At 65.3% G+C, this 56443-nt stretch carries 51 protein-coding genes and 1 pseudogene (2 of these 52 cut by a window edge); 25 read left to right on the top strand and 27 right to left on the bottom strand.

Translation table 11 applies throughout. From position 1 onward, the window contains the following. Positions 1–583: the 3' portion of a hypothetical protein gene (locus ACFQ00_RS17560; protein ID WP_381493920.1), read on the top strand. Its footprint begins 287 nt before the window's first position; the window shows 583 of its 870 coding nt (coding positions 288–870); the start codon falls outside the window, past its left edge; its stop codon occupies positions 581–583. Here ACFQ00_RS17560 and ACFQ00_RS17555 read toward each other — a convergent pair. Then, positions 580–1530, bottom strand: coding sequence for a DUF2336 domain-containing protein (locus ACFQ00_RS17555; RefSeq protein WP_381493917.1), 951 nt, complete (start codon positions 1528–1530; stop codon positions 580–582). The genes ACFQ00_RS17560 and ACFQ00_RS17555 overlap by 4 nt on opposite strands. 91 nt (positions 1531–1621) lie before the next feature. On the opposite strand from ACFQ00_RS17555, the gene ACFQ00_RS17550 reads away from it, so the two are divergent. The 4 genes from ACFQ00_RS17550 to ACFQ00_RS17535 are packed head-to-tail and all read left to right on the top strand — an operon-like array spanning position 1622 to position 3473. Next, the gene (locus ACFQ00_RS17550; protein ID WP_381493914.1) at positions 1622–2005 is read left to right on the top strand and encodes a c-type cytochrome; all 384 of its coding nucleotides are present in this window, start codon (positions 1622–1624) and stop codon (positions 2003–2005) included. A gap of 29 nt (positions 2006–2034) precedes the next feature. Further along, positions 2035–2658 carry an MlaC/ttg2D family ABC transporter substrate-binding protein gene (locus ACFQ00_RS17545; protein ID WP_381493911.1) on the top strand — a complete coding sequence of 208 codons (624 nt, stop codon included), beginning with the start codon at positions 2035–2037 and terminating at the stop codon, positions 2656–2658. Beyond that, on the top strand, positions 2655–3224 hold the full coding sequence (locus tag ACFQ00_RS17540) for a gamma carbonic anhydrase family protein (RefSeq protein ID WP_381493908.1): 570 nt from the start codon (positions 2655–2657) through the stop codon (positions 3222–3224). Before ACFQ00_RS17545 ends, ACFQ00_RS17540 begins: the two co-directional genes overlap by 4 nt. Positions 3225–3233: 9 nt before the next feature. Beyond that, positions 3234–3473 (top strand): DUF4170 domain-containing protein, encoded by a 240-nt coding sequence (locus ACFQ00_RS17535; protein WP_381493905.1) that lies wholly within the window; start codon positions 3234–3236, stop codon positions 3471–3473. On the opposite strand, the gene ACFQ00_RS17530 is transcribed toward ACFQ00_RS17535, so the two are convergent. The 4 genes from ACFQ00_RS17530 to carA all read right to left on the bottom strand — a co-directional run bounded on the left by ACFQ00_RS17530 (position 3470) and on the right by carA (position 9101). Next, complete coding sequence (locus ACFQ00_RS17530) at positions 3470–4081, bottom strand: rhomboid family intramembrane serine protease (RefSeq protein ID WP_381493902.1); 612 nt, start codon at positions 4079–4081, stop codon at positions 3470–3472. The two genes, ACFQ00_RS17535 and ACFQ00_RS17530, sit on opposite strands and share 4 nt — an antisense overlap. Before the next feature lie 29 nt (positions 4082–4110). Beyond that, entirely contained in the window at positions 4111–4590 is a 480-nt protein-coding gene (gene greA / locus ACFQ00_RS17525) for a transcription elongation factor GreA (RefSeq protein ID WP_381493899.1), read from the bottom strand. Between the two features lie 87 nt (positions 4591–4677). Then, positions 4678–7923, bottom strand: a complete 3246-nt coding sequence (gene carB, locus ACFQ00_RS17520) for a carbamoyl-phosphate synthase large subunit (protein ID WP_381493896.1) — start codon at positions 7921–7923, stop codon at positions 4678–4680. Positions 7924–7928: 5 nt separating this feature from the next. Then, the gene (gene carA, locus ACFQ00_RS17515) at positions 7929–9101 is read right to left on the bottom strand and encodes a glutamine-hydrolyzing carbamoyl-phosphate synthase small subunit (RefSeq protein ID WP_381493893.1); all 1173 of its coding nucleotides are present in this window, start codon (positions 9099–9101) and stop codon (positions 7929–7931) included. A gap of 138 nt (positions 9102–9239) precedes the next feature. Between carA and ACFQ00_RS17510 the strand changes: the two genes are divergently transcribed. The 8 genes from ACFQ00_RS17510 (at position 9240) to ACFQ00_RS17475 (ending at position 17880) form a co-directional block, all read left to right on the top strand. Continuing rightward, positions 9240–9695: a GatB/YqeY domain-containing protein gene (locus ACFQ00_RS17510; protein WP_381493890.1), complete on the top strand. Its 456-nt coding sequence runs from the start codon at positions 9240–9242 to the stop codon at positions 9693–9695. A 10-nt stretch (positions 9696–9705) separates the two neighbouring features. Further along, entirely contained in the window at positions 9706–11577 is a 1872-nt protein-coding gene (gene dnaG / locus ACFQ00_RS17505; protein ID WP_381493887.1) for a DNA primase, read from the top strand. After that, entirely contained in the window at positions 11543–13573 is a 2031-nt protein-coding gene (gene rpoD / locus ACFQ00_RS17500) for an RNA polymerase sigma factor RpoD (RefSeq protein WP_381493885.1), read from the top strand. The genes dnaG and rpoD overlap by 35 nt, the downstream gene beginning before the upstream one ends. A gap of 99 nt (positions 13574–13672) precedes the next feature. Further along, positions 13673–14617 carry a collagen-binding domain-containing protein gene (locus ACFQ00_RS17495; RefSeq protein WP_381493882.1) on the top strand — a complete coding sequence of 315 codons (945 nt, stop codon included), beginning with the start codon at positions 13673–13675 and terminating at the stop codon, positions 14615–14617. Between the two features lie 78 nt (positions 14618–14695). After that, positions 14696–15412, top strand: coding sequence for a DUF6975 family protein (locus ACFQ00_RS17490; protein WP_381493879.1), 717 nt, complete (start codon positions 14696–14698; stop codon positions 15410–15412). Between the two features lie 96 nt (positions 15413–15508). Then, positions 15509–16360 carry an AAA family ATPase gene (locus ACFQ00_RS17485; RefSeq protein ID WP_381493876.1) on the top strand — a complete coding sequence of 284 codons (852 nt, stop codon included), beginning with the start codon at positions 15509–15511 and terminating at the stop codon, positions 16358–16360. Positions 16361–16370: 10 nt separating this feature from the next. Beyond that, the gene (locus ACFQ00_RS17480; RefSeq protein WP_381493874.1) at positions 16371–17033 is read left to right on the top strand and encodes a hypothetical protein; all 663 of its coding nucleotides are present in this window, start codon (positions 16371–16373) and stop codon (positions 17031–17033) included. Between the two features lie 145 nt (positions 17034–17178). Further along, a complete protein-coding gene (locus ACFQ00_RS17475; protein WP_381493871.1) occupies positions 17179–17880 on the top strand; it encodes a PEP-CTERM sorting domain-containing protein in 702 nt (233 codons plus the stop codon). Positions 17881–17939: 59 nt separating this feature from the next. Here ACFQ00_RS17475 and ACFQ00_RS17470 read toward each other — a convergent pair whose 3' ends face one another. Then, positions 17940–18623: an SDR family NAD(P)-dependent oxidoreductase gene (locus tag ACFQ00_RS17470; protein WP_381493869.1), complete on the bottom strand. Its 684-nt coding sequence runs from the start codon at positions 18621–18623 to the stop codon at positions 17940–17942. Positions 18624–18806: 183 nt separating this feature from the next. Between ACFQ00_RS17470 and ACFQ00_RS17465 the strand changes: the two genes are divergently transcribed. Both ACFQ00_RS17465 and ACFQ00_RS17460 read left to right on the top strand, forming a co-directional pair. Beyond that, complete coding sequence (locus ACFQ00_RS17465; RefSeq protein ID WP_381493867.1) at positions 18807–19988, top strand: vWA domain-containing protein; 1182 nt, start codon at positions 18807–18809, stop codon at positions 19986–19988. Further along, entirely contained in the window at positions 19985–20476 is a 492-nt protein-coding gene (locus ACFQ00_RS17460; RefSeq protein ID WP_381493864.1) for a GNAT family N-acetyltransferase, read from the top strand. The genes ACFQ00_RS17465 and ACFQ00_RS17460 overlap by 4 nt, the downstream gene beginning before the upstream one ends. On the opposite strand, the gene ACFQ00_RS17455 is transcribed toward ACFQ00_RS17460, so the two are convergent. The 3 genes from ACFQ00_RS17455 to glpK form a co-directional block, all read right to left on the bottom strand. After that, positions 20473–22575, bottom strand: a complete 2103-nt coding sequence (locus ACFQ00_RS17455; protein WP_381493860.1) for a PQQ-dependent dehydrogenase, methanol/ethanol family — start codon at positions 22573–22575, stop codon at positions 20473–20475. The two genes, ACFQ00_RS17460 and ACFQ00_RS17455, sit on opposite strands and share 4 nt — an antisense overlap. 70 nt (positions 22576–22645) lie before the next feature. Next, complete coding sequence (locus ACFQ00_RS17450; RefSeq protein WP_381493857.1) at positions 22646–22825, bottom strand: hypothetical protein; 180 nt, start codon at positions 22823–22825, stop codon at positions 22646–22648. Further along, complete coding sequence (glpK, locus tag ACFQ00_RS17445; RefSeq protein ID WP_381493854.1) at positions 22822–24297, bottom strand: glycerol kinase GlpK; 1476 nt, start codon at positions 24295–24297, stop codon at positions 22822–22824. Before glpK ends, ACFQ00_RS17450 begins: the two co-directional genes overlap by 4 nt. A 43-nt stretch (positions 24298–24340) precedes the next feature. On the opposite strand from glpK, the gene glpD reads away from it, so the two are divergent. Together glpD and ACFQ00_RS17435 are read left to right on the top strand one after the other, a co-directional pair. Next, on the top strand, positions 24341–25813 hold the full coding sequence (gene glpD, locus ACFQ00_RS17440; RefSeq protein ID WP_381493851.1) for a glycerol-3-phosphate dehydrogenase: 1473 nt from the start codon (positions 24341–24343) through the stop codon (positions 25811–25813). Between the two features lie 45 nt (positions 25814–25858). After that, positions 25859–26098 carry a hypothetical protein gene (locus ACFQ00_RS17435; protein ID WP_381493849.1) on the top strand — a complete coding sequence of 80 codons (240 nt, stop codon included), beginning with the start codon at positions 25859–25861 and terminating at the stop codon, positions 26096–26098. Here the strand turns inward: ACFQ00_RS17435 and ACFQ00_RS17430 are convergent. Further along, positions 26095–27045: a threonine ammonia-lyase gene (locus ACFQ00_RS17430; RefSeq protein ID WP_381493846.1), complete on the bottom strand. Its 951-nt coding sequence runs from the start codon at positions 27043–27045 to the stop codon at positions 26095–26097. The two genes, ACFQ00_RS17435 and ACFQ00_RS17430, sit on opposite strands and share 4 nt — an antisense overlap. 161 nt (positions 27046–27206) lie before the next feature. Here ACFQ00_RS17430 and ACFQ00_RS17425 point away from each other — a divergent pair, with 161 nt between their 5' ends. After that, the gene (locus ACFQ00_RS17425) at positions 27207–28388 is read left to right on the top strand and encodes an alanine racemase (RefSeq protein ID WP_381493843.1); all 1182 of its coding nucleotides are present in this window, start codon (positions 27207–27209) and stop codon (positions 28386–28388) included. A gap of 122 nt (positions 28389–28510) precedes the next feature. Next, positions 28511–29563, top strand: coding sequence for a 1,9-bis(guanidino)-5-aza-nonane synthase (locus ACFQ00_RS17420; RefSeq protein WP_381493840.1), 1053 nt, complete (start codon positions 28511–28513; stop codon positions 29561–29563). Here the strand turns inward: ACFQ00_RS17420 and ACFQ00_RS17415 are convergent. The 13 genes from ACFQ00_RS17415 to ACFQ00_RS17355 all read right to left on the bottom strand — a co-directional run bounded on the left by ACFQ00_RS17415 (position 29560) and on the right by ACFQ00_RS17355 (position 45930). Continuing rightward, on the bottom strand, positions 29560–30747 hold the full coding sequence (locus ACFQ00_RS17415) for a class I SAM-dependent RNA methyltransferase (protein WP_381493838.1): 1188 nt from the start codon (positions 30745–30747) through the stop codon (positions 29560–29562). The genes ACFQ00_RS17420 and ACFQ00_RS17415 overlap by 4 nt on opposite strands. 2 nt (positions 30748–30749) lie before the next feature. Next, positions 30750–32078 carry an NAD(P)H-hydrate dehydratase gene (locus tag ACFQ00_RS17410; protein ID WP_381493835.1) on the bottom strand — a complete coding sequence of 443 codons (1329 nt, stop codon included), beginning with the start codon at positions 32076–32078 and terminating at the stop codon, positions 30750–30752. 356 nt (positions 32079–32434) lie between these two features. Next, positions 32435–34153 (bottom strand): dihydroxy-acid dehydratase, encoded by a 1719-nt coding sequence (gene ilvD, locus ACFQ00_RS17405; protein WP_381493832.1) that lies wholly within the window; start codon positions 34151–34153, stop codon positions 32435–32437. After that, positions 34150–34881, bottom strand: a complete 732-nt coding sequence (locus ACFQ00_RS17400; protein ID WP_381493828.1) for an N-formylglutamate amidohydrolase — start codon at positions 34879–34881, stop codon at positions 34150–34152. The genes ilvD and ACFQ00_RS17400 overlap by 4 nt, the downstream gene beginning before the upstream one ends. Then, a complete protein-coding gene (locus ACFQ00_RS17395; RefSeq protein ID WP_381493824.1) occupies positions 34878–35660 on the bottom strand; it encodes an enoyl-CoA hydratase-related protein in 783 nt (260 codons plus the stop codon). Before ACFQ00_RS17395 ends, ACFQ00_RS17400 begins: the two co-directional genes overlap by 4 nt. Positions 35661–35810: 150 nt before the next feature. Next, complete coding sequence (locus ACFQ00_RS17390) at positions 35811–36104, bottom strand: hypothetical protein (protein WP_381493821.1); 294 nt, start codon at positions 36102–36104, stop codon at positions 35811–35813. A gap of 197 nt (positions 36105–36301) precedes the next feature. Next, the gene (gene dnaE, locus ACFQ00_RS17385) at positions 36302–39745 is read right to left on the bottom strand and encodes a DNA polymerase III subunit alpha (protein ID WP_381493819.1); all 3444 of its coding nucleotides are present in this window, start codon (positions 39743–39745) and stop codon (positions 36302–36304) included. A gap of 3 nt (positions 39746–39748) precedes the next feature. Then, entirely contained in the window at positions 39749–40354 is a 606-nt protein-coding gene (locus tag ACFQ00_RS17380; RefSeq protein WP_381493816.1) for a GNAT family N-acetyltransferase, read from the bottom strand. Further along, positions 40351–41031, bottom strand: coding sequence for an ABC transporter ATP-binding protein (locus ACFQ00_RS17375; protein WP_381493813.1), 681 nt, complete (start codon positions 41029–41031; stop codon positions 40351–40353). The genes ACFQ00_RS17380 and ACFQ00_RS17375 overlap by 4 nt, the downstream gene beginning before the upstream one ends. Beyond that, the gene (locus tag ACFQ00_RS17370; protein ID WP_381493810.1) at positions 41024–42271 is read right to left on the bottom strand and encodes a lipoprotein-releasing ABC transporter permease subunit; all 1248 of its coding nucleotides are present in this window, start codon (positions 42269–42271) and stop codon (positions 41024–41026) included. Before ACFQ00_RS17370 ends, ACFQ00_RS17375 begins: the two co-directional genes overlap by 8 nt. Further along, positions 42268–43557: a proline--tRNA ligase gene (gene proS, locus ACFQ00_RS17365; RefSeq protein WP_381493808.1), complete on the bottom strand. Its 1290-nt coding sequence runs from the start codon at positions 43555–43557 to the stop codon at positions 42268–42270. The genes ACFQ00_RS17370 and proS overlap by 4 nt, the downstream gene beginning before the upstream one ends. 362 nt (positions 43558–43919) lie before the next feature. Continuing rightward, the gene (locus ACFQ00_RS17360) at positions 43920–44975 is read right to left on the bottom strand and encodes an alpha/beta hydrolase (protein WP_381493805.1); all 1056 of its coding nucleotides are present in this window, start codon (positions 44973–44975) and stop codon (positions 43920–43922) included. Between the two features lie 67 nt (positions 44976–45042). Then, positions 45043–45930, bottom strand: a complete 888-nt coding sequence (locus ACFQ00_RS17355) for an AraC family transcriptional regulator (protein WP_381493802.1) — start codon at positions 45928–45930, stop codon at positions 45043–45045. A gap of 135 nt (positions 45931–46065) precedes the next feature. Here ACFQ00_RS17355 and ACFQ00_RS17350 point away from each other — a divergent pair, with 135 nt between their 5' ends. After that, entirely contained in the window at positions 46066–46821 is a 756-nt protein-coding gene (locus ACFQ00_RS17350; RefSeq protein WP_381493799.1) for an SDR family oxidoreductase, read from the top strand. Between the two features lie 44 nt (positions 46822–46865). Here the strand turns inward: ACFQ00_RS17350 and ACFQ00_RS17345 are convergent, their stop codons facing one another. Together ACFQ00_RS17345 and secG are read right to left on the bottom strand one after the other, a co-directional pair. Next, the gene (locus tag ACFQ00_RS17345; RefSeq protein ID WP_381493796.1) at positions 46866–48497 is read right to left on the bottom strand and encodes a CTP synthase; all 1632 of its coding nucleotides are present in this window, start codon (positions 48495–48497) and stop codon (positions 46866–46868) included. 81 nt (positions 48498–48578) lie between these two features. Continuing rightward, positions 48579–48983 carry a preprotein translocase subunit SecG gene (gene secG / locus ACFQ00_RS17340; RefSeq protein ID WP_381493793.1) on the bottom strand — a complete coding sequence of 135 codons (405 nt, stop codon included), beginning with the start codon at positions 48981–48983 and terminating at the stop codon, positions 48579–48581. 113 nt (positions 48984–49096) lie between these two features. On the opposite strand from secG, the pseudogene ACFQ00_RS17335 reads away from it, so the two are divergent. Beyond that, positions 49097–49938, top strand: a pseudogene (locus ACFQ00_RS17335) (methyltransferase domain-containing protein). Here ACFQ00_RS17335 and ACFQ00_RS17330 read toward each other — a convergent pair. Both ACFQ00_RS17330 and tpiA read right to left on the bottom strand, forming a co-directional pair. After that, positions 49935–50990: a phospholipase A gene (locus ACFQ00_RS17330; RefSeq protein WP_381493790.1), complete on the bottom strand. Its 1056-nt coding sequence runs from the start codon at positions 50988–50990 to the stop codon at positions 49935–49937. The pseudogene ACFQ00_RS17335 and the gene ACFQ00_RS17330 sit on opposite strands and share 4 nt — an antisense overlap. Before the next feature lie 3 nt (positions 50991–50993). Beyond that, the gene (gene tpiA / locus ACFQ00_RS17325) at positions 50994–51737 is read right to left on the bottom strand and encodes a triose-phosphate isomerase (RefSeq protein ID WP_381493785.1); all 744 of its coding nucleotides are present in this window, start codon (positions 51735–51737) and stop codon (positions 50994–50996) included. A 144-nt stretch (positions 51738–51881) separates the two neighbouring features. On the opposite strand from tpiA, the gene ACFQ00_RS17320 reads away from it, so the two are divergent. The 4 genes in view from ACFQ00_RS17320 to trpD are tightly spaced (at most 39 nt apart) and all read left to right on the top strand, a layout consistent with a single transcriptional unit that may run on beyond the window. Further along, complete coding sequence (locus ACFQ00_RS17320) at positions 51882–53810, top strand: SurA N-terminal domain-containing protein (protein ID WP_381493782.1); 1929 nt, start codon at positions 51882–51884, stop codon at positions 53808–53810. Positions 53811–53820: 10 nt separating this feature from the next. After that, positions 53821–55329: an anthranilate synthase component I gene (gene trpE / locus ACFQ00_RS17315; protein WP_381493779.1), complete on the top strand. Its 1509-nt coding sequence runs from the start codon at positions 53821–53823 to the stop codon at positions 55327–55329. Between the two features lie 39 nt (positions 55330–55368). Beyond that, positions 55369–55962 carry an anthranilate synthase component II gene (locus tag ACFQ00_RS17310; protein WP_381493776.1) on the top strand — a complete coding sequence of 198 codons (594 nt, stop codon included), beginning with the start codon at positions 55369–55371 and terminating at the stop codon, positions 55960–55962. Next, a protein-coding gene (gene trpD / locus ACFQ00_RS17305) for an anthranilate phosphoribosyltransferase (protein WP_381493773.1) crosses the window boundary here: on the top strand, positions 55959–56443 show its start. Its footprint extends 505 nt past the window's final position; 485 of the gene's 990 nt are visible here — the first part of the coding sequence; it begins with the start codon at positions 55959–55961; its stop codon lies off the right edge, out of view. Before ACFQ00_RS17310 ends, trpD begins: the two co-directional genes overlap by 4 nt.

Raw genomic sequence — 56443 nt, 5'->3', positions numbered from 1 at the left:
CGAAGATGACTTCGGCAACGAAGCGCCGGGCAAGGACCGGCTGGAAAGCGTGAAGCAGACCGTGCAGCAGGCGCGCGAAACGGTGACGCACAAGGCACAGGCTGCACGCGAGGTTGCAGGCGAAAAGTTCGCTTCCGCGCGCCAACATGCCAATGACGCCTGGGAAACCGCGCGCGAACGTGCTGCGGACTACTCGGAGCGTGCGAAGGAGCAGGCTGCTAGAGCGCGCGAACGCACCGCAGAAAGCGTTGACCAGAACCCGCTCACTGCCGTGCTTGCGGGCGCTGCACTCGGCGCCATCATCGGCGCTCTGCTCCCGCGCAGCAGCGGCGAGAACCGCGCCATCGGCCCTGTTCGCGATAAGCTTGCATCGACGGCGCGTACGGCGGCCCGGGTCGCGCGCACGGCCGGCGAAGCGAAGCTTGCCGAGCTCGGCATCAAGGAAGCCGCAAAGCTGCGTTTCAGCGAGATCAAGGAAGGTGCAGCCGAGGTCGCGAAGTCTGCGACATCCGCCGTTCGCGGCAAGGGCAAGACCGTGAACGGTAGCAGTGCCGAAGATGAAGGCCCTGCCGAACTCGCCTAGGCGGCAGCCGGTACCACTTCGTCGATTTCCGACGGTACGAGCCCGACTTCGCGCAGCATCCGCCGCGCGGAGTCTGGCTGATCGAAGGCTTCGACGACAAGGCCGTACCGAAGCCCGGTGAGGCGCGAGACGACCGCCTGCATCAGTTCGCGATCACCGAGCCGCCCCGCCCGTATGACGAGCGAGGGCTGCAGCTTTCCGGCGGCGTGCAGCTGATCGACCATAGCAATGAGGTCGAGCACGTCCGTTTCGCCGCCGCCGAGTATGAACGCCGCGCCTTCGGAAACCTGCGAAAGCCCCTTCGCGAACTGTTGGAAGCGGTCGCCCTCCCCGGCCATGCGCGCCCGGAGGCGACTGGAAACCAGTGCAACGAGCCGTTCCGCGATGGCAAGCGGCAGCGATGGGCGATCGGCGAGCGGCATCGCCACAGCCTCTTCATCGCCGAAGCGTTCGACGGCACGCGCCATCGCCGCTTCCGCGATGTCCGCACCGGCGTTGGCGGCAAGCGTCGACACCGCCCGCACCTCGGCATGTTCGACGATCGCCGCGGCAACCGGCTCCCGCACTATGGGCCGCGCCGCGATGGCGACGCGGTGGTCTTCGCTCCTCGATTTCACGATTTCGACCAGCATGTCGTCGTCGAGAAGGTCGCTCGCCTTCAGGATCGGCTCGGCGACTTCGATGACGTCGTGCGCCATGCGCAGCGCCACATCCTGCGGAATATCCGTGCTTGAAGCGATGGTCTGCGCCAGCGCCTTGCGCACCTCCACCTCCACGTCGTGGGCGATCGCGCGCACGATATCGTCCGCGATTCCGCGTTCGCGGTCGCCGAACAGGCGCTGCGTGTAGCTGTGCCCGAGCTTCAGTGCGAGCGCGCGGCGGGCATCAGGATTCGCGTTCTCCTGCAGCCGTTCGACGTCGGCAAGAGAGGGCAGAAGCGGGTCCATCCCTTTACAATAGCCCGAAAAACATTACCGATTAATCGCCGATTCACAGGGGATCGCGCATTCCATACGCATGGAAAAGAAAGCTACCCACATGAAAACATGCGCGCTCAAGCTGGTTGCCCTCTCAGCTTTCGTTGTGCTGATTTCCGGTCCGGCGGCGGCTGCCGATGGAGCGCAACTGTTCAAGAGCCGCTGCGGTATCTGCCACTGGGACCCGGCGCAGGCAGGTGAAAAGCCGCGTCAGGGGCCATCGCTCAAGAAGCTGATCGGGCGCACTGCGGGCAGCGAAAAGAGCTTCCCGCGCTATTCGCCGGCGATGAAGAAAGCCGGTTTCACGTGGACTGCAGACAAGCTCGACACATATCTCGACAATCCCCGCAAGGTGGTTCCGGGAACCTCGATGGCCTTTGTCGGGTTGAAGAAGCCTGACGAGCGCAAGGCGGTCGTCGATTATCTCTTGAAGGCGTCGCGCTAAGCGTACGCCGAACGGACGGAGTTCTATCAATGTTCATTCGCGCGATTGCGATTCTTCTTGCCTCGGCCGCCGTTGCCACGCCCGCTGTCAGCCTTGCGGCGCAAACAACAGCGCCTGCCGACAACGGCAAGGCTGCCGGCGTCTTCATTGCCGACCTCTCCCAGCGCGCCTATGCCGTGCTGCGCGACAAGTCGAACGACAAGAATGACGTTCGCACCAAGTTCCGCGCCCTCCTCAAGGAGAACTTCGCGGTGACCGACATCGGCAACCGCCTTATCCGCCGCCATGTGCGGACGATCAGCAAGCAGCAGTATCAGGCCTATCAGGTGGCGTTCCCGAACTACGTGGTCGATACTTACACGGACAACCTGTTCGAGTTCGCGGACAGCGAGCTCAAGGTTCTCCGCACGGTACCCCGCGGCACGCGTGGGACCATCGACGTTTATGCCCGCGTCATCCGCAAGAACGGCGCACAGCCGATCGATTCGATCTGGACCGTGAAGAAGAACGAAAGCGGCAAGTATGTTGTCGACAACCTCACGGTGGCCGGCGTGAATCTGTCGCTCACGCAGGAGGCCGATTTCACGGCCTATATCCAGAAAAACGGCTTCGATGCGCTCGTTCAGTTCATGAGGGACCGCAAGTCCGCATGACATCCGTCCTCGACTGTGAAGCTGCGGCCTTCATCCATCCGTCGGCGCAGCTTTACGGTCGCGTTTGTGTCGAGGAAGGCGCCTCGGTCTGGTGCAATGCGGTCATGCGATCGGAGGCGGAGCACATCCGCATCGGGCGCTTCACGAACATCCAGGATTTCGTGATGATCCACGCCGAGCCGGGCCGCGCGGTGGAGATCGGCGACTATTGCTCCATCACCCACCACGCGACGATCCATGGCTGCAAGCTCGGCAACAATGTGCTCGTCGGCGTGAACGCCACGATTTTCAACGATGCCGTGATCGGCGACAACAGCATCGTCGGCCAGCACGCCTTCGTGCGCGACGGCACCGAGGTGCCGCCGAACAGCATCGTCGTCGGCTCCCCGGCCAAAGTGATCCGCACACATAACAGCTGGATCGCGAACCGGATGAATGCGTTCATTTATCACCGCAACGCACTGGCCTATGCGAAGGGCGACCACAGGGCGTGGGAGGGGACGGATTTCGAACGCTGGGTCGGTGCGACGCTGGAACGCTTGCAGCGCGAGTTCGAGGCGCTATAGCGCACTTGCATGGACCAGACCGAAAAACAGAAACTCCACCTCGTGTTCGGCGGACGCGTCGCAGATCCGCGCGGGCTCGAATTCGAAGACCTCTCCGCACTCGACATTGTCGGCATCTTCCCGGACTTCAGGAGCGCGGAAAACGCGTGGCGTGCCAATGCGCAGCGCACGGTGGACGATGCGGCGATGAAGTACGTCGTCGTGCACCTGCACCGGCTGCTGGAGCCCGACGCCGACCCTTCAGCTTAGCGTAACCGCTTCGCTATGGCGGCGCGCGCGAGCGGCAGCGCCGTGATCAGGCCCGCCACGAAGCCGCCGATGTGCGCGCCGATCGCGATGCCGCCGCCATCCGTATTGAGCACGAGCCCGGTTGCAACCTGCAGGCCGATCCAGAGCGCCGCGAGTTGCAGCGCGCGCGTGAACTCACCCTTCCCGCCCGAACGCCCGAAAATCATCGCGTGCGCGGCGAATACGCCCGAGATCGCCCCGCTGGCGCCCACAACCGGGATCGGCGAGCCGGGATCGAGCGCGACCTGAACGAGCCCGCCCGCAATGCCCGAGACGAAGAACAGCAGCAGGTAGCGCCAGCGCCCGAGCACAGCCTCCACAAAACGGCCGATCCAGGCAAGGAACAGCATGTTGAAGCCAAGGTGTGCCCAGCTTCCATGCAGGAAGATCGAAGAGACGAGCGTCGCCGGGGCCGGGATCGCGTGATCGAGGATGAGGCTGCCGCCGATCCGCGCCGGGATCAGCCCGCCGCCCATGCTGATCGCCATCTCGAAAGCCGGGCCGCCCAGCGTTACCGCGAGCTGGATCAACACGCAGGCGATGATGATCGCGCGGGTCGCGAGATCCACGCGTTCAGCTTCCACCCGCTTTTCGCCTTTCAGATGAAGTTGAGCTTGGCGATCTCGTAGTACCTGTCGCCGGAGGGGGTCGAAACTTCGACCTCCTCACCGACGCGGCGCCCGATAAGTGCGCGGCCGAGCGGGGACGTGTACGAGATGCGGCCCTGCTTGGCATCGGCCTCGTAGGGCCCCACGATCTGGTAGACGACGGGCTTGTCGTCCTCGTCGAGGAGATCGACGGTCGCGCCGAACACCACCTTGTCGCCCGAAAGCGTCGTCGGATCGATCACCTGCGCACGCGCGAGCTGGTCCTCCAGCTCGATGATCTGCGCTTCGATCTGACCCTGGCGTTCCTTCGCGGCGTGATATTCGGCGTTTTCCGAAAGGTCGCCGTGCGCGCGCGCCTCCTCGATGGCCTGCACCACCTCGGGACGGTCCACCGTCTTCAGCTTTTGCAGCTCGGTCTGCATTCTTGCATGACCGGACGGAAGGATCGGAAGCTTTTCAAGCGTCGCCATGTTCTTAACCCACTCCTCAGCCTACTCCCCCGGCAAACCGGCCCTCCGCCGGAAAATCCGCCGTCTCTTCGCCAGAACTGTCGGGGATCAGGTATCGAGATCAGAATAGTAAGATTGCAGCGAGCGGACTGCAAGGGGTTGTTGACGCATCGCCCGGATGGCCATCACCGTCGCCAGCGATTCCGCCGCCGTCGTATAGTACGGAATCTTGCCGTAAAGCGCCGATGCGCGGATCGATTGCGAGTCCTTCAGGCTCTGTGCGCCTTCGGTGGTGTTGAAGATGAGGTCGATGTCGCCGTCCTTGATCCGGTCGACGATGTGCGGCCGCCCTTCGAGTACCTTGTTGACCGGCTCCACCGCGATCCCCTGCTCTGCAAGGTAGCTCGCCGTGCCCGAGGTCGCGACGATGCGGAAGCCGAGATCGATCAGGCTCTTCGCAGCCGTCAGGATCACCGGCTTGTCCGTGTCCTTCACCGAAACGAAGACCGTGCCGCTGTCGGGCAGCGTCGTCCCCGCGCCAAGCTGGCTCTTGGCGAAGGCGGTGGCGAAATCGGCGTCGATGCCCATCACCTCGCCCGTCGACTTCATCTCCGGCCCAAGGATCGGGTCCACACCGGGGAAGCGCGCGAACGGGAATACGGCCTCTTTCACGGCGATATACGGAATGTCGCGGTTGATCGGCCCGAACGACGCCAGCGGCTCGCCCGCCATCACGCGCGCGGCAATCTTGGCGATCGGCCGCCCGATCGCCTTGGCAACGAACGGCACCGTGCGGCTGGCGCGGGGGTTCACCTCGATGAGGTACACGGCGCCGTCCTTCACGGCGTACTGCACGTTCATCAGGCCCTTGACCTTCAGCGCCTTTGCGAGCGCCACGGTCTGCCGCTCGATCTCGGCCACGACCTCGTCGGAGAGGCTGTAGGGCGGCAGCGAGCAGGCGCTGTCGCCGGAATGGACGCCGGCTTCCTCGATGTGCTGAAGCACGCCCGCAACGACGACATCCGTGCCGTCTGACAGGGCATCGACGTCGACCTCGACGGCATCGCGGAGATACTGGTCGACGAGCACCGGCGATGAGCCGGACACCTTCACCGCCGTCGCGATGTAGGTTTCGAGCTGCGTCTGGTTCTCCACGACCTCCATCGCGCGGCCACCGAGCACGTAGGATGGGCGCAGCAATACCGGATAGCCGATGCGGTCGGCCTCGCGGATCGCCTCTTCAAGGCTGCGCGCAAGACCGTTCGAGGGCTGCTTGAGACCCAGGTCGCCGACAAGCTTCGCGAAGCGCTCGCGATCCTCGGCAAGGTCGATGGCGTCGGGCGAGGTGCCGAGGATCGGGATGCCCGCATCCTCCAGCCCCTGCGCGAGTTTCAGCGGCGTCTGCCCGCCGAACTGCACGATCACGCCCGCGAGCGTGCCGTTCGACATCTCGACGTTCAGGATTTCGAGCACGTCTTCGGTGGTCAGCGGCTCGAAATAGAGGCGGTCCGACGTGTCGTAGTCGGTCGAAACCGTTTCCGGGTTGCAGTTGACCATGATGGTCTCGTAGCCCGCCTCGTCGAGCGCGAAGCAGGCGTGGCAGCAGCAATAGTCGAACTCGATGCCCTGTCCGATCCGGTTCGGTCCGCCGCCCAGGATGACGACCTTCTTCGCGTCCGTAGGCTGGCTTTCGTCCTCGGGTGCACCAAAGCTCGGCGCCTCGTAGGTCGAATACATATAGGGCGTCTTCGCCTCGAACTCCGCGGCGCACGTGTCGATGCGCTTGAACACTGGGCGGACGCCAAGGCCCCGGCGCTGCTCTGCGACCGCCGCTTCATGCCAGCCGACAAGCGTCGCCAGCCGCGCATCCGAAAAGCCCATCGCTTTCAGCGCGCGGAAATCGTCAGCGCCTTTCGGTAGACCGTTTTCGCGAACCTTTTCCTCGGCGTCCACGATCTCGCGGATGCGCGCAATGAACCAGGGGTCGTAAGCGGAAAGCCGGTGGATATCAGCGTCCGAAATGCCGCGACGGATCGCCTCGGCAACGACGAGCAGCCGGTCCGGCGTCGCAAGCGCAAGCGCCGCTTCCACCTCGTCGTTGCCCGCACCCGCCAGCGCCTCGACCTCGTCGAAGCCGGTCAGCCCGGTTTCGAGCCCCCGCAGCGCCTTCTGCATACTTTCGTGGATCGAGCGGCCGATCGCCATCACCTCGCCCACGGACTTCATCGCGGTCGTTAGCGTGTTTGCCGCTCCCTTGAACTTCTCGAACGCGAAGCGCGGGATCTTGGTGACGACATAGTCGATCGTCGGCTCGAAGCTCGCGGGCGTCGCACCGGTGATGTCGTTCTCGATCTCGTCGAGCGTGTATCCCACGGCAAGCTTCGCCGCGACCTTGGCGATCGGGAAGCCAGTCGCCTTCGAGGCGAGCGCCGAGGAGCGCGACACGCGCGGGTTCATCTCGATGACGACGAGACGGCCGTCCTTCGGGTTGACCGCGAACTGGACGTTCGAACCGCCTGTTTCCACGCCGATTTCACGCAGAACCGCGATGCTCGCGTTCCGCATGATCTGGTATTCCTTGTCGGTCAGCGTCAGCGCCGGGGCGACGGTGATGCTGTCGCCCGTGTGAACGCCCATCGGGTCTACGTTCTCGATCGAGCAGATGATGATGGCGTTGTCGTTCCGGTCGCGGACGACTTCCATCTCATACTCTTTCCAGCCGAGCAGCGATTCCTCGATCAGCACCTCGGTGGTCGGGCTGGCATCGAGCCCGCCGCGCACGATGTCTTCGAACTCCTTGCGGTTATAGGCGACGCCGCCGCCCGTGCCGCCCATCGTGAAGCTGGGGCGGATGATGGAGGGAAGGCCCGTGCGCTCCAGCACCTCGAAGGCCTCGTCGAGCGTATGCGCGATGCCCGAACGCGCGCTTTCCAACCCGATCTTGTCCATCGCCTCGCGGAACTTCAGGCGGTCCTCAGCCTTGTCGATGGCTTCGGCATCGGCACCGATCAGTTCGACGCCGTATTTTTCAAGCGTCCCGTCGCGCGCCAGCGCCAGCGCCGTATTCAGCGCCGTCTGCCCGCCCATCGTCGGCAGCACGGCGTCAGGCCGTTCCTTCTCGATGATCTTGGCGACCATCTCGGGCGTGATCGGCTCCACATAGGTCGCGTCCGCCATGTCCGGGTCGGTCATGATCGTGGCGGGGTTCGAGTTCACCAGAATGATCCGGTAACCCTCCTCGCGCAGCGCCTTGCACGCCTGCGTACCCGAATAATCAAACTCGCACGCCTGCCCGATGACAATAGGGCCCGCGCCGATGATGAGGATGGAGGAGATGTCCGTGCGTTTGGGCATGGTTTTTACTTCAGTCCCTTCACGAACTTCTGAAACAGGTAAAAGCTGTCCTGCGGGCCGGGGCTGGCCTCGGGGTGGTATTGCACGGAAAATGCCGACTTGTCGGTGAGTTCGAGGCCGCAGTTGGAGCCGTCGAACAGCGAGACGTGCGTGGCGCGCGCGTTCGCGGGAAGCGTGTCCGCATCCACCGCGAAGCCGTGGTTCATGCTGGTGATCTCGACGAGACCGTCGGACAGGCGCTTCACCGGGTGGTTCGCCCCGCGGTGGCCCTGGTGCATCTTCGCGGTCTTCGCGCCCACGGCGAGGCCGAGGAGCTGGTGGCCGAGGCAAATGCCGAAGATCGGCACGTTCGCATCGAGCAGCCTGCGGATCACCGGCACGGCATATTCGCCGGTCGCAGCGGGGTCGCCGGGGCCGTTCGAGAGGAAGACGCCGTCCGGACGCAGCGCCATCACCTCTTCGAATGTCGCGCTCGCGGGCACGACTGTCACGCTCGCGCCCGCTGCAGTAAGGTTGCGCAGGATGTTGTTCTTGGCACCGTAATCGATGGCGACGACGTGCGGCCTGCCACCTTCTGCGCCTGGGCCGGCGCCTTCGCCATAGCCCTGCCCAAGCTGCCACGGCCCGCCGGACCAGTCCTGCCGCGCATCGCGCGTCACGTCCTTGGCAAGGTCCATGCCTTCAAGACCCGGCCACGCCTTCGCCTCGGCGAGCAGCGCGTCGAGGTCAAATGTGCCGGAGGGGCTGTGCGCGATCACCGCGTTCGGCGCGCCGAGTTGGCGGATGCGGCGCGTCAGCGCGCGCGTGTCGACACCTGACAGGCCCACCCGCCCCTTGCGCTTCATCCAGGCGTCGAAACCTTCGAGGCTGCGGAAGTTGCTCGGCGCCGTCACATCCTGCCGCACCACGCAGCCGACGGCAGCAGGCGTGTCCGCCTCGATGTCCTCGGGGTTGGTGCCGACGTTGCCGATGTGCGGGAAGGTGAAGGTGACGATCTGTCCAGCGTAGGAGGGATCGGTCATCACCTCCTGATAGCCGGTCATCGCGGTGTTGAAGCAAACCTCGCCGACGGCATGACCCTCGGCGCCGAAACCGCGCCCCCAGATCACCGTGCCGTCCGCGAGAATCAATACCCCCGTGGCTCCTTTGGGTGCGCGCGCGGGTTTGGCGTCGGACACGTGGTCTGGCCCCTTCGACTCTGGTTTCGTGCTTTGTGGCTAAGGCGCCTAGCTATTGGCGAGGGTCCGGAGCGTCAATCTATTCTTTTGCCTTTTTGGCGGCTAGACGGACCCCTTGCTCTTAAAGGGAAGAAAAGCATGATTCGCGACGACATCAAGGCGGCGCAGGTGGCAGCCATGAAGGCCGGCGAGAAGGAACGGCTGGCGGCCGTGCGCCTGATCCTCGCGAAGCTGAAGGACCGCGATATCGAGCTGCGCGTCGCGAAATCCGTGCCCGACGATGACGTCATCGTCGTCGATGTGCTGCAGAAAATGGGCAAGCAGCGCCGCGAATCCATCACCATGTTCGAGCAGGGCGGCCGCGACGAGCTCGCCGCGCAGGAAAAGGCGGAGCTTGCCGTCATCGAATCCTTCCTCCCCGCCATGATGGGCCCGGATGAAGTGAAAGCCGCCGTCGCCGCCATCGTCACCGAGATCGGCGCTGCCGGACCCAAGGACATGGGCCGCGTCATGGCCGAGGTGAAAGCGCGTCACGCCGGGCAGATCGATATGAGCACGGTCAGCGGAGTCGTCAAAGCCGCGCTGGCGGGATAGCCCTGCCCTCATGTCCATCCCCCCGCAATTCCTCGACGAGATCAGGAGCCGGGTGAGCCTGTCGTCCGTCGTGGCGCGGCGGGTGAAGCTGCTCAAGGCCGGGCGGGAAATGAAGGGCTGCTGCCCCTTCCACAACGAGAAGAGCCCGAGCTTCTACGTCAACGACGACAAGGCCTTCTATCACTGCTTCGGCTGTGGCGCGCACGGCGACGTCATCCGCTTCGTCGTAGAACAGGAAGGCCTCAGCTTCAGGGACGCCGTGGCCGGCCTCGCGGCGGAAGCCGGGCTGGATTTGCCCGAGGAGAACCCGGAGGCGCGCGCGAAAGCGAAAGCCGCTGCAGGACTTCATGACGTCACCGCCGCCGCGAACGACTGGTTCGGCAAGCAGCTTTCCGGCCTCGGCGGAGGGGATGCGCGCGCCTATATCGAGAAGCGGGGTCTGAAACCTGCGACCGTGGCCGCGTTCGGCCTGGGCTTCGCACCCGACAGCCGCGGCGCGCTCAAGGCCGCGCTCGGCGACATCGACATCCGCAAGCTCATCGAGGTCGGTCTCGTCATCGAAGCCGAGGGCCGCGAGCCTTACGATCGCTTCCGGGGCCGCTTGATGTTCCCCATTCGCGATCCGCGCGGGCGCATCGTCGGTTTCGGCGGGCGCATCATCGGTGCGGGCGAACCCAAGTATCTGAACTCGCCCGACACGCCGCTCTTCGACAAGGGGCGCCTGCTCTACAACCTCGACAAGGCTGGTCCCGCCGCGCGCAAATCGGGGCGCATCGTCGTCGTCGAAGGCTATATGGACGTGATCGGTCTCGCGCAGGTGGGCTTCGCGGAGGCCGTCGCGCCGATGGGCACCGCACTCACCGAAGACCAGATGAAGCTCTTGTGGCGCGTCGCGCCGGAGCCTGTGCTGTGCTTCGACGGCGATGCTGCCGGGCGCCGCGCGGCGATCCGGGCCGCGATGCGCGCCCTCCCCCTGCTGGAACCGGGGAAGTCGCTACGCTTCGTCACCATGCCGCAGGGGCAGGACCCGGATGATTTCGCAAAGGCGCGCGGTCTTGCCGCGTTCACGGAGCTTGTGAACGGTGCGGCGAGCCTGATCGATACGCTCTGGAAAGCGGAGACCGAAGGCGTCGACACCGCCACGCCCGAACGCCGTGCCGCCGTCCGCCAGCGCCTGTTCGAACACGCGCACGCGATCGAAAACCAGACCGTCGCCTCGCTCTATCAAAGCGAGTTCCGCGAACGCTTCGATGCGATGTTCCGCGCTCGGCGTGAGAGCCGCTTCATGCCCGCGGTTCGCGGCGCATCGAGCGCGGCGAAGGCGCGGCTCATGCTCTCGCCAGCAGAGATCGAAACCCGCGCCGTCGTCGTCGGCCTGCTCACCCACCCGCACCTCGCCGACGTCCACGGCGAGGCCATATCGCATCTGCACATAGGCGAGCCGCAGCTCGATCGCCTCAGATCGGCGATTTTCTCCGCGATTTCGCGCAATCACGATCTTGACAAAGAGGCGCTGGCACACGACCTAGCGGCACAAGGGCTCGGTCAGTACGCGGACGACCTGAGGCGTATGAATCGCCTCGACTTTAGCTTCACGCGACCCCGGACGCCCGCCGCGATTGCGGATCAGGACTTGGCATGTGTTGTGGGCCACCTTATGGCGCTGCAACGCATTGATGAGGATTTGGCGGATCTGCGCGCGCGCTATGATTCCCTGGTCCAGTCGGAATTCGAGGAACAACAACGGCTTCGCGCTGAAAAGGCGCGGGTCGAACGCGAACTAATCGATTTGGCCGAGGCGCGTCGGGGGGACGAAGCGCCGACGCCCGCAAAGGAACGGAACCTGGATGGCGACCAAAGCACCGGCGAAGCCCAAGGGTAAGGACGAGAACGGCGAGGCCGACGGCGCGCCGCTCATCGACATGAACGATGCGTCGATCAAGAAGTTGGTCGCGAAGGCGAAGAAGCGTGGCTGGCTGACGTATGACGAGCTGAACGCGGCGCTGCCGCAGGACCAGATGTCGTCCGAGCAGATCGAGGACGTGATGTCCGCGCTCTCCGAGATGGGCATTAACCTCACCGAGAGCGAGGACGCCGGCGATGACGAGCCGGAGGCCGAAGCCGAAGCGGAGGACGACGCCGACGAGATGGACGGCGACGACAAGCCGACGCTGCACGTCATCGAGAAGAAGAAAGAGGTGCTGGACCGCACCGACGACCCCGTGCGCATGTACCTGCGCGAGATGGGCGCGGTGGAGCTGCTGTCGCGCGAGGGCGAGATCGCCATCGCCAAGCGCATCGAGGCGGGCCGCAACACGATGATCGAGGGGCTTTGCGAAAGCCCCCTCACCTTCACATCGATGATCGCGTGGTCCGAAGCGCTGAACGCGGGCGAGATGCAGCTTCGCGAAATCCTCGACCTTGATGCCATGCTCAACAGCGGGCCTTCGGACGAGCAGGTCGAGAACGATAGCGATTCCGATCTGCCGAGCGGCGTCGAGCTCAAGGACGACGACGAGCCCGAAGCCGAACCCGAAAAGGGCGGTGACGAGGAAGACGAATACACCGAGAAGCGCGCCAAGCCGCAGCAGGAAGAGGAAGACGAGGAGAACACGCTCTCCCTCGCGCAGATGGAAGAGCAGCTGAAGCCGCAGGCGCTTGAGCAGTTCGCCGAGATCACCTCGCTCTACAAGCGCTTCCTGAAACTGCAGGAAGGCCGACTTGAAGCGCTCAACTCCGGCGAGGAGTTTCCGCAGGCGCAGGAAAAGAAGTATCAGGGCCTGCGCGAGGAGCTGACCCTGAAGGTCGCTGCCGTGCACTTCCACAACGCCAAGATCGAGTTCCTCGTCGATCAGCTCTACAGCTACAACCGCCAGCTGATGACGCTCGGCGGCAACATGCTGCGCCTTGCCGAACGCTACCGCATCAACCGCAAGGTGTTCCTCGACGAATACATGGGCAGCGAGCTCGACGAGAGTTGGCTCGACCGCGTGTCGCGCATGGACGACAAGTGGGCCAATTTCGCACAGAGCGAGCGCGGCACAGTAGAGAAGATCCGCTCCGATATCGCCGATATCGCGCAGCAGACGGGCGTGGAGCTCGGCGAGTTCCGCCGCATCGTCAACATGGTGCAGAAGGGCGAACGCGAAGCGCGTATCGCCAAGAAGGAGATGGTGGAAGCGAACCTTCGCCTCGTCATTTCCATTGCCAAGAAGTACACGAACCGCGGCCTGCAATTCCTTGATCTTATTCAGGAAGGCAACATCGGCCTGATGAAGGCGGTGGACAAGTTCGAGTACCGGCGCGGCTACAAGTTCTCCACCTACGCGACGTGGTGGATTCGGCAGGCGATCACCCGCAGCATCGCGGATCAGGCAAGAACGATCCGCATCCCGGTGCACATGATCGAAACGATCAACAAGCTGGTCCGTACCAGCCGCCAGATTCTCCACGAAATCGGCCGCGAGCCGACGCCGGAGGAACTCGCCGAGCGTCTCTCGATGCCGCTCGACAAGGTCCGCAAGGTCATGAAGATCGCCAAGGAGCCGATCTCCCTCGAAACGCCGATCGGCGACGAGGAAGACAGCCATCTCGGCGATTTCATCGAGGACAAGAACGCCGTGATCCCGGTGGATGCAGCGATCCATGCCAACCTCAAGGAAACGGTGACGCGCGTTCTCGCCAGCCTCACCCCGCGCGAAGAACGCGTGCTTCGTATGCGTTTCGGTATCGGTATGAACACCGATCACACGCTCGAAGAGGTCGGCCAGCAGTTCTCGGTCACGCGCGAGCGCATCCGCCAGATCGAGGCGAAGGCGCTCCGGAAGCTGAAGCACCCGACGCGCAGCCGCAAAATGCGGAGCTTCCTCGATACCTGAGGCATTCTGGTTCATGCCGCTTTAAGCAAAACCGGATTAAACGGCGGGCGCAGCGGCGTCCGCCGTTTTGCCATGAAGAACGAACAAGGGTCTGCGATCATGAAATCCGGTTTTGGCAGCGCGGTTGCTGCAGCGCTCCTGTTTGCGTCGTCCAGCGCTCTTGCGAGCCCGATTCAGGCCCTCAAGGACTATAATCTCATCGCTTTCAGCGACGTCACGCTCTCCAGCGACATCGAAGGCGCGGTTTACGTCGACGGCAACTACAACGCCGGCGCGGTTCAGATCGCTTCGAAGGGCACCAATGCCCAGAAAGCGAGCCTCGTCGTCACCGGCAATGTCTCGAACAACGCCAAGGTGAAGCGCGGGGACGCCTATGTGGGCGGCAGCGTCTCGCCCGCGATCGATTTTCAGGGCGGCGGCGGCAGCACGAAGGCGCTCGGCGATCTGCCGGGCGGCACGCTCAAGAAGTCCGATTTCATCCAGTTCTCGGCCGATCTCGCCGCGCTCGACGCCGGCGTCAGCTATGATCGCTACAGTGCCGGCGATCACATGAACGGCTTCCTGATCACGCCGAGCGTTCCCAATGAGAGCGGCGTTTCTGTGATCTCGCTGTCCGCGGACTTCTTCCCCAACACGGGCAAGATTAAGTTCTCCTCGTCGGCGAACGATATCGACACGATCATCATCAACGTCGCGGGCACGGCTATCAACTTCAAAGGCTGGGAAGCCGCCGGCAACGCGCTGGCCGACAACATCATCTGGAACTTCTTCGAAGCGACCGAAGTCAGCTTCCTTGATCAGACGTGGGGCTCGGTGGTGGCACCGCTCGCGACCGTGAAGAATATGACGCCGATCAACGGCAGCGTCGTGGCGAATGCCGTGAAGCTTCGCGGCGAGCTTCACCTTGCGACCTACAGCGGCAACTTCGAGTTTCCGGACACCGGCACGGATATCCCCGAGCCCGCGACGCTCGGCCTTGTCGCTGCCGGTCTCGGCTTCCTCGCCTTGCGTCGCCGCGGTGTAAAAAACGGCGGCGCGAATTAAGTCTCCCTTTACGCTGAGCACTTAGGCTTCGCGCCAGCGGCAAAAGCCGTGGGGCAGCGGATGCGGAGACGGCGGCAAATGGCGGCAGCGGTGGTCCCCACCTTCATGGACCAGCTTCAGAAAAACCTGCGTTCAGCGGGCAGTGTAGCCGATTCGCGCAGCTTTGCGGCGGCGGTGATCGGCGCGCTGCGCGATGGTGGCGCGGGCGGTAGCCGCCACTTGCGTGCACTTTCCGAAGGCTCTGTCGCACGTCCGCTGCAGGCCATTGCCGATGCAGCGCATTTCTTGGTCATTCTGCATGGCCAGCTCCCGAGCGTTCTCGAAATCGCCCGTCTCAATGCCGATGAGCCTGCGGCCTCGTGGCTGCGCAGCGCCGGTACGGCGTTCGATCAGGACCGCCGCTGGATGGCCGGGCTTGCCGCGATGACCGGCGGCGCGCTTGATCTCCACGGCATCAGCACTGCCGAGCAGGTGGTGCGCGACCAGCGTGACGCCATGCTGACGCTCGCCAAATCGAACCGCATGGGCTGCGCGCTCGGCGCGGCGGTAACGCTCGTGCTCGATTGGCAAGCCGTGCGCAGCCGCCTCCCCCGCGCGGCGCAGCATCTTGGCTACGACCGCCACGAGCGGCTTTCGGACCCGTGGCCCGAGGAGGGCGCCTTCGATGCGCTCGCCTGCCATGCCGACGATGTGCGTGTGCGCCGCGCCATCGAGTTTGGCGCGCTGCAACTCGCCAGCCTCCACGCCCAGCTTTTTGACCTCCTCGAAGCCCGCCACGCCCAGCGCCTCGCCTGAGCGGGTTCCCTCGACGGCCTATCGCAAACAGGCGGTTGCCCGTTCGGCTTTCACGCTTTAGGCCCGAAGGCAAAAGGGGCATCAGCGGAGAAGTTCATGCGTTTCGAAGGCACCAGCGGCTATGTCGCAACCGACGACCTCAAGGTTGCCGTGAATGCGGCGGCGACGCTCCGGCGTCCGCTGCTGGTGAAGGGCGAGCCGGGCACAGGCAAGACGGTGCTTGCGGCCGAAGTCGCGGCGGCGATGGGCGCGCCGCTCATCGAGTGGCACGTCAAGTCCACGACCAAGGCGCAGCAGGGTCTCTACGAGTACGATGCCGTCAGCCGCCTGCGCGACAGCCAGCTCGGCGACGAGCGCGTGCATGACATCCGCAACTACATCCGCAAGGGCAAGCTGTGGGAGGCGTTCACGTCCCCACAACTGCCCGTGCTGCTGATCGACGAGATCGACAAGGCCGACATCGAGTTCCCGAACGATCTTCTGCAGGAACTCGACCGCATGGAGTTCCACGTCTACGAGACCGGCGAGACGGTGAAGGCCGCCGAGCGTCCCATCGTCATCATCACGTCCAACAACGAGAAGGAACTGCCGGACGCGTTTCTGCGCCGCTGCTTCTTCCACTACATCAAATTCCCGGACCGTGAGACGATGCAGGCGATCGTCGACGTACACTTCCCCGGCATCCAGAAGGAACTGGTGCGCGAGGCACTCTCCGTCTTCTACGATATCCGCGACGTGCCCGGCCTCAAGAAGAAGCCCTCGACTTCCGAGCTGCTCGACTGGCTGAAGCTGCTGATGCACGAGGATCTGCCGCTCGACGTGCTGCGCTCGCGCGATCCCAAGAAGCTGATCCCGCCGCTCCACGGCGCGCTCCTCAAGAACGAGCAGGATGTGATGCTGTTCGAGCGCCTCGCGTTCATATCGCGGCGCGACGGCAAGCCGGGATAGGGCCGAACCCATGAACTGGCTGGCCGACAGACGCACAACCGTGGTTCTGTTCGGTCTTGTCGTTCTGATGCTCGCCGTCATGCAGGCGGTGTTCCCGAAGACCCTCGCAGCGCCGCTTCCCGAGGCGCGCGTGCAGAGCCCGGTGCTCCTCTTCGAGTTCTCCAGGACTCAGGTGCATCTCGATCATGTTTTCGGCACCCCGGCAGACCCGGCGCGCATCGCCGCGATGGACCGCGGCAACCGGCTCGATTTCCTGTTCATGCCGATCTACGGCTTCTTCGTATTCAGTTTCTTTGCCGGGATCGCGCAGGACCGGAAACGCCGCATCTGGCTGGTTTTCGGCGCGCTCGGCCTCGTGGCGGCGGCAAGCGATGCGGTGGAAAACACGCTGCTTCTCGATATCACCGCAAACCTCTCCGCCCCCGGTAGCGCTCTTGCGCTCCTCGCCTGGCCCGTCTGGATCAAGTTCGGGCTGCTCGCGCTCGCCTCGGGCGGCGCTGCCGTCGCGCTGTTCCAATCGGGACGACGGGTACTCGCGGCACTGTGCCTTCCCGCACCGCTCGCGATCCTCCCTGCCCTGATCCAGCCGTTCCAGTTCGGGAGCCTCGCAGCCGCGTTGATCGGTCTCGGCTGGCTCGTCATGGGGCTTCACGCAATCATGCGCCTCCGCTGATTTCTGCGGGTGTCGGTGAAATTTACAAAATGAAAATCAAACGGCTGCCGACCCTTTCTGTCCAGCCGCCAAAATCCTTTCATTTTGAAAACATGGCATACAGCTTGCATCGACCCCCTCCGTAGATTGCAATGAGGAGGGGCAGATGAATTCGGTTTGGATCGAGCATATGGTGCGGGCCACAGTGTTTACCGCGCTGGCGACACTGCCGATGGCGGCAATGGCCGCCCCTGTTTACCTCAATGCCGCCTCAGGCGTCACGGTTTCGCTCGGCGACAGTCATGACGCGGACGTGCTCGCGAGCCCGACCTATGGACCGTTCCAGAACCTGAACATCACCGCATCGCTGGCGAACGTGATCAACGCGCCGACGGCGACTTCGACAGAGTTTCACGTGTCTCCGACGACCCACGTGTGGGTGAGCGGCGGACACCTCGAACTCGTGTTCGACTTCGGCGCCGAATACGACCTCTCGACCATGCACTTCTGGAATTACCACAGCGAAAGCTACGACGTGGATAAGATCGTGTTCACGTTCTACGACGACACGTGGGCACTGGTCGGCTCCCTCACCGAGGAACCGCGGCTCGGCAACACCGACGGCAGCGACGGCACGCCGATCACGCCGGAGGACTACGCGCTCGATTTCCCGACGAACGTCCGCTACGTCAACGCGTGGCTCACCGGCTCGAACGGCCAGGTCGATTTCAACAACATCGGCTTCACCGCTGTCCTTTCGGACCCCGACCCCGATCCCGAACCCCCGTTCGATGTGCCGGAGCCTGCGAGCCTCGCGCTCCTCGGTCTCGGCCTCGCGGGTCTCGGCATCGTGCGCCGTCGGCGCTGAACGGACGCAATCCTGGAAAGGGCGGTGTGACGATGGTCGCGCCGCCCTTTTTCTTGTTCTCAGCGCAGCATCAGCCCGCCGTCCATCGCGAGGCTCTGTCCGGTGATGTAGGCCGCGCCGGGTGACGCGAGAAACACGATCGGCTCCGCGACCTCTTCGGGCTGGCCCCACCGGCGCATCGGGATCGCCTTCAACATGCGGCTTTCGTAGTTCGCATCGCGGCGCATGGGCGCTGTCATGCGCGTTTCGATGAAACCCGGCGCCACCATGTTGACCCGGATGCCGTCGGGCGCCCATTTGTCTGCAAGCGCACGGGTGAGGCCGAGGATGCCGGCCTTGCTGGCATTGTAGGCGGGCGTTTCCCTGAGCGCGAGAAACGAGGCCAGCGAGCCGACGTTCACGATGCTGCCGCCGGCCACCTTCAGCAGCGGATGACAGCGCAGGCAAACATCCATCACGGCATTGAGGTTGACCGCGATCACCGCTTCGAAGTTCGCGAGATCATACTCGTTCTCGCTGGCCATTCCGGCGTTGTTCACCAGCACATCGAGCGTCGACAGTCCTGCTCCCAAGGCCGCGATATCCGCTTTCTCCGCCATGTTGGCCTTCACATAGGAAAGTCCCGCGAAATCACCTTCATATGCGGAAGCCGCCGCCCGCGTGCCGGTGACGGTGACGTTAGCGCCCAGATCGCGGAAGGCGAGCGCGGTCGCGTGCCCGATACCCTGTGTTCCGCCTGTCACCAAAATACTCTTCCCGGCAGCCCAGCTCATGCATCCCTCCCACAGTTTCGACACAACAATGCGGGGGCGCCCCGAAGACACAAGGTCCCGAATGTGACAGCCCTAGCGGAACCGGGTAATGCCTCCGCGCGCGGATTGCTCTATGCTTTCCGCCGACTGGATCACCGAAAGGCCGCGTACCACATGTTTCTGGATTTCCTCGATGCCCTCCGCGCCGCCAAGATCCCGGCGAGCCTCAAGGAGCATCTGACGCTTCTGGAGGCGCTGAAGGCGGGTGTGATCGACCGGAACGTGGAGAGCTTCTACTACCTCTCCCGCGCGGCCTACGTGAAGGACGAGGCGCTGCTCGACCGTTTCGATCAGGTGTTCGGCAAGGTCTTCCACGGCCTTGAAACCAGCTTCGAAGCGGAAACCGCCGAAATCCCCGAAGAGTGGCTGAAAAAGCTCGCCGAGCTTTACCTCACCGACGAGGAGAAGGCCGAGATCGAGAAGCTCGGCTCGTGGGAAGAGATCATGGAGACGCTGAAGAAGCGCCTCGAAGAGCAGAAGGAACGCCACGAAGGCGGCAACAAGTGGATCGGCACCGCGGGTAAATCACCCTTCGGCGCCTATGGCTACAACCCCGAAGGCGTGCGCATCGGCCAGAAGGAAGGCCGTCAGGGCCGCGCCATCAAGGTTTGGGATAAGCGCGAGTTCAAGAACCTCGACAACGAGGTCGAGCTCGGCACGCGCAACATCAAGGTCGCGCTCCGCCGCCTGCGCCGCTTCGCACGCACCGGCGCGGCGGATGAGCTGGACCTCGACGCGACGATCAAGGGCACGGCGCGCAAGGCGTATCTCGACATCGTGATGCGCCCGGAGCGGCACAATGCGGTGAAGGTGCTGTTGTTCCTGGACGTCGGCGGATCGATGGACCCGCACATCAAGCTCTGCGAGGAGTTGTTCTCCGCGGCGAGCAGCGAGTTCAAGCACCTCGAATTCTTCTACTTCCACAATTTCGTCTACGAAGGTGTGTGGAAGGACAATCGCCGCCGCTTCACCGAGCGCACGCCGACGCTGGACGTGCTCCACAAGTTCCCGGCGGACTATAAATTGATCTTCGTGGGCGACGCCTCGATGAGCCCCTACGAGATCAACTATCCCGGCGGCTCCGTCGAACACTGGAACGAGGAGGCCGGCGAAGTGTGGATGCGGCGGATGATCGAAATCTACCACAGCGCCGTATGGCTGAACCCGATCCCGGAGAAGAACTGGCAGTACGGCCAATCGATCCAGATGGTGAAAACCCTGATGGAAGGCCGCATGTTTCCGCTCACGCTGGAAGGGCTCGACGACGCCATGCGCGCGTTGACCCGAACGCATTGATCGTCCGATATGGAAGCGAGGCCGACATCGCAGCGTTGACGGTCGTCGAACTGTCCGCCGGCACGCTGTTCGAAGGCACGCATATGGCGTGGGCGGTCGGCCAGACATCGGCGCCCGAACATTTCCATCCCGCGCTTTCGCAGAACAAACTGTGGATCGCGGATGATGGCGGAATGCCCGTGGGTTTCCTCCGAGCCGAACGGCTGGAGAACAGCTTCTATATTGATGAGATATCGGTCTCCGCATCGCACCAGCGTCGCGGCATCGGGCGGGTGCTCATCGAAGCGGCGCTTGCCGAAGCGGCAGAGCGACGCTTCAAGGCCGCGAGCCTGACGACGGATCGCACGATCCCCTGGAACGCGCCTTACTACGCACGAATGGGTTTCCGGGTGCTCGCCGCCGATCAGACCCCACCCGGGCTCGCGCGCCGACTGGCCTTGCAGCCGAACCCGGCGCGGCGCTGCGTGATGTGGCGAGACCTACCTTAACCGCCCTTCGCTTCCGACGCCGCCAGCAGCTTCGCCTTGCCCGCGACATAGGCGCGGATCGCCTCGGCATCGTCCGCCGACATCCACGGGGCAAAACTCACCATGCCGCGATCCTTGAGCGCGCCGCCGATGACAACGGCATTCCAATTGTCCTTGTCGGCGAGCACGCCCGAACGCCGCAGATCGGGCAGCACGCCGGAGGAAATGCCTCCCGGGCCGTGGCAGACGCCGCACGTGCCCTCGTAGAGCGCGGCACCGTGCGTCACGGTTTCGGCGCTCCACGCCGCATCGACGACCGTTGCGGGCGCATTCTCGATGCGTTCGATCTTGTAGGGCGTGCGCCCGCCGAGCTTGAAGACGAGTAGACGGCCGTTCGGCATCGGGCGCGGATTGTCCACGAACGATGACGAAAGCGGATAGGCGCCGCCATAGCCCGCCATCACCGCCACATATTGCTCGCCGTCCACCGCGTAGCTGATCGGCGCGGCGATCACGCCGGTGCCCGCATCGAAGCTCCAGAGTTTCTTGCCGCTATCCGCCGCGAAGGCCGCAAACTCGCCGTGGGCGTTGCCCTGAAACACAAGGTTTCCTGCGGTCGCGAGCACGCCGCCGTTCCATGGCCCGTCGTACTGGACGCGCCAGACCTCCTTCTGCTGCACGGGATCCCACGCGACGAGCTGACCTTTCAGCAGGGCGCGGAGCGCGCGGAACTGCGCGGGGTCTTCCGGCACGGCGTTGGCGAGGAAATCGATCGCGACATTCCAGCCGCCTTCCCGCCCCTTGAAGCTCGCATCGGCGAGATAGGCGAAGGGCACCTCCTGCGCGGGGAGATAAACGAGCCCGGTCTTCGGGTTGAACGCCATCGGATGCCAGTTGTGCGCGCCGAGCGCCGAGGGCAGCGCGACGAATGTCCCCTTGGTGAAGCGGGCGTTCTCGGCCTCGATCGGACGTCCGGTCGCCATATCGATGCCTGTTGTCCACGTCTGCGGCACGAAGCCCTTGGCCGAAACGAGCTTCCCGTCCTTGCGGTCGATCACATAGAAATAGCCGTTCTTCGGTGCCTGCATCATCACCTTGCGCGATGCGCCGCCCAAGGCGAGGTCGGCAAGGATGATCGGCTGAGTCTGCGTGAAGTCCCACGTTTCGCCTGGCGTCCCCTGGTAGTGCCACTTGTAGGCGCCCGTATCGGCATCGAGCGCGACGACCGACGAGACGAACAGGTTGTCGCCCTTCCCCTCCGAACGCACCTTGTGGTTCCACGGGCTGCCGTTGCCGACACCGATCAGGATCTGGTTGAAGTCGCGGTCGTAGACGATCGCGTCCCACACCGTGCCGCCGCCGCCGAATTTCGACCAGTCGCCCGCCCACGTGGCGCGCATCTTCTCGATCATCGGGTCCGAAACCGCGCCGTCCGCAGGCGCGCCGGGGCCGGGCGGCACGGTGTAGAAGCGCCACGCCAGCTTGCCGGTCTTCGCGTCGTAGGCAGAAACGTAGCCGCGCACTCCGTATTCGGCGCCGCCGTTACCGATCAGCACCCTGCCCTTCACGATGCGCGGCGCGCCCGTGATCGTGTAGGGTTTCGACTGATCGACCGTGACCTCGCTCCAAACGAGCTTGCCGGTTTTGGCGTCGAGCGCGATCAGGCGCCCGTCGAGCGTCCCCGAATAGACCTTGCCGTCATAGAGTGCGACGCCGCGGTTCACGACATCGCAGCACGCCTTGAAGCCGGTTTCGCCCGGCACCTTCGGATCGTATTCCCACAGCAGAGCGCCGGTTTTCGCGTCGAACGCGTAAACCTTGGACCATGCAGAGGTCGTGTAGAGCACGCCGTCCGCCACGATCGGCGTCGCTTCCTGCCCCCGGTTCGTATCGAAGGTGTAGCTCCACGCGAGGCCGAGCTTGCCGACGTTGCCGGCATTCACGGCATCGAGCTTGCTGTAGCGCTGTTCCTCGTAGGTGCCGCCGTGGGTCAGCCAGCTTTCGGGCTCGTCTACTGCCGCTGCGAGCCGCGCATCATCGACCGGCAGTGCCGCTTTCTTGCTCGCATTGCCACAGGCGGCTGCCAGCAGGCAGGCCACGATCACTCCCCATCGGCGCACGCGCGTCTCCCGTCGCTGTTGCGGCGGTGAGTCTAGCCGGGGCCGTGCCCACGGCAACTGAAGCAAAATGTCAGGGTACGGGGGCCGCGAGCAGCCAGACGTTGACGAGCGTGACGATGGCGACCCCCACCATCAGCAGGCCCTTCTTCCGCTCTTCAGGGCGTTTCAGCATGATCCACACGCCGCCGCCGCCGATGATGAAGGCGGCAATCACGGCAAACGACAGGATGATCGCGAGCATATTTGTCATTCCGGAAGACCTGCCATCACTTGCCGCACGGCCGTTGCCCAATTCGTCTTGCGCACGCTGCGCGCCTCCTCATCGAGAGCCGGCTCGAACCTGCGCTCGGCGTGCCACATCACGCTGGCCGACTCGAGATCGGCGAACAGACCGTATCCCACCGCCGCCAGCATGGCCGCGCCAATCGCCGTCGTTTCCACGACCTTCGGACGCTCGACGGTGACACCGAGCACGTCGGCAAGGTCCTGACACAGCCAGTCGTTCGCTACCATGCCCCCATCGACGCGCAGCAGTGAAGGCGACACGCCGTCGCGGCGCATCGCGTCCAGCAGGTCTGCCGTTTGCAGGCTCATGGCCTCAAGGCAGGCGCGGACGATGTGCGCGCGGGTCGTGCCGCCGCTGATCCCGGCGATGATGCCGCGCGCCTCCGGTTCCCACCATGGCGCGCCGAGGCCGTTGAATGCGGGCACGAAGGCGACACCGCCGCTGTCCGGCACCGAAGCGGCAAGCTCGGCGGTTTCGGATGCGCTTGCGATGATACCGATCTGGTCGCGCAACCATTTGATCGCGCTGCCCGCAACGAAGATGCTGCCTTCGAGCGCATAAGCGGCGCGGCCGCCAAGCCGCCACGCGACGGTCGAAAGCAGCCGGTTCGACGATACCGGCGGGGTTGCGCCCGCGTGCGCGAGCAGGAATGCGCCCGTGCCGTATGTCGATTTGACGGCGCCAGGATCGAGGCACACCTGCCCGATCGCCGCGGCCTGCTGATCCCCCGCGCACCCCGAAATCGGAATCGCGCGCGCGCCGATCAGCCGTGTCTCGCCGATGCGCCCCGCACAGTCGACAATCTCGGGCAGCGCATCCAAAGGCACGTCGAACAGCGCGGCGAGCCCCGCGTCCCATGTGCAGCGTTCAAGGCCCATCAGCAGTGTGCGCGCCGCGTTTGTCGCGTCGGTGACATGCAGCCCACCCGTCAGGCGCCAGATCAGCCACGAATCGATGGTGCCAATGGCCAGCCGCTTCGCCTTCGCCGCCTCGCGCACCTCCGGCCAGTTTTCGAGCGCCCAGCGGATCTTGCTCGCCGAGAAATACGGGTCGAGCAGAAGCCCGGTGCGGCCCTGAACGTCATCTTCCAGCCCGCGCGCCTTCAGGTCGGCGCAGATCGCCGCGCCGCGCCGGTCCTGCCAGACGATCGCGGGCGCCAGCGGATCACCGGTCCTCCGGTCCCAGAACACGATCGTCTCGCGCTGATTGGTGATGCCGATCGCGGCGATCGATTGCGCGCCGACGTCCTCTACGACTCGATTCGCGGCACGAAGCGTCTTGTTCCAGATCTCGGCGGGATCGTGCTCCACCCAGCCGCTCTGCGGGAAATGCTGGACGATTTCCTCGCTGTGGACACCGCCGATGCGCCCTTCCGGTGTGAAGGCCACCGCGCGCGTCGAGGTCGTGCCCTCGTCGATGCTGAGGATGTGCGTCATTAGTCGCTTTCCTAGCGCGCGCAGCGGCTTTAGGTAAACGCCCGTGAACAGGGGCCATTTCGATCTTCTCATCATCGGCGCGGGCGTCAATGGTGCTGGGCTTGCGCGCGACGCGTCGGGGCGCGGCCTCAAGGTCGCGCTTGTCGATGCCGCCGATATCGGCGGCGCGACGTCTGCCGCCTCCACCAAGCTCATCCACGGCGGGCTGCGCTACCTCGAATTCTATGCGTTCCGGATGGTCCGCAAGGCGCTCGCTGAACGGGAAGTGCTGCTCGATATCGCCGCGCACCTCACGCGCCCGATGCCCTTCATCCTGCCTTTGGGGCCGGACACGCGCCCCGGCTGGATGATCCGCGCCGGCCTGTTCCTCTACGACAACCTCGCGCACCGCGAGCAGGTGCCCGGCTCGTCAAAGGTGGTGCTGCGCGACGACCACGCCGGCCAACCCCTCGACAAGCGCTACACGCAGGCGTTTCGGTACTGGGACGGCTGGGTAGACGACGCCCGCCTCGTCATCGCGAACGCACAGGATGCGTCGTCTCGGGGAGCCCTCGTCCTCCCCCGCACCGCGGTAACAGCAGCCACCCGAACCCCCTCCGGCTGGAACGCAGAACTCGGCGACGGCACGAACCTCTCCGCAACGCGCATCATCAACTGCGCCGGGCCATGGGCAAGCGAGGTCGCCGCCAATGTCCTCGGCCTCCCCGACGCCCCCCGCCTCCGCCTCGTTCAGGGCGCGCACCTCGTCACGCGCCGCATCGGCCGAGGGCAGGACAGCTACATCCTCCAGCAACCGGACGGCCGCATCGTCTTCATCATCCCCTACGAAAAAGACTTCTCGCTGATCGGCACGACGGAGACGACGATCGAGTCGCCGAACGCGCCGCAGATCACCGAGGCGGAGACCGAATACCTGCTCGCCGCCGCCAACCGCTATCTGTCACGTCCGCTTGAGCGCGCCGACATCATCTCCACCTACGCCGGTATCCGTCCATTGGTGATGGAGGAAGGCAAGGGCGTGCGTGAGACGACGCGCGACTGGAAGATCGTTACGCACGAAGGTGGGGACGCCGTCACCGTGGTGGGCGGCAAGATCACCACCTACCGTCTGCTCGCGGAAGACGTGCTCAGCCGCCTGTTTCCCGAAAGCCAGCGCTGGACGGCGGAACAGCCGCTACCGGGCAGCGATTTCCCGCGTATCCCCGGCCTAACCGGCCAGCAGGCGTGGACGAAGTGGCGCGAGAATCTGTGTGTGAAACACGCCGACTACGACCCGCGAATCGTCGACCGGCTATCCGGTCTCTACGGGACGCGGGCCGATGCGATGCTGGAGAACGGACTCGGCGAAAACCTCGGCGGCGTGTTCACGGCAGAGCTTGAACACATGGTCGCCGAGGAGTGGGCGCAAACGGCGGAAGATGCGCTCTGGCGCCGCAGCAAGCTCGGCCTCCACCTCTCCGAGGAGGCCCGGGCGGCGGTCGCGCAGTGGTTCGCCGCGCGGTTTACCAAGAGTTAGGAAGCCGGCCGTAGATTCCCTCGCAACGCACGAGGAAATCGCCCCATGGTCGCACACAATCACAACTTCGCCGCCGACTACGCCACCAGCACATCCGTCAGCCTGCTCGACGCGCTGATCGACGCGATGACGCTGGCCCGCCCCGGCAAGGACGCGAGCGCTTTCGCGACCGACATCAAGCGCCTCGGCGACGGTGCCGCGCGCGCGGCTTACGAACTCGACGGCCTGCTCGACACGCCAGTGCCTGCGAAAACCCCGGTGGTCCGCAAGACGAGCGTCGCTTAAACCCCGAGACAGACCCGGTAGGTTTCGGCGTCGACGTTGCCACCCGACAGGGTGATCGCGACAGTCTTGCCCTTGAGATCGAGCTTTCCCGAAAGCGCCGCGGCGAGCGCCGCCGCACCGCCGGGCTCAACCACCAGTTTCAGCGCGCGGAACGCGAACGCCACCGCAGCCTTCACCTCGGCCTCGGAGACAGCGACGCCGCGTGCACCGCGTGCCCGCAGGATGCCGAAGGTGAGCGGCGCGGTTGCCAGCGTTTGAAGCGCGTCGCACAGCGTCGGACCCGGATCGCGCACCGGCTCGATGACGCCACTTGCGAGTGAGCGGATCACGTCGTCATAGCCTTCGGGCTCCACAACGACGATCTCGCTTTCCGGCAGCGCAAGTGCAATGCCGCTGGCGAGACCCCCGCCTCCGCAGCACACGAGTGCGATGTCCGGCTGGCCGATCTCTTCGGCGATCTCGAGACCTGCCGTGCCCTGCCCTGCAACCACGTAGGGGTCGTTGAACGGAGCCACGATCACCCCACCGCGTTCGGCCACGATCTTCGCCGCGATGACATCGCGGGGTTCGGTGAGCCTGTCGTAGCTGATGACCTCCGCCCCGTGGCCGCGTGTCGCCTCCACCTTGATGCGCGGCGCGTCGGACGGCATGATGATCGTTGCGCGGATGCCAAGCAGCTTCGCCGCCAGCGCGACGCCCTGCGCATGATTCCCCGAAGAGAACGCAACCACCCCCGCGCGGCGCTCTTCCGGCGTCAGTACCGACAGCCGATTCCACGCCCCGCGGAACTTGAACGAGCCGGTGCGCTGCAGGCATTCGGCTTTCAGCCAGACCTTCGCACCGGTCACATTATCGAGCGTATCCGACCGCAAAAGCGGGGTTCGAACGGCGACACCGGCAATGCGCGCGGCGGCGGCTTGGACGTCTTCAAGGGCTGGCGTATTCATTTTCTGTTAACTCGCTGATTTCATTTGGGGAAACAATAAAAACGCTTCAGCGATTTTTTCTTTACATCGAGACCCCTCGACCCTACATAGCGCCTCCGCTGCCCCATGGGACTTCCACCGCAAGGCAGTGCATGTCAACTGTTCACTGGAGGTCCCTTGAGTTGCGAGAATTCCATAGCGCGCTGGGGGTAGCGTCGGTCCTTCGACCTGACGCGCCTGTCACCCTCATTCGTCCTCACGCTGCACACCGTGCGGCCCGATTCTTCGTCGAGAAGTTTCCGGGGCTGTCGATGTATGCCGTGAAGGCAAATCCCTCGCCCGAGATCATCACGACGCTCTGGGACGGCGGCATCACGCATTTCGACGTCGCCTCGATCAATGAAGTGCGTCTGGTGCGCAGCCTCCTGCCTGAAGCGACCTTGTGCTTCATGCACCCTGTGAAATCGCCCGAGGCGATCACGGAGGCGTATTTCGAGCACGGCGTCCGCACCTTCTCGCTCGACAGCCACGAGGAGCTTGCGAAGATCGTCGAGGCGACGGGCGGCGCGAGCGACCTGACGCTCTGCGTCCGGCTGCGCGTGTCCTCGGCGCATTCGAAGCTGAGCCTCGCCTCGAAGTTCGGCGCCTCCATCGAGGAGGCCCCGGCGCTGCTGCTCGCCGCGCGGCAGGCGGCGGACGCGCTCGGCGTCTGCTTCCATGTCGGCAGCCAGGCGATGAGCCCGCAAGCCTATGTCGAAGCGATGACGCTGGTGCGCGCCGCAATCGTGCAGGCGGGCGTGACCGTTGACGTCGTCGACGTGGGCGGCGGCTTCCCATCGATCTACCCGGGCATGGACCCGGCGCCGATGCAGATGTTCTTCGATGCGATCCACCGCGCCTTCGAAGCGATGCCGATCAGCTATTCGGCAGAGCTCTGGTGCGAGCCGGGCCGCGCGCTCTGCGCCGAATACGCGAGCGTTTTGGTGCGTGTGGAACAGCGCAAGGGTGACGTCATCTATATCAACGATGGTGCCTATGGCTCTCTGTTCGATGCCGCACATGTCGCTTGGCGTTTCCCTGTGAAGCTGCTGCGCACCGGCGCGGGCGCGGAAGAGGCGTTCAGCTTCTACGGCCCGACCTGTGACGACATGGACTATATGGCTGGGCCGTTCATGCTGCCCGCCGACGTCAAGGCCGGAGACTATATCGAGATCGGTATGCTCGGCGCTTATGGTGCGGCGATGCGCACGGCGTTCAACGGCTTCGTGAACGGCGAGACCGTGACCGTTACCGACGAACCGATGGCCAGCGCCTACGCTGTCACGGAGTCGACACCGCAGGGCGTTACTGCCATACGCAACTGAGAATGGTCGCCTGTGATGGGCGACCGTCCCCTTCCCGCTCGGCGCCGGCAAATCCGGCCGCGGGCGGCGCTTTTCATGCGCCGAGCCAGTCCACAGCAACTTATCGACTGGAAGGAATACCAATGACCGATGTTCGCGTAGACGCGCAGCGCAAGGCGGAGCTTCTCTCGAAGGAAGTGCGCCACATCGACATCAAGAGTTTCGATGCCCGCCCGATCATCGACCAGATGGACGGCATGAGCTTCACGAGCCGCGACCTCGCGCGCGCCACGAAGATCTACAATGCCATGCTGGAAGACAAGGATTGCTCGATCTTCCTCGTCATCGCCGGTTCGACCTCGGCGGGCGGCTGCATGAACCTTTATGCGGACCTCATCGAGAACAACATGGTGGACGGCATTGTCGCCACCGGCGCCTCGATCGTCGACATGGATTTCTTCGAAGGCCTTGGCCACAAGCACTATCAGGCGCTTGAAATCCCTGACGATAACGTGCTGCGCTCGCTCTATATCGATCGCATCTACGATACCTATATCGACGAAGAGCAGCTTCAGGATTGCGACCACACGATCGGCGAGATCGCAAACGGCCTCGATCCGAAGCCCTATTCGAGCCGCGCCTTTATCCGCGAGATGGGCCGCTACCTCTCGAAGCACGGCAAGAAGGACAACAGCCTCGTCAAGCTCGCCTTCGAGCACGACGTGCCGATCTTCTGCCCCGCGTTCACGGATAGTTCGGCGGGCTTCGGCCTCGTCAAGCACCAGGTCGATGCGATGAAGGCGGGTCGCCCCTACATGACACTCGATTCGATCGCGGACTTCCGCGAACTCACCGACATCAAGATCAAGGCGGGCACCACTGGCCTGCTGATGATCGGCGGCGGCGTGCCGAAGAACTTCGTGCAGGATACGGTCGTCTGCGCCGAGATCCTCGGCCACGAGGACGTCGAGATGCACAAGTACGCGGTGCAGATCACGGTTGCTGACGTGCGCGACGGCGCCTGCTCGTCCTCGACGCTCAAGGAAGCCGCGAGCTGGGGCAAGGTCGATACTACGCTTGAGCAAATGGTCTATGCCGAGGCCGGCTCGGTGCTGCCGCTGCTGGCGTCGGACGCCTACCACCGTGGCCACTGGCGGAACCGCCCGAAGCATGGCTGGGCGAAGCTCTTCGCCTAACCCTTAAGGAAAACGGCGGCCAGTTCCACATGGATAGACCAGCGGAACTGGCCGACCGGCCATAGCTCGGTCAGCCTGAACCCGGCCTCGTGCAGAATCTTCGCATCGCGCGCGAAGGTATTGGGATTGCACGAGACATAGACGACCCGCTTCAGTTTCGAGCGGGTGATCGCTTCCACCTGCGTCTTCGCGCCTGCCCGGGGCGGGTCCAGAACCACGGCATCGAACTTACCCAGTTCCGCAGGCTGTAGTGGCTGGCGAAACAGGTCACGGTGCGCGGTCGTGACCGGGCGATTGGTACGTTTTGCTGAGGCTGACAGCGCGGCAACGGCATCGCGGGCCGCATCCGCCGCAAAGACCCTGGCGCGCGCCGAGAGCGGCAAGGCGAACGTGCCAGCGCCACAGAAGAGATCGGCCACCGTGCCCGCACCGTCGATTCCCTCCAGCACGGCCGCCTGCAAGGCGGCTTCGCCGTCCGCCGTCGCCTGCAGGAAACTGCCCGGCGGCAGTGCCACGACGACGTCACCGAAGCGCACCACGGGTTCGGCAAGCTGAAGCGCGATCTCGACGCCCGCCGAAGTTTCGGTCGCGATCCGGGCCAGCCCTGCCTCTGACGCCAGTGCCGCAAGCGCGCCCACGTCCGCTGCGCCGAGCGACAGGTTGGTGAGCAGCACGTCGAAACCCGAAAGGGTCTCGGTGAGCGTCATGCCGACGGCATGGCCGGTGCGCAGCTTCGGGGCGAGCGCGTTCCTGAGCGCGCAGGCAGCGCCCCACAGCGCAGACCGAACCACCGGACATTCCACGAGGTCGACGACCGCGCTGCTGCCTTCGATGTTGAAGCCGAGGCGAACGCCGCTGCCGTCCCGCACCAGCCGGAAACTGGCGCGCCGCCGTGCGCCGGCGGGCGAAAGGTGCGTCGGATGAACCGTCTCGGGGACGATGCCGACACCCGCAAGGGCTCCGAGGATACGGCCCGCGGCGAAGTCAGCGAGGACGACATCATCTGCGTGCTGCAACTGGCACCCGCCACAGATACCGAAATGCGCGCAGACGGGCGAAATGCGATACGGCCCAGCCGAGATGACGTCGCCGTCCACCGTATCGCCAGGGATCGCTCCGGTAACGTAGCGGCCGCTTTCGGTGACACCGTCACCGCGCGCCGCGAGGCGGACGACAGTCTCCATGCTCAACGGATCAAGCCAACGAGGTCTTCCGCGATCAGGCCGTCGCGCCCCCGAAGCGCGGCATCGCCGTGACGCCATACGGCGGTGCAAGCAGCCTCGAACGGCGCATCGCCGCGCGCCAGGTGCGCCGCGATCATGCCCGAGAGTACGTCACCGCTTCCAGCCGTCGCAAGACGCGACGACGCATGATCGTTGATGACCGCGCGGCCGTCCGGTGCGGCGATCACGGTATCCGGACCCTTCAAAACAATCACGTTGCCGGACCGTGCTGCGGCCGCGCGGGCGCGATCCACCTTGCTACCCGGAAGGTCGCCGAACAGGCGCGCAAACTCGCCTTCATGCGGCGTCATCACTGCGCCGAGGCCGAAGACCGGTACGGGATCAGCCGCGAACAGGGAGAAAATGTCCGCATCGAGCACCATCGGCTTTCCGGCCTCCAACACCGCAGCGGCCCGCCTGCGCGCTGCTACGTCGCGGCCGAGACCGGAACCCAGCACAACCGCATCAGCACGGGCGAGGTCGATCTCACCGAGCGGCTGCACGACAAGCGACGACGGCGGAAGTGCGGTTTCGGATGCCAGCGTCACATAGCCCGCGCCTGCCCGCTGTGCCGCACGAGCCGCAAGCCATGCTGCTCCCGCCATGGCCCCCGATACCACGACCACGTGGCCGCGCCGGTATTTGTGCGTGTCGGTCGCAAGCGACAGAACAGGTGGTGCGCCGTTCCGGAACAGCTTTGTCTCGACCCCACCGAGACCGATGTCGGCGACGACAACCCTCCCACAACCCGCCGCTGTGGGATGCAGCAGATGCGAGGGCTTCATCGCACCGAACGTGACGGTGAGGTCCGCGTGCGCCAGCGGCGACAGCGCCGTGCCGTCGTCAGTCGCCGCGCCGCTCGGCAGATCGAGCGAGACGACAACCGAAGATGCGCGTGCAAGCGCATGAAACTGCGACAGAAGCGGCTCTTCCAGCCCGCGCGTCAGCCCGGTCCCGAACAGCGCATCGACGAGCACGAACCGCGGCTCTGCATCGGCAATATCGATCACGGGCGCATTCCAAAGCGTAGCGGCCTGTTGCGCAGTCTGGGTCGCGGGCGGGGTCAGCGCGGCGACCTCGACCGGCCAGCGGCGCTGTCTCAGCGCGTTGGCCACGACATAACCATCCCCGCCGTTGTTGCCCGGCCCCACCAGCACCAGCACCGGAGCAGGGCCGTAAAATGCCGCAAGGCCCGCGGCGGAGGCTTCGCCCGCGCGGCACATCAGCTCGAAACCACTCGCCCCCGCCGCGATGGCAGCCGCCTCAGCTGCGCGCATTTCGGTAGCGGTCACGACGGGTTCTCTTGAGAGAAGCGGCGGATATTCAGCGGGCATGGAGAGACCCGACACCGATCATGGCAGGCTTGTCAACGCGCACGGTTCTTGCGACAGCATATGACGTCATGCGCCTTCCCGTCCTCGTCGTCCTTGCCGTCACGCTCATCGTCGGCGCCTGTGCGCCGTCCCCTTTCTATGCGGGCGGTGTCAAGACAACGCCGGGCGAGATTCCCCGCGATTCGCGCGGGGAGCCTGTGTGGTCCGCAATTCCCCAGCCGTCGCAGAGTCGAAGCGAAGGGGCGATGCCGCCACAGCCGAAGTCGATCCCCGTGCTGCCGCTGCCGACATCGCCCGCGCCTCTGTCTTCGCGCTCAGATGTCGGCGTAGACGTGGCGCTCGGCGCGGGCGCCGGGGTGCGTGCAAGCACCCTTGCTGGCCGGGCCGACGTTCTGGGCGTAGCGCCAGAGCGCGCCGGACTGGTAGGCGTTGACACGAGGCTGCCAGTGCGCGCGGCGCTCGGCGAGAACATCGTCACCGACGAGGAGGTCTATGGTGCCCTCGACAGCGTCGATGTGGATCATGTCGCCGTTCTCGATGAGCGCGATGGGGCCGCAGTCCGAAGCCTCGGGGCCGACATGGCCAATGCAGAAGCCGCGCGTCGCGCCGGAGAAGCGGCCGTCGGTGATCAGCGCCACCTTGTCGCCCATACCTTGCCCATAGAGCGCGGCAGTGGTGGCGAGCATTTCGCGCATACCGGGGCCACCCTTGGGGCCCTCGTAGCGGATGACGAGAACCTCGCCCTCCTCAAATTGGCGGTTCTCGACGGCAGCGAACGCGTCCTCTTCGCAATCAAAGACGCGGGCCGGACCTTCGAAGGTGAGCTTGGCGAGGCCAGCGACCTTCACGATCGCACCGTCCGGGGCGAGCGAACCCTTGAGGCCGACAACACCGCCCGTGGGCGTGATCGGGTTTGAAATTTCGCGGATGACCTTCTGATCGGGTTTCCAGGTGATTTCCTCGATATTCTCGCCCAGCGTCTTGCCCGTTACGGTCATGCAGTTGCCGTGCAGGAAACCGCCCGCAAGCAGAGCCTTCATCACCATGTAAACGCCGCCAGCTTCGTACATATCCTTGGCGACGTAGTTTCCGCCTGGTTTCAGGTCCGCGATGTAAGGCGTTGATTTGAATATCTCGGCGACATCGAACAGGTCGAATTCGATACCGGCTTCGGAAGCCATCGCCGGAAGGTGCAGGCCGCCGTTCGTGGAACCGCCCGTCGCCGCGACGACGCGCGCCGCATTCTCGAACGCCTCGCGGGTGCAGATGTCGCGCGGGCGCAGGTTGAGCTCAAGCAGCTTCATGATCTGGCGCCCGGCGGCCTCGGCGATGTCGTCGCGTGTCTCGTAGGGCGCGGGCGCCATGTTGCTGTTCGGCAGGCTGAGGCCAATGGCTTCCGCCACGCACGCCATCGTGTTTGCCGTGTACTGGCCGCCGCAGGCGCCGTGGCCGGGGCACGCCGCCTTCTCGATCGCAGTGAGGTGCGAAAGCGGGCATTTGCCCGACGCGTACTGACCGACGACTTCGAAGACGTCCTGCACCGTGAGATCGCGCCCCTCGTAGCGGCCCGGCAGGATCGAGCCGCCGTAGACGAAGATCGACGGCACGTTCAGACGCAGCATCGCCATCATCATGCCCGGCAGCGACTTGTCGCAGCCTGCGAAGCCGACGATGGCGTCGTAGCAGTGGCCGCGCACCGAAAGCTCTACCGAATCCGCGATCACCTCGCGGCTGACGAGCGAGGACTTCATGCCCTGGTGGCCCATCGCGATACCGTCGGTGACGGTGATCGTGTTGAACCGCCGCGGCAGACCGCCTGCCGCGTGCACGCCCTTGCGTGCGATGTTCGCCTGATGGTCGAGCATCGTGTTACAAGGCGCGCTGTCGTTGCCTGCGGAGACGACGCCGACGAAGGGCCGTGCGATCTCCTCTTCCGTCAGGCCCATCGCGTAATAGTACGACCGCTGCGGCGCGCGCTCCGGACCTACGGAGACATAACGGCTCGGCAATTTCGATTTGTCGAACGTCGTCATGCGATTACCTCCAGAAGCTCAGATTCGACGATGCCAATGACACGACCGAGACGCTGCGTCCATGCGGCAATCGCGCCTTCGTCCGCAAGCAGATCCTGGCGGATCTCGAAGGTTAGATAGGAAAACCCCCTCGCCTCCGCATGACGGTCTGTCGTGTAGCCGTAGACGGCGCCTGAATAGGGTTCGTTGTCGCCTACCGTGAAACCGTCTTCGGCGAGGACGCGCATGGCGATGCGTGCGGCGCGGTCGTCTCGGTTGTAGAGCAGCGCGACCTGCCACGGGCGCGTTTCCTCGGGGCGCGAGGCAAGGCTTGGCGTGAAGCTGTGGATCGAGACGAGAAGCTGCGGTTTCAACCGATCGAGCGCCTCAGCGATCGCTGCGTGATACGGTTCGTGCCATGCTGCGAGCCGCGCTTGCCGAGCGTTCGTGCTGAGCGCGTTTCCAGGCACTGGAATACCGTCGCTTGCGGGCGGGATCGCACCATCGTCTTCCGGGGAGCGGTTGCAGTCCGCCACGAGACGCGATGCGGTTGCGAGGATCGTAGGGGCATCGAGTGCGGCCGACAGCCCGCGCGCCAGCGCCGCAGTGCCGATATCCCATGCGATGTGCTTCTGGAGGTCCGCCGCGCTGACACCGAGCGCGAGTTCGGCAGGAACAGCGTTCGAGGCGTGGTCGGCGATGATGAGCAGACGGCCCGGCGTGCCGGGCAGATATTCGGCAGCCTTCATCGATCGGCGAAGACCGGCTTGCGGCGCGCGGCGAATGCCGCCAGCCCTTCGGCGAAATCGGCGCCCGCGAAGGCCCCGTCGAAAATCGCAGCGCTGTCCGCATCGTCGTCGCGGTCGCCATCAAGCACGCGGCGGACGAGGCCCTTGAGCCCGGTGGTGCTCGACGGCGCGTTCTCGACGATCCGTGCGATCAGCAACTCCGCCTCACGGCTCAACGCCTCCACGGTCGTGCCGACCTCGATGAGGCCGATGACGAGCGCTTCGTCAGCCGACAGAAGCTCGCCCGTATAGAGGATGCGTCGCGCCTGCCCCGGTCCGACGAGATCGACGAGCAGCTTGATGTCGTGCAGCGGATAGACGAGCCCCAGCTTCGCCGGGGTGATGCCGAACCGCGCGCGTGACGAGGCGATCCGCATGTCGCAGGCGAGTGCAACGCCGCACCCTGCCCCCACGCAGTCGCCATCAACGACGGCAAGCGTCGGGATCGGCGCGCGCGATATGGCGAGCTGTGCGCCGCGCAGCGCCCGGCGGTTTCCGGCCTGCCACACGGGATCGCGAGCTTTCTCGGTAAACTCGCCGATATCGGCGCCGGCCGAGAACATGGCGGGCGTCGCGGACTGGATGACGAGGATACGGACAGTACGCTCGGCAACCGCAGCATCGACCAGACGGGGAAACGCTTCCCACATCGCCTGCGAAATGGCATTGCGCTTGTCCGCACGGTTGAAGGCGATGCGCGCGACCGGCCCGTCGATTTCGAGTTGCAGCGCGTCGGTCATTTCACCCTGTCCTATCCGGTGTCGAACCGGGGCTCCAATGTCACGCGCCTCGCGGCCTCGCAACCGCAAATGCCCTGCCCTCAGCGCAAAGAAAAGGGCTGCGGCAAAGCTGCCGCAGCCCTTGAAGGCCGCAATGGGCCTTGGGGGGACTTACTTCGCGAGCTGCGCGTATTCCTCTTCGGCAACGCCGAGGGTCTTGTACGCGCCTTCGAACTTCTTCTTCGCCGCGCGCTCGTTGCCCGCATCGCAAAGCAGCTCGCCCGTGCGAACCAGCTTCAGCGCCTTCTTGGCCGTATCCGCATCGCCCTTTTCGGCGACCGAACGGATGTTGGCGGGCATCGCGGCGCAGGCGCCTTCAGATGCGTGAGCAGGCGTGATCGAGGCGGTGACGAAGAACGCGGACGCGACGAAAGCGAGGGGGAGAGTGACGAGAACGCGGTTCATGATCTTGCTCCTGATTTGCCGTGGGAGGGCGATTACTGAGTCTTACTTAAAACCACTGAAGCCTGTTTAAGTGTCACTCAGTTCTATGTCAAACGATTTTTTGAGTGCCACGCAAATTGCATCCCGCAGCGCAGCATGGCAACAGCAAAGAATGCTGGAAAAACCGCTGCGACCATGCGCCGCGGCGCGAAAAGAGCCTAGTTTACGGCGACGAGTTCAGCGGCGGTGACGCCGGAAATACGCTCGGCGCTGTGCCGCATTTCCGAATCGAGCAGCAAGCCGCGCGCGAGACGGATCGAGGCGAACCCGCCCGGAACCGTGATTTCCGCATAGATGTCGCCGCGTCCGGTGGGCTGGATATCGGCAAGGCGGCGCAGCGCCGCTGCATCGAAGTCTCCCGAGACCTTGAGGTTCAGCCGGCCGCGGCTGTGCTTCGAGAGTTCGGCAACGTCGGTCAGCCCGCGAATGGTGACGCGCGGCGCGTCCTCTCCTTCGCGCCACAGCAGCTCGGCGTTGATCAGCACGATCTCCTGACCTGCGGCAGCGGCCTCGAGCGCGGGCATCACCTCCTCGTCGAAACAGCTCGCCACATACTGACCGCCCGAATCCGACAGGCTGGCGAGCAGATAGCGCGTGCTGCGGCCGTTCTGCGGCGTGCGCCAGCGCACGGATTCGACGAGTCCCGCCATCGTCGCGCTACCGCGCCCGCCGTCCCAAGGCGGCCCGTCCTCACAAACGCGCGCGTAGGAACGCGCGCCGTGCGTATCGAGCACGTGCTGCCAGGCCGAAAGCGGGTGCGCGGCGAAATAGAAGCCGAAGGCGTCACGCTCCTTCGCCATTGTCTCGCCGAGCGACCATGCCGATACGCTGCCGGGCGCCATCAGCGTGATCGAGGCGCCGCCCCCTGCCCCGCCGAACAGCGCGCCCTGGTGCGTTTCGCGCGCATCGGCCGCAGCGTTCGCCGCCGCGAGCACCGCCTCGGCCATCGCATAGGCCCTGGCGCGATTGGATTCGACGCAATCGAAGGCGCCGCCCGAGACCAGGCTTTCGATCTGACGCTTGTTGAGCAGCGTCGGATCGATGCGTTCGGCAAAATCGGTGAGCGACTTGAACGGACCGCCCGCCTCGCGGACCTCGACGATGCCTTCCATCGCCCGCTCGCCAACCCCTTTGAGACCGGCGAGCGCATAGCGCACCTTGCCGTCCTCCACCGAGAAGTCGGCCTCGCTGTTGTTGATACAGGGCGGCAGGCACTCCACGCCCATACGCTTCATATCGTCTATGAACACGCTGAGCTTGTCCGTGAGCGCGATATCATAGGCCATCGAGGCAGCGTAGAACTCGACCGGGTATTTCGCCTTCATCCAGCCGGTTTGATAAGCGACGAGCGCATAGGCGGCGGCGTGGCTCTTGTTGAAGCCGTAGCCCGCGAACTTCGCCACGAGCTCGAAGATGTAGTCGGCCTGGGCCTGATCGACGCCCTGTGCGGTCGCGCCTTCGAGGAAACGCGCCTTCTGGGCGTCCATCTCCTCTTTCTTCTTCTTGCCCATCGCGCGGCGCAGAAGATCGGCTTCGCCGAGCGAATAGCCCGCGAGCACCTGCGCGATCTGCATCACCTGTTCCTGATAGATGATGACGCCGTAGGTTTCCTTGAGGATCGGCTCCAGCTTCGGATGCAGGCAGTCGACCGCCTCGGTGCCGTGCTTGCGGTTCGCGAAGCTCGGGATGTTGTCCATCGGGCCCGGACGGTAGAGCGAGACGAGCGCGATAATGTCCTCGAAGCAGTCCGGCTTCACCTGCGCGAGCGTGCGGCGCATCCCTTCGGATTCGAGCTGGAACACGCCGACCGTGTCGCCCTTCGCCAGCAGCGCGAAAACATCTGGGTCGTCCCACGGGATCGTCGACAGGTCGACGGTGATGCCCCGCTTTTCGAGAAGATCGAGCGCGCGCTGGAGGACCGAGAGCGTCTTGAGGCCCAGGAAGTCGAACTTCACGAGGCCGGCCTTTTCCACCCATTTCATGTCGAACTGGGTGACGGGCATGTCCGAGCGCGGATCGCGATAGAGCGGCACCAGCTCATCAAGCGGGCGATCGCCGATCACGACGCCCGCCGCGTGCGTGGAGGCGTGGCGCGGCAGGCCTTCAAGCTTCATGGCGAGGTTGACGAGGTTTGCGACCGCCGGATCGCGTTTCGCCTCGTTTTCGAACTCGGCGACGCCGTTCATCGTGCGGTCGAGCGTCCACGGATCGGTGGGGTGGTTCGGCACCAGCTTCGCGAGCCGGTCCACCTGCCCGTAAGGCATTTGCAGCACGCGGCCGACGTCCTTCAGCACGGCGCGCGCCTTCAGCGTTCCGAACGTGATGATCTGCGCGACCTGATCGCGGCCGTAGCGTTCCTGCACGTAGCGGATCACCTCGCCGCGCCGGGTTTCGCAGAAGTCGATGTCGAAGTCCGGCATCGAGACGCGTTCAGGGTTCAGGAAGCGCTCGAAGAGGAGGCCGAGGCGCATCGGATCGAGATCGGTGATGGTGAGCGCCCACGCGACGACGGAGCCCGCACCCGAGCCGCGTCCCGGTCCCACGGGAATGCCGTGCGATTTTGCCCACTGGATGAAATCGGCGACGATCAGAAAGTAGCCGGCAAAGCCCATCTTGTTGATGACGCCGAGTTCGTAATCGAGCCGCTCGAAATAGGGTTCGGTGTCGGTGCGGCCTTCAAGCCGCTGCACGAGACCGGCGCGGGCCTGCTCGACGAGCATCGCCGCCTCACCCTCGCGGTCGCCGGCAAGGCTCGGCAGGATGGGCTTTCGCGACGGCGCCATCACCGCGCAGCGGCGCGCAATGACGAGCGTATTGTCGATTGCCTCCGGCACGTCCTCGAATAGCCGGATCATCTCGTCGGGCGATTTCAGCCAGCATTCCTCGGAAACGCGGCGGCGGCCTTCGGTCTCCACGTAGGCGCTGTCGGCGATGCAGAGCAGCACGTCGTGTGCCGCCGCGAAGCTCTTGTCCGGGAAAGCCACCGGGTTGGTCGCGACGAGCGGCAGGTTCCGGGCGTGGGCGAGCGCGATCAGCGCCTGCTCGGCGCTGTCCTCGATCGGGTTGTGCGTGCGCGAAAGCTCTACATAGAGCCGGTCGGGAAACAGGGTCTGGAGCGTATCCGCATAGATGCCCGCGGCATCCGCCTGTCCTTCGGCCAGCATCCGTGCGAGCGCGCCGTCCGGCCCGGCGGTGAGCGCGATCAGACCGTCGGTCAGCCCTTCGAGCTCGGCCAGCGGCACGTTCGGGCCATCCACGGGATCGGATTCGAGGTGCGCGCGGGAAACGATGCGGATGAGGTTCTTGTAGCCCGCCTCATCCTGCGCGAGCAGCGCCAGCCAGTCCTGCGCGGGCTTGCTGCCCGCCTGCGGCGCGCCGGGCCGCGCGACCGAGAGCAGCGCGCCGATGATTGGCTGCACACCTGCGTCTGAAAGTTTTTCCGAAAACTCCATCGCCGCGAACAGGTTGTTCCTGTCCGTAACGGCGGCGGCGGGCATACCGTATTTGATGCAGGCCTTGGCGATGTCCTTCGCATGAACCGCGCCCTCCAGCATCGAATAGGGCGACTGGATGCGGAGATGGACAAAACGCGATTCGGGCATGGCCTATTGTGGCGCAGGCTCCCGATGCCGGGAAAGCAGGAATTCGAGATTCTGCTTCACGCCCGCCCATTCGGTGGCGATGATGCTGTAGCAGACGATGTCGCGGATGCGGCCGTCCACCGCGATCTGGTGATTGCGCAATACCCCGTCCCGCTTGGCGCCGAGCCGTTCGATCGCGCGCTGCGAGGCGCGGTTCAGCCAGTCCGTGCGGATCTGGACGACGTTGCAGCCCATCACCTCGAACGCGTGGCCGAGCAGCAGCAGCTTGCATTCCGTGTTCACCGGGGAACGCTGCACCGACGCTGCATAGAAGGTCGCGCCGATTTCGAGCCGGCGATGCGCTTCGTTCATGCGCAGGTAGCGCGTGGCGCCGACGATGCGCCCATCCGCCTCGACCACGAACGGCATCGATCGCCCCGCCGCCTTTTCAGCGAGGGCCGTATCGAGCCAGCCCTTCACGTCATCGGGCGAAGGCACGCGCGTGAAGAACAATTCCCAGAGCCGGCCATCGCGCGACACCTCGGCGATGCTGTCCGCATGTGCCGGTTCGAGCGGCAGAAGCCGGGCGTGCTGTCCTTCGAGGCGGGGCTGATCCTGCCACGCGTTCATCGCGTTTCCACCAGTTGCCCCTCGTGCAGCTCGACCGTCCGGTCCATCTGCTTTGCGAGCTGCGTGTTGTGCGTGGCAATGAGCGCCGCGGAATTGTGGCTGCGCACGACACGCAGGAACTCGGCGAGCACGCGCTGCGCGGTCGCCTCGTCGAGATTGCCGGTGGGCTCGTCGGCGAGCACCAGCACGGGCTCGTTCGCGAGCGCGCGGGCCACCGCGACGCGCTGCTGCTCGCCGCCCGAAAGCTGCGAAGGTCGGTGATCGAGGCGCTGGCCGAGGCCGAGATCGGTGAGCAGCGACTTCGCCTTGTCCGCCGCCGCGCGCGGATCGCGGCCCGCGATGAGCTGCGGCAGCACGACGTTTTCGAGCGCGTTGAAGTCCGGCAGCAGGTGGTGGAACTGGTAGACGAAGCCGAGCTTGTCGCGGCGCACCTCGGTGCGTTCGTGCGCGGAGAGCTTTTCGGCGGGGCGGCCGTCGATGACGATCGAACCGTCGAAACCGCCTTCAAGGAGGCCGATCGCCTGCAGCATCGTCGATTTGCCGGAGCCGGACGGGCCGAGCAGCGCGACGATCTCGCCGGGTCCGACGCTGAGATCGACGCCGCGCAAGACCTCGATCACCGCGCCGCCCTGGCTGAAGCTGCGCGCGAGGCCTTTGACGGCAAGCACGTCACTCATAGCGCAGCACCTGCACGGGATCAGTGCTCGCGGCCTTCCACGCCGGATAGATCGTCGCGAGGAAGCTCAGCACCAGCGCCAGCGTGACGATGGCGGTGACCTCGACCATGTCGGTCTTCGCGGGGAGTTCGGTGAGGTAGCGGATGCGTGGATCCCAGAGGTCGACGCCGGTGATCTTGGAAACGCCGAGCACGATGTTCTGCCTGTAGTGCAGGAACAGGAAGCCGAGCGCCATGCCGAGCAGGATGCCCGCAGACCCTATCAGCGTGCCGACGGTGACGAAGATGCGCATCATCGCCGCGCGGCTCGCACCCATCGTGCGCAGGATCGCGATGTCGCGCGTCTTGGCGCGCACGAGCATGATGAGGCTGGTGAGGATGTTGAACACCGCGACGAGGATGATGAAGCCGACGACGACGAACATCACCGTGCGCTCCACCGAAAGCGCCTCGAACAGCACGCCGTTCATCTGCCGCCAGTCGATGATGATGCCGCGCCCGGTAAGCGCTGGGACGAGCGGCTGGAGGATGCGGTCGGCGCGGTCGGCATCGGTCGTCGTCAGCGTGATCATGCCGATGTCGTCGCCCATGCGCAGGAACGTCTGCGCACGGTCCAGCGGCATCAGCACGAAGGCCTTGTCGTAATCGAAGATGCCGACCTCGAACACGGCGGCGATCTGATAGGGGACGATGCGCGGGGTCGTGCCGAAGGGCGTCACCTGCCCGTCGGGCGAGATCAGGCTGATCGTGTCCCCCACCCCGGCACCGAGCGATTCGGAGAGGCGCGCGCCGATCGCGACGAAATTGCCTTCGAGCGCGAGGTCTTCGAGGCGTCCGGTCTTCACATTGTCGGCAACGAGCTTGAGGTTCCGAATGTCGTCCATCTGCATGCCGCGCAGGAGGACGCCCTCGGCGCGGCTCTTGTAGGAGCCGATGAGCGGCTGTTCGATGATCGGCTCGGCCTGGACGACGCCCGGCGTTGCGCGCGCCTGCGCAAGCAGCGGTTGCCAGTCCGGCAGGCGGCCGCCGTAGCCCTGCACCACCGCGTGGCCGTTCAGCCCGAGGATGCGGTCGAAAAGTTCGGCGCGGAAACCGTTCATCACCGACATCACCGCGATCAGCGCGGCGACACCAAGCGCGACGGCAACGAGGCTGATCGATGCGACGAGGAAGATGAAGCCCTCACCCCGCCCCGGCAGCAGATAGCGCCGGGCGATCATGCGCTCGTAGCGGGAGATCATCCCGCGAGCTTCTCCAGCGCGGCCTCGACGGAGAGCTCGTGGCGCTCGCCAGTCTTGCGGTGCTTGAGCTCGACGACACCGGCGCTAACGCCCTTCGGCCCGACGACGAGCTGCCACGGGATACCGATAAGGTCCATGCCCGCGAACTTGGCGCCACCGCGCTCGTCGCGGTCGTCGTAAAGCGTCTCGATGCCCGCGCGCTGGAGCTTTGCGTAGAGATCGTCTGCCGCCACATCGCAGGCGGCATCGCCGCTCCGCAGGTTGATGAGGCCGACCTTGAACGGCGCGATCGCCTCCGGCCAGATGATGCCGTCCTCGTCGTGGCACGCCTCGATCACCGCACCGACGAGGCGCGACACGCCGACGCCGTAGCTGCCCATCTGCGGGGTGACCGGCTTGCCGTCCTGCCCCTGCACACTGAGGCCCATCGCGGCCGAATATTTGGTGCCGAAGAAGAAGATGTGTCCGACCTCGATGCCGCGGCGGCTGAGCAGACGCTCCGCCGGAACCGGGCAGTTCGTCACCTTCTCGTGCTCTTCGGCTTCCATCGCGTAGATCGAGGAGAGCTTGGAGACGGCCTCGGGATCGGTGACGTCAACGTCCTCGATCGCCGAATCGTAGAAAATCTCACTCTCGCCCGTCTCGGCGAGGATGTGGAACTCGTGGCTCATGTCGCCACCGATCGGCCCCGTGGGCGCGCGCACCGGCACAGCCTTGAGCCCCATTGCCGCGAACGTGCGCAGATACGCCTCGAACATGGCGTTGTACGAAACCTTGCCGCCCGCCTCGTCGAGATCGAAGCTGTAGGCATCCTTCATCAGGAACTCGCGGCCACGCATCACGCCGAAGCGGGGGCGCACCTCGTCGCGGAACTTCCACTGGATGTGATAAAGCGTGCGCGGCAGATCGCGGTAGCTGCGCACGGAATCGCGGAACAGCGCCGTGATCATCTCCTCGTTGGTCGGCCCGTAGAGCATTTCGCGCTCGTGCCGGTCCTTGAAGCGGAGCATCTCCGGCCCATAGGCATCATAGCGCCCGGACTGGCGCCAGAGGTCCGCCGACTGGATGGTCGGCATCAGCAGCTCGATGGCGCCCGCGCGGTCCTGCTCGCGGCGGACGACGTCGGCGATCTTGTCGAGCACGCGGAGGCCGACCGGCAGCCAGGCGTAGATGCCGGCCGAGGTCTGGCGCACGAGACCGGCCCGCAGCATCAGCTGATGGCTGACGATCTGCGCGTCGGTGGGGGTTTCCTTGAGGAGCGGAAGAAAATAACGGGAAAGGCGCATAGTGCGCGCTGTCTAGCATGGGCGGGCGCGCAAGCAACTGCCCAATCCGCGATCCCCTGCCGTGGCCCGTTACGCAGCCGCACCGAGCCGCATTGTTGCATCATATCCACACCCCTGGAAATTAATGTGCGTGGGGCGTGACACTCTCTTGTCGGGATGCCCACCCGCACCGTAACACTCTCGCCATCTGATCCGGTATCGCCTGTGGGAGGGCACCAGGGTTGGGGGAGGACGCGCGACGCAGCGAATGACGGCGCGCTAGCAAGATTGGGCTCCGATGGGGGAACAGAGGACCCAAATCTTCGCGGGAGTTAAATGACTCGTCACGAGAGCGCCCGGGCCGGAAACGACCCGGGCGCTTTTCATTTGTGGCCACTTTCAGCCGCCCGCGGCGAATCCGCCTGTTCGGCAGGCTGTTGCGGCGGCGCATCGCGCATGACGCCGCCGAGCCACGCGGCCGAACGCCGCAGAGCCAGCTGTCCCGCCGCCGTATCCAGATCGAATTGGTACTCGTGCGCGAGCGGCGGCGTGTAGGCATCGGGAAAGAACAGCGTTTCCACCTTGCCGCCTTTTGCACGGAGCGCCTCCGCCAGTTGTACGGACTGGGGACGCAGCGGATCGGCGTTGCCGACCGAGATGAACGCGGGCGGGAACGCGGGCGTGACGTGCTGCGCAACCGACATCAGCGCAAAAGCCGGGTCGCTGCGGAAATCCCGCGAGCCGCTGTACGCCCACACCACCGTATGCAGGAAAGTGCCGAAGGGACCGTCGAAGTTCACCTTGCCGACGTCATAAGGCCCGCAATAGAGCAACACACCGCGCAGCGGCGCGGGAAGCGGCGAAGGCGTGATGCCGACGGCATCCGCATAATCGGCTGAGGTCACGATACCCGCGAGCTGCACCGCAAGCTGCGCGCCCGCCGAATCGCCGGCCAGTACGATGCGTGTGGGATCGAGGCCATACCGCGCCCCTTCCCGCACCACGAAGCCGAGCGCTGCATTCGCTTGCCGCACCGGGGTTGGATAGGTCGCGCCGGGCGCGATCGAATAGCCGATGTTGACGACGCTGTAGCCTCTGGCGGCGAGGATTTTCAGGTAGTTGGTGAGGTCCGACTTATCGCCCGAAACCCATGCCCCGCCGTGAATCCAGAGAATCACGGGAAACGGCCCCTTGCCGCTTGAAGGTAGGTGAATGTCGAGCCTCGCATCGGGATCGCCCGGTGCGTAGGCGATGTCGTTCAGCGAGCGGACGTTCGCGGGCAAGTGCTTTTCAAGCTTTGCCGATGCCGCGCGCGCGCCGGCATCGAAGATTTGCCGGATGACGAGCACGCCCGGCCATGGACTGAGCCACGCCGCCGCGAAAACAAGCACGACAAGCACCGCCAGCGCGGCCGCCAACCGCTTGATCCACCGCCCCATGGCCGCGATCCTCCCACCCTGTCCGCGCGAATGTTACCACGAATGCAGGCGCAGGTATTCGCGCGCTTCAGGCAGCGCGGGCGCTCTCACGCGCAACCCGCGTGTCTCGCACCGGGGGCAGACCGAACAGGCGGGCATATTCGCGCGTGAACTGCGGCACGCTCTCGTAGCCGACGGAGAATGCCACGTGCACGGCGTTCAGCCCTTCCGAAAGCATCAGCCGCTTCGCTTCGATGAGGCGCAGCTGCTTCTGGAATTGCAGCGGCGAGAGTGAGGTGATCGCCTTGAAATGATGATGGAACGACGACGGGCTCATGCCGGCGGCAGCGGCCAGACGCTCTACGGGAACGGTCTCGGCGTACGCCTCGCGCAGCACGGCAACGGCGCGTGCGATCCGCCTTGCGTGGCCATCGGGCCAGCCGAGTTGCCGGATGGCGGGCCCATGTCGCCCGGCGAGCAACCAATAGTGCATCTCCCGCCGCAGCTGCGCCTGGAGCACCGGCAGCGCTTGTGGGCGATCCAGCAGCCGCATCAAACGAAGCGCGGCGTCGGCGACCTCCCCGTCCGTCGTATCGACGCGCACGGGCGCGGTATCGGAAACAAGCGCAGGCTTCATTTCCGCCGCGAGCTCTGCAATCAGCGCGAGGTCCAACTCCAGCACCAGCGAATAGTAAGGCGCGGCAAGGCTCGCCCGCGTGATCTGGCTGACGGTCGGCACGTCCGCCGTCACCAGCAGCGAATCCCCCGCGGAGAAAGTGAAGGCCCGCGTTCCCATCGTGACCTGCTTGCCGCCTTGCACCAGAAGGCAGACGAGCGGACGGTAGACGTCGTGAAGGAGTCCGCTCGGCGTGGTCGCGCGCACGGCGAACAGGCCGGGGATCGGAGTCGGCGCGAAACCGAGCGGGTCGGCATGGGCGTCCGCGTGGCGCCGGACAGCTTCGAGGAGCGTGGTCATGAGAGACGCAATAGCCGCTTTCCACCTGAAATGCATCTCCTTTGGAGGATCAGGCAAGACACTCCGAGCTTCCGGCAACACGGGGATGCCCGCGGCGCCTATACATCAAGCAACACGAACCCAAGGAGAATGGCCATGACAAAGATCACACTCGTAACCGGTTCCAGCCGCGGCCTTGGTCGCAATACGGCGCTCAGCATCGCGCGCCGCGGCGGCGATGTCGTGCTCACCTATCACAGCCGCAGCGACGAAGCGGACCGCGCCGTTGCGGAGATTCAGGCAATGGGCCGCAAGGCTGTGGCGCTGCAGCTCGACACCGGCGATGTCGCGGCCTTCGCTGGCTTCGCGGACCGGCTGCGTACGGCGCTGCGCGGCACGTGGCAGCGGGAGACGTTCGATCATCTGGTGAACAACGCCGGGCACGGCGAATACGCGCCGATCGCCGAGACCACCGAGGCGCAGTTCGACGGTCTCGTCAACGTGCACCTGAAGGGCGTGTTTTTCCTCACACAGGCGCTGCTGCCGCTGATCGCCGACGGCGGCCGGATCGTGAACATCTCGAGCGGCCTCACGCGCTTCGCCTACCCCGGCTACGCGGCCTATGCGGCAATGAAAGGCGCGGTCGAGGTGTTGACGCTCTACATGGCGAAGGAATTCGGTGCGCGTGGGATCGCGGTCAACACCGTGGCGCCGGGCGCGATCGAGACCGATTTTGGCGGCGGCGCGGTGCGCGACAACGCCGAGATCAACAAGGGCCTCGCCGATATCACCGCGCTCGGCCGTGTCGGCGTGCCGGACGATATCGGGCCGATGATCGCGAACCTGCTTTCCGAGGACAACCGCTGGGTGAACGCGCAGCGGATCGAGGTCTCGGGCGGTCAGGCGATTTAGGTTTTCCGTTTGCACCCTCTCCTCGGCGGGGAGGGGGTGCAGGGTCAGACGAGGCGGCTCTGCTTGAGCGCGGCCGCGATGAAGCTGGCGAACAGCGGATGCGGGTCGAACGGCTTAGATTTCAGTTCCGGATGGAACTGCACGCCGATGAACCATGGGTGTTCGGGCCGTTCGACGATCTCGGGAAGCTCGCCGTCCGGCGACATGCCGGAGAAGACGAGACCGCCCTTTTCGAGTGCATCCTTGTAGTGGATGTTCACCTCGTAGCGGTGACGGTGGCGTTCGGAGATGTCGGTGGCGCCGTAGACGCTGCCGACGACGCTGTTCGCACCGAGCTTCGCCGGGAACGCGCCGAGGCGCATCGTGCCGCCGAGGTCGCCGCCCACCTCACGCTTCTGGAGGCCTTCTTCGGACATCCACTCGGTGATGAGACCGACGACAGGCTCGTCCGTGGGGCCGAACTCGGTGGTCGACGCGCCCGTGATGCCTGAAAGGTTTCGCGCACCTTCGATACACGCCATCTGCATCCCGAGGCAGATGCCGAAGAACGGCACGCCGCGCTCGCGCGCGAAGGCGACGCTGGCGATCTTGCCCTCGCTGCCGCGCTCGCCGAAACCGCCGGGGACGAGGATGCCGTGCATGGGTTCGAGGAGCTGCGGCTCGGCCCCTTCCCCTTCGAAAAGCTCGGCGTCCAGCCACTTGACGTTGACCTTGACGCGGTTCGCGATGCCGCCGTGGACGAGCGCCTCGTGCAGCGACTTGTACGCGTCCTGGAGGCCGACGTACTTGCCGACGACGCCGATGGTGACTTCGCCTTCCGGATTGTTCAGCCGGTCCATGATGTCGTCCCAGCGGGACAGGTTCGGCGAGGACTCGGCCTCGATGCCGAAAGCGCGCAGCACTTCGCGGTCGAGTCCCTCGGCATGGTACTGGAGCGGCACGGCGTAGATGCTCTTGGCGTCGAGCGCCGGGATCACGGCTTCCTTGCGGACGTTGCAGAACAGCGCGATCTTCGCGCGGTCGCTGTCCGGCACCGGCTTTTCGCAGCGGCAGACGAGCACCTGCGGCTGGATGCCGAGGCTGGTGAGCTCGCGCACGCTGTGCTGCGTCGGCTTCGTCTTCAGCTCGCCCGCCGCCGCGATGAACGGGATCAGCGTGACGTGGACGAAACAGACGTTCTCGGCGCCGATGTCGTTCCGAAGCTGGCGGATCGCCTCGATGAACGGCAGCGATTCGATGTCGCCGACCGTGCCGCCGATCTCGCACAGCACGAAATCGAGGTCTTCGGTGTCGGCGAGCGCGAACGCCTTGATCGCATCCGTCACGTGCGGGATCACCTGCACGGTCGCGCCGAGGAAGTCGCCGCGACGCTCCTTGGCGATGATCTGCTGGTAGATGCGTCCCGAGGTGACGTTGTCGGACTGGCGCGAGGGCACGCCCGTGAACCGCTCGTAGTGGCCGAGATCGAGATCGGTCTCCGCACCGTCGTCGGTGACGTAGACCTCGCCGTGCTGATAGGGCGACATGGTTCCCGGATCGACGTTCAGATACGGGTCGAACTTGCGGATGCGCACCGTGTAGCCGCGCGCCTGCAGGAGCGCGGCGAGGCTCGCCGCCATGAGACCTTTTCCGAGCGAGGAAACCACGCCGCCGGTGATGAAAATGTACCGCGCCATGGGAGAAAACCTATAGGCGAGCAAAGGGATGGACCGCCACCCGATTCGGGGCAGCGGCGGGACTTTTTTCTGTGGATGACTTTATTGCGCGGTCGGAATGTCGTCGCTGGCGGGCGCAGCCGGAAGCGCCATCGGCAGCGCATCATTGGCAGGCGCCGTGCTGCCGGGAAGCGCGGTCGGCAGGCCGTCGGCAGGCGCTGCAGGGGCTTCCGCCGTCGGCACGAGCGAGGTGTCGATCGTGGTCGGCGCCTTGGCGAGGCTGGCCATCACGGCGAGCAGGATGCTGGTACCGAGGAACAGCGTCGCAAGGATGCCGGTCGACTTGGTGAGCAGATTGCCCGCGCCGCGCGCCGTCAGCAGCCCGCCCGGGCCGCCGCCGATACCAAGCGCCCCACCCTCGCTACGCTGCAGCAGAATCACCGCGACAAGCGCGATCGCGATCAGCGAGTGGATGACAAGGACGAAGTGCATCAGCGCGGTGGACATGCGGAACCGATCGTTTCTGGCGAATTTCTGCTGGCCACATAACGACGCGGAGACGCGAGTTCAAGCGCTCCGGGCTCCGCGCGCCGCGATTGACCTTTGCATACGGCGGCGCGATGGGTGGCGGCGTCGCCATGCAGGATACCGGCCATATGGACCCCAAGGATATGATCGAGGCCGCCGCAAGGCTCGGCCCAAGTGTCGATTTCGGCAAGGCTTCATCAGATTACGGCAAGTTCCGGGCCGGTTTCCCGGAAGCGTTCTTCAGCCGCCTCGCCGAACAGATCGCGCTTCGGGCGGGACTGAAAGCGCTCGATATCGGTACAGGCACGGGTACAGTCGCGCGCAGCCTTGCCCGGCGCGGGCTCGATGTCATCGGTGTCGATCCCTCACCCGAATGATGCAGGAAGGCGCGGAGATAGCACGGCGCGAAGGCGTTTCCGTCGATTTCCGCGAAGGCCGTGCCGAAACGCTGGCGTTTACCGACCAGACCTTCGACATCGTCGCTGCCGGACAGTGCTGGCACTGGTTCGAACGCGAGCGTGCCGCCGCAGAAGCCTTCCGCGTGCTGAAGCCCGGCGGACACCTGGTCATTTGCCATTTCGACTGGCTTCCGCTCCGGGGCAACGTTGTCGAGGCAACCGAGCAGCTGATCGTGGAAGCGAATCCGGCATGGGCGCTCGCCGGCGGAACAGGAGTCTATCCGCACTGGCCCGCCGACATGGCGAACGCCGGCTTTACGGGCCTTGAAACCCGGTCGTTCGATATCGCCCAGCCCTACAGCCACGAAGCGTGGCGCGGCCGCATCCGCGCCAGCGCCGGGATCAAGGCCAGCCTCGACGCCGAAGCAACCGCCCGTTTCGACGAGATGCTGGCCTCCACGCTCCGCGCACGTTTTCCGGAAGACCCGCTCGCGGTTCCGCACCGGGTGTGGTGGATCGTGGGTGAAAGGCCCTAGCGGACGATCCCGATGCCGAAGCGCAGGCGGGTGTTGCGCTCGTCGTAGTCGATCAGCGCTTCGCCGTAGCCGGTGTAGAGCTGGCTGTAGAGATAGAGGTTGAGCCCGGTCCAGCGGCGCAGCGAATAGCTCATGTCCACCTCGGCACTGCCGCGCCCGCCTGAAAGGTTGCCTTGTAGAAAGGTACGCAGGCCGAAGCCGTCCTGCTGTTTCAGGTCGATCGTGAGGCCCGTGTAGCCGCGATAGCGGGCGATACGCTCGTTGCCTTCCTTGCTGCCGACATAGGCCCAGAGTCGCGGCGCGGCGGTGAGTGTCCAGCCGTTGCCGAGGCCGAAACCGACCGAGGGCTCCACGTAGAGCGTGTTGTAGCTGCGCGAATCCGCGCCATCCTCGCCGTTCGACTGGTGACGGAGACCCGCCTGGATGCCGAGCATCGGCGCGCCGATGCTGGTCGAGCCCGGTGAGACGGCGCGCAGGAACAGTTCCGGACTGAACGTGATGTCGTACATCGGGATCGACTCTTGGGAGAGATCCCAGAACATGCGCTGCGTGTATCCGAAATAGAGGCCCGCGCGCCATTCGCGGCTGCCGTCTCCCGTTGTGAACTCACGCGGCTGGTGGCCGAAGAGGCGGTAGCGGAAGCTGAGCTGGAGCTTTGCGTCCGACGGGTTCGCGCCGACGAGCGCGTACATCGGCTCGTAGGTTTCGAAACGGCCGAGGCCGGTCGATTCAGCCTCCTGTGGCGTGGCCGTGGAGGCCGCGACAGCAACCTGCGGCGCGGGGGCTGCCGGCACGGAAGCGAGACGGTAGGTGACGCGCGCGAAGCCGCCGGGGGTAATCTCGGCAGGCGCCGGGCCTTCCAGTGCAGCCTCGCCCTCCGCCAAGGTGATCGTCTTCGGTGCGTCGAGCTTCGCGGCCTCTGCGCCGTCGTTGAGGAAGATCACCTCGAACGTGCCGGTGCGCGGTGCATTCGCCTCCGGCACCACGAGCCGCACCTCCGCCGCTGCCGGCAGGGAGACCAGCATCACGGCGGCGAAAGCTGCGGCGCGCACGCGTCAGGCCGCAGCGATGATGGGCAGGAAGTCCGCGGCCTTGAGGCTGGCGCCGCCGACGAGCGCACCGCCGACCTCGGGCACCGCGAACAGCTCGGCGGCGTTCGAGGGCTTCACCGAGCCGCCGTAGAGGATGAGGATGCGGCGGCCGTCTTCGCCGTAGCGGGCGACGAGGCGCGCGCGGATGGCATTGTGCATCTCGTCGACATCGCCCGCGAGCGGCGTGCGGCCCGTACCGATCGCCCAAACGGGCTCATAGGCGATGACGACGCTTGCCGGGTCCGCATCCGGAAGCGAGCCGTCGATTTGCGCCGCGACGACGTCGAGGTGGCGCGCGGCGTCACGCTCGGCTTCCGTTTCGCCGACGCAGATGATCGCGCGCAGGCCCGCGACGATCGCGGCAGTGGCTTTCAGCTTCACGACCGCGTCGGTCTCGCCGTTGTCGGTGCGGCGCTCGCTGTGACCGACGATCACGAAGTCGCAGCCGAGATCGGCAAGCATTGGCGCGGCGATGCAGCCGGTGTGCGCGCCCGAGGGGTTCGCGTGGCAATCCTGCCCGCCGAGCTGTAAACGCGTGCCTGCCGCTGCGCCCCTTGCCAGGGCGAGGAGCGTAAACGGCGGTGCAATGGCAACTTCGACGCGGGAAGGCGCGGAATCGGCCGCGCGCGCGATCGCTTCCACCTCGACAAGCGCAGCCTTCAGGCCGTTCATTTTCCAGTTGCCCGCAACCAGCATCGGCTTTTCCATCAAACTCTCCATGTGCATTTGCGGTAGGCCTTAGCAACGCACGCACAGGCAAGCCAAGGGCGCGCTTGCCGCGCCTGCCGCAGCTACCTATAAACCGGGCGCTATTTTCAATGCTGAACGCGCGCGAAAGACCAAAGGCTCCCGATGATCAGTTTCTTCCGCAAGGCCCTCTCTTCCTGGATCGTCCTTGCCCTTCTCGGGCTGGTGCTCGTCGCCTTCATCGTCACCGGTATCGGTGATCCGTTCGGCGGCGGCCCGGCGGCGAACGCAGTGGCCAAGGTTGCGGGAGAGGATGTCACCGACACGCAGCTCTCCAGCCAGTTCGACCGGCAGCTTGCGACGATCCGGCAGGAACAGCCGGGCATCACCGCGGCGCAGGCCGTGCGCGGCGGCATGTTGGAAGGCGTGCTCGAACGCCTGATCGGCTCGCAGGCACTCACCGCGATGGGTGAAAAGCTGGGCCTTGGGCCGAGCAAGCGGCAGGTGGATGCCGAAATCGCATCGATCGCCGCGTTCCGCGGCCCCGACGGGCGCTTCTCCGAGGATGTGTTCCGTCAGGCGATCGGCACTCAGGGGCTGACCGAAGACATGGTGCGCCGCGAAATCGGCGGCGACGTCGTGCGCCGCCAGTTGCTTGGCCTCGTCGATTCGATCCCGATGACGCCGCGCAAGCTCGCCGAGCCCTTTACGGCGCTCCAGCTCGAGCAGCGCACGCTCGAACTCGGCGCGATCCCGGCGCAGTCCTTCCCCGTCCCGACGCTCAGCGACGCGGATCTTGAAGCCTTCTACAAAAAGAACATCGCCAACTACACGGTGCCGGAACGCCGCCGCATCACCTACGCGCTGATCGACAGCGCCGAGATCGCGAAGACGGTGAAGGTGACCGACGCCGCGCTCGCCGACTACTACAAGCGCCACGCCAGCGAATTCGCCGCGAGCGAGACACGGACGCTGCGTCAAGTGGTGGTGCAGGACAAGGCCCAGGCCGACACGATCGCAAAGCGCGTGAATGCCGGTGAAGACTTCGCCGCTGTCGCGAAGGATGTGGCGGGCTACGGCGAAACCGACATTGAACTCGGCACGCTTTCGAAGAGTGCGCTTGCCGACCAGACCGCGGACGCCGTGGCGGACGCTGCGTTCAAGGCTGCATCCGGCAAGGTCGCCGGACCGGTGCAAAGCGAATTCGGCTGGCATGTCGTGCATGTCGATGCCGTCGTGACGAAGCCCGCGCGCACGCTCGCTGAAGTGAAGGACGAAATCCGCCCTGCGGTGGAGACCGAACTCGCTGCGAACGCTGTCGCCGATATCGTCGAGAAGGCTGACGACGCGCTTGCGGAAGGCGCCAGCGTCGCGGAAGCGGCGAAAGATCTCGGCCTCACCGTGGTCCGCATTCCGCCGGTGACGAGCGAGGGGCTGACGCTCGGCGAATCCGGCCTGCAGCTCGACCAGCGCATCCGCCCGCTCATCGAGCGCGCGTTCGCCACGGAAGAGAACGACGAGCCGACGGTCGAGGACGTTTCCGAGACGCTGCACGCGCTCATGGACGTGGAAGAGGTCGTGCCGCCGACGCCGGTGCCGCTCGCCGAGATCAAGCCGCAGATCACCGCCGCGCTCACCTTCGAGCGCCGGATGGCTGCCGCGAAGGCGGTTGCCGACAAGATCGTCGCGGGCCTCAAGGCCGGGAAGCCGCTCGCCGCACTGCTCGCGGAAAACAAGCTGCCGCCCGCGCAGAGCTTCACCGCACGCCGTATCGAGATCGCGGCACGCCGCGAGCCTGTGCCGCCGCCGATCAGCCTTGGCTTCGCGCTTGCCAAGGGCGATGCGCGGGCGCTCGCACAGCCGCGCAACGGCGCCTGGTTCGTCGTGCACGTGGCCGATGTGAAGCCGGGCAACCTCGCAGAAGCGCCCGCCTTCCTCGACCAGATGCGTTCGCAGATGCAGACCGCCGCGACGAACGAGTATGCCCAGAATTTCGTGGCTGCGATCATGTCCAATGTCGGCGTCAAGCGGAACGACAAAGCCCTCGAACGCCTGAAGCAGCGCTATCTGGGCACCGCCGACCAGCCCGATTGATCGGCGCCCGATGATCCATCCTGAAGCCGCGGACTTCGCGCGGGTTTACGAGGCCGGAAGACCGCAACTCGTCTGGACGCGGCGCATCGCCGATACGGAGACCCCGGTTTCCGCGATGCTCAAGCTCGGCAAGGCGGGATCGGGCGCGTTCGTGCTCGAATCCGTGGAAGGTGGAACGGTGCGCGGGCGCTATTCGCTGCTCGGCTTCGCGCCCGATCTTGTGTTCCGGGTTCGCGGTCGGCAGGCGGAGGTCAACGCCCGCTTCGCCTCCACGCCCGATGCATTCACGCCCGTGGACGCCGCGCCGCTCGATGCGCTGCGCGATCTCGTCGCCGGGTGCCGGATGGACTTGCCGGCGGATTTGCCGCCGGCCTTCGCCTGTCTTGTCGGCTACATGGGCTATGAGACGATCGGGCTCGTTGAACCGGTGCCGACGCCGGAGAATGATCCGCTCGGACTTCCCGACATGCTGTTCGTGCGCCCATCGCTGCTGATGGCGTTCGACCGGCTGAAGGACGAGCTTTTCATCGCCGCGCCGGTGTTCCCGAACGCCCTTTCGGCAAGCGAGGCACTTGCAGCGGCGATCGAACGGATCGAGACCGCAGAGGCACGGCTTGCGGGCGCATTGCCGCAGACTGCCCGCGAAACCGCCCTGCCCGCCGCTGCCGATGTGACGCACCACACTGACCCGACGCGCTATGCCGAAATGGTGCAGCGCGCGCAGGACTATATCGTTGCGGGCGACATCTTTCAGGTGGTGCTGGCGCAGCGCTTCTCGATCCCGTTCGCGCTGCCGCCGTTCAGCCTCTACCGCTCGCTGCGGCGCATCAATCCCTCGCCGTTCCTCTACATGCTCGACCTGCCGGGTTTCGCGCTGATCGGCTCCAGCCCCGAAATCCTTGTGCGCGTGCGCGAAGGTGAAGTGACGGTGCGCCCGATCGCGGGCACCCGCCCGCGCGGCGCGAACGCTGTGGAGGACGCCGCGAACCGCGACAGCCTGCTCGCCGACCCCAAGGAACTCGCCGAGCACCTGATGCTGCTCGACCTCGGCCGCAACGATGTCGGCCGCGTGGCGTCGGAAGGCAGCGTTTCGGTGACGGAGCGCAACACGGTCGAGTTCTACAGCCACGTGATGCACATCGTTTCCAACGTGCGCGGCGACCTCGCCAAGGACAAGGACGCCATCGACGCGCTGATGGCGGGCTTCCCGGCGGGTACGGTCTCGGGCGCGCCCAAGGTTCGCGCCATGCAGATCATCGCTGAGCTGGAGGGCGAAAAGCGCGGCGCCTATGCGGGCGGCGTCGGTTACTTCTCGCCCGACGGATCGATGGATAGCTGCATCGTGCTGCGTACGGCGGTCGTGAAGGACGGCACCATGCACATCCAGGCGGGCGCGGGCATCGTCGCGGACTCAACCCCCGCTTACGAGCAGCGGGAGTGCGAGGCCAAATCGGGCGCGCTGATCGCCGCCGCGCGCGACGCCATCACCCGCGCCGGAGAGTCGGGATACGGGCAATAACTTGCCCTCCCCCGCTCCCTTGATTAGGGCGGTCGCGCCATGATCCTCGTCATCGACAATTACGACAGTTTCACCTGGAACCTCGTCCACTACCTGATGGAGCTGGGCGCAGAAGTGGAGGTCGTGCGCAACGATGCGATCTCCGCCGGGCAGGCGCTTTCGAGCGGGGCGAGCGCGTTCCTGATATCGCCCGGCCCCTGCACACCGAACGAGGCCGGGATCAGCCTCGACATGGTCGCGGCCTGCGCCGATGCCGGAAAACCGCTGCTCGGCGTCTGCCTCGGCCATCAGGCGATCGGCCAGCATTTCGGCGGCAAGGTGGTGCGCGGGCACCTGATGCACGGCAAGACCTCGCCCGTCAGCCACGACGGCACCGGGCTCTTCGCGGGCATCCCCTCGCCGTTCACCGCGACGCGCTATCATTCGCTGATCGTGGAGGACATTCCCGAGAGCCTGATCGTGAATGCGTGGTCGGACGATGAGGCGGTGATGGGCTTCCGCCATGCAAGCCTGCCGATCCACAGCGTGCAGTTCCACCCGGAGAGCATCGCGACCGAACATGGCCACGACATGCTCGCCAATTTCCTGCGGATCGCCGGGATGACCCCGCGGCCGCGCGTTATCGCCCAGTGAGACACCTGCCCGCCACCGGAACGCCGCTTGGCGAGGCGGAGGCGCGCGCGGCATTCGATGCCATCCTGAATGCCGATGTCGAGGACGCGGAGATCGCCCGCTTCCTGACCGGCCTTGCCGAGCGCGGCGAGACCGTCGACGAGATCGTCGCGGCGGCAAGCGTCCTCCGAAGCCGTATGCGCCCTGTGGCGGCGCCCGAAGGCGCCATCGATGTGTGCGGCACGGGCGGCGACGGCGCGCATACGCTCAACATCTCGACCGCGGTCGCCATCGTCGTCGCGTCGTGCGGCGTGCCGGTCGCCAAGCACGGCAACCGCGCGGCGTCTTCGAAATCCGGCGCTGCGGACGTGCTGTCCGCGCTTGGGCTCGACCTCGATCTTGCCTCCGACACGGTGGAGCGATCGCTCGCCGAGATCGGCATCGGCTTTCTGTTCGCCGCGAAACACCATCCGGTGATGGCGCGCGTCGCGGGCGTGCGGCG

The organism is Sphingosinicella xenopeptidilytica (assembly GCF_042676985.1).
Lineage (GTDB): Bacteria > Pseudomonadota > Alphaproteobacteria > Sphingomonadales > Sphingomonadaceae > Sphingosinicella > Sphingosinicella xenopeptidilytica.
Note: the sequence above shows the minus strand (reverse complement) of the source record. Positions and strands in the feature narration are given on the sequence as shown.

What these genes read in the sequence shown, in the direction of transcription:
- proS (WP_381493808.1), bottom strand. Translation starts at nt 43,557, where the DNA reads ATGCGCCTTTCCCGTTATTTTCTTCCGCTCCTCAAGGAAACCCCCACC.
- trpE (WP_381493779.1), top strand. Translation starts at nt 53,821, where the DNA reads ATGATCCATCCTGAAGCCGCGGACTTCGCGCGGGTTTACGAGGCCGGA.
- ACFQ00_RS17475 (WP_381493871.1), top strand. Translation starts at nt 17,179, where the DNA reads ATGAATTCGGTTTGGATCGAGCATATGGTGCGGGCCACAGTGTTTACC.
- ACFQ00_RS17430 (WP_381493846.1), bottom strand. Translation starts at nt 27,045, where the DNA reads ATGAATACGCCAGCCCTTGAAGACGTCCAAGCCGCCGCCGCGCGCATT.
- ACFQ00_RS17495 (WP_381493882.1), top strand. Translation starts at nt 13,673, where the DNA reads ATGAAATCCGGTTTTGGCAGCGCGGTTGCTGCAGCGCTCCTGTTTGCG.
- ACFQ00_RS17390 (WP_381493821.1), bottom strand. Translation starts at nt 36,104, where the DNA reads ATGAACCGCGTTCTCGTCACTCTCCCCCTCGCTTTCGTCGCGTCCGCG.
- ACFQ00_RS17465 (WP_381493867.1), top strand. Translation starts at nt 18,807, where the DNA reads ATGTTTCTGGATTTCCTCGATGCCCTCCGCGCCGCCAAGATCCCGGCG.
- ACFQ00_RS17450 (WP_381493857.1), bottom strand. Translation starts at nt 22,825, where the DNA reads ATGACAAATATGCTCGCGATCATCCTGTCGTTTGCCGTGATTGCCGCC.
- dnaE (WP_381493819.1), bottom strand. Translation starts at nt 39,745, where the DNA reads ATGCCCGAATCGCGTTTTGTCCATCTCCGCATCCAGTCGCCCTATTCG.
- ACFQ00_RS17400 (WP_381493828.1), bottom strand. Translation starts at nt 34,881, where the DNA reads ATGAAGGCTGCCGAATATCTGCCCGGCACGCCGGGCCGTCTGCTCATC.
- ACFQ00_RS17310 (WP_381493776.1), top strand. Translation starts at nt 55,369, where the DNA reads ATGATCCTCGTCATCGACAATTACGACAGTTTCACCTGGAACCTCGTC.
- glpK (WP_381493854.1), bottom strand. Translation starts at nt 24,297, where the DNA reads ATGACGCACATCCTCAGCATCGACGAGGGCACGACCTCGACGCGCGCG.
- ACFQ00_RS17510 (WP_381493890.1), top strand. Translation starts at nt 9,240, where the DNA reads ATGATTCGCGACGACATCAAGGCGGCGCAGGTGGCAGCCATGAAGGCC.
- ACFQ00_RS17535 (WP_381493905.1), top strand. Translation starts at nt 3,234, where the DNA reads ATGGACCAGACCGAAAAACAGAAACTCCACCTCGTGTTCGGCGGACGC.
- greA (WP_381493899.1), bottom strand. Translation starts at nt 4,590, where the DNA reads ATGGCGACGCTTGAAAAGCTTCCGATCCTTCCGTCCGGTCATGCAAGA.
- ACFQ00_RS17355 (WP_381493802.1), bottom strand. Translation starts at nt 45,930, where the DNA reads ATGACCACGCTCCTCGAAGCTGTCCGGCGCCACGCGGACGCCCATGCC.
- ACFQ00_RS17545 (WP_381493911.1), top strand. Translation starts at nt 2,035, where the DNA reads ATGTTCATTCGCGCGATTGCGATTCTTCTTGCCTCGGCCGCCGTTGCC.
- tpiA (WP_381493785.1), bottom strand. Translation starts at nt 51,737, where the DNA reads ATGGAAAAGCCGATGCTGGTTGCGGGCAACTGGAAAATGAACGGCCTG.
- ACFQ00_RS17420 (WP_381493840.1), top strand. Translation starts at nt 28,511, where the DNA reads ATGACCGATGTTCGCGTAGACGCGCAGCGCAAGGCGGAGCTTCTCTCG.
- ilvD (WP_381493832.1), bottom strand. Translation starts at nt 34,153, where the DNA reads ATGACGACGTTCGACAAATCGAAATTGCCGAGCCGTTATGTCTCCGTA.
- rpoD (WP_381493885.1), top strand. Translation starts at nt 11,543, where the DNA reads ATGGCGACCAAAGCACCGGCGAAGCCCAAGGGTAAGGACGAGAACGGC.
- ACFQ00_RS17550 (WP_381493914.1), top strand. Translation starts at nt 1,622, where the DNA reads ATGAAAACATGCGCGCTCAAGCTGGTTGCCCTCTCAGCTTTCGTTGTG.
- ACFQ00_RS17415 (WP_381493838.1), bottom strand. Translation starts at nt 30,747, where the DNA reads ATGGAGACTGTCGTCCGCCTCGCGGCGCGCGGTGACGGTGTCACCGAA.
- carB (WP_381493896.1), bottom strand. Translation starts at nt 7,923, where the DNA reads ATGCCCAAACGCACGGACATCTCCTCCATCCTCATCATCGGCGCGGGC.
- secG (WP_381493793.1), bottom strand. Translation starts at nt 48,983, where the DNA reads ATGTCCACCGCGCTGATGCACTTCGTCCTTGTCATCCACTCGCTGATC.
- ACFQ00_RS17375 (WP_381493813.1), bottom strand. Translation starts at nt 41,031, where the DNA reads ATGAGTGACGTGCTTGCCGTCAAAGGCCTCGCGCGCAGCTTCAGCCAG.
- ACFQ00_RS17555 (WP_381493917.1), bottom strand. Translation starts at nt 1,530, where the DNA reads ATGGACCCGCTTCTGCCCTCTCTTGCCGACGTCGAACGGCTGCAGGAG.
- ACFQ00_RS17435 (WP_381493849.1), top strand. Translation starts at nt 25,859, where the DNA reads ATGGTCGCACACAATCACAACTTCGCCGCCGACTACGCCACCAGCACA.
- ACFQ00_RS17370 (WP_381493810.1), bottom strand. Translation starts at nt 42,271, where the DNA reads ATGATCTCCCGCTACGAGCGCATGATCGCCCGGCGCTATCTGCTGCCG.
- ACFQ00_RS17490 (WP_381493879.1), top strand. Translation starts at nt 14,696, where the DNA reads ATGGCGGCAGCGGTGGTCCCCACCTTCATGGACCAGCTTCAGAAAAAC.
- ACFQ00_RS17480 (WP_381493874.1), top strand. Translation starts at nt 16,371, where the DNA reads ATGAACTGGCTGGCCGACAGACGCACAACCGTGGTTCTGTTCGGTCTT.
- ACFQ00_RS17540 (WP_381493908.1), top strand. Translation starts at nt 2,655, where the DNA reads ATGACATCCGTCCTCGACTGTGAAGCTGCGGCCTTCATCCATCCGTCG.
- ACFQ00_RS17345 (WP_381493796.1), bottom strand. Translation starts at nt 48,497, where the DNA reads ATGGCGCGGTACATTTTCATCACCGGCGGCGTGGTTTCCTCGCTCGGA.
- dnaG (WP_381493887.1), top strand. Translation starts at nt 9,706, where the DNA reads ATGTCCATCCCCCCGCAATTCCTCGACGAGATCAGGAGCCGGGTGAGC.
- ACFQ00_RS17485 (WP_381493876.1), top strand. Translation starts at nt 15,509, where the DNA reads ATGCGTTTCGAAGGCACCAGCGGCTATGTCGCAACCGACGACCTCAAG.
- ACFQ00_RS17350 (WP_381493799.1), top strand. Translation starts at nt 46,066, where the DNA reads ATGACAAAGATCACACTCGTAACCGGTTCCAGCCGCGGCCTTGGTCGC.
- ACFQ00_RS17360 (WP_381493805.1), bottom strand. Translation starts at nt 44,975, where the DNA reads ATGGGGCGGTGGATCAAGCGGTTGGCGGCCGCGCTGGCGGTGCTTGTC.
- ACFQ00_RS17320 (WP_381493782.1), top strand. Translation starts at nt 51,882, where the DNA reads ATGATCAGTTTCTTCCGCAAGGCCCTCTCTTCCTGGATCGTCCTTGCC.
- ACFQ00_RS17395 (WP_381493824.1), bottom strand. Translation starts at nt 35,660, where the DNA reads ATGACCGACGCGCTGCAACTCGAAATCGACGGGCCGGTCGCGCGCATC.
- ACFQ00_RS17380 (WP_381493816.1), bottom strand. Translation starts at nt 40,354, where the DNA reads ATGAACGCGTGGCAGGATCAGCCCCGCCTCGAAGGACAGCACGCCCGG.